General features: G+C 45.4%; 37 protein-coding genes (1 of these 37 running past the window's edge). 18 read left to right on the top strand and 19 right to left on the bottom strand.

All coding sequences use genetic code 11. The annotated features are described in order from the left end of the window. Nucleotides 1–1,027, bottom strand: the start of a protein-coding gene (locus ACYVAA_RS04555) for a TonB-dependent receptor (RefSeq protein ID WP_460538899.1). 1,274 nt of this gene lie to the left of the window's left edge; 1,027 of the gene's 2,301 nt are visible here — the first part of the coding sequence; the start codon lies at nucleotides 1,025–1,027; its stop codon lies off the left edge, out of view. 134 nt (nucleotides 1,028–1,161) lie between these two features. Beyond that, the gene (locus tag ACYVAA_RS04550) at nucleotides 1,162–1,539 is read right to left on the bottom strand and encodes a hypothetical protein (protein ID WP_460538897.1); all 378 of its coding nucleotides are present in this window, start codon (nucleotides 1,537–1,539) and stop codon (nucleotides 1,162–1,164) included. A 305-nt stretch (nucleotides 1,540–1,844) separates the two neighbouring features. Here ACYVAA_RS04550 and ACYVAA_RS04545 point away from each other — a divergent pair, with 305 nt between their 5' ends. Then, the gene (locus tag ACYVAA_RS04545; RefSeq protein WP_460538895.1) at nucleotides 1,845–2,675 is read left to right on the top strand and encodes an alpha/beta fold hydrolase; all 831 of its coding nucleotides are present in this window, start codon (nucleotides 1,845–1,847) and stop codon (nucleotides 2,673–2,675) included. An 858-nt stretch (nucleotides 2,676–3,533) separates the two neighbouring features. Here the strand turns inward: ACYVAA_RS04545 and ACYVAA_RS04540 are convergent. The 4 genes from ACYVAA_RS04540 to ACYVAA_RS04525 all read right to left on the bottom strand — a co-directional run bounded on the left by ACYVAA_RS04540 (nucleotide 3,534) and on the right by ACYVAA_RS04525 (nucleotide 8,027). Then, on the bottom strand, nucleotides 3,534–4,169 hold the full coding sequence (locus ACYVAA_RS04540) for a peptidase associated/transthyretin-like domain-containing protein (protein ID WP_460538893.1): 636 nt from the start codon (nucleotides 4,167–4,169) through the stop codon (nucleotides 3,534–3,536). Nucleotides 4,170–4,302: 133 nt separating this feature from the next. Further along, entirely contained in the window at nucleotides 4,303–5,118 is an 816-nt protein-coding gene (locus ACYVAA_RS04535) for a LytR/AlgR family response regulator transcription factor (protein ID WP_460538891.1), read from the bottom strand. A 182-nt stretch (nucleotides 5,119–5,300) separates the two neighbouring features. After that, nucleotides 5,301–7,556: a xanthine dehydrogenase family protein molybdopterin-binding subunit gene (locus ACYVAA_RS04530; RefSeq protein ID WP_460538889.1), complete on the bottom strand. Its 2,256-nt coding sequence runs from the start codon at nucleotides 7,554–7,556 to the stop codon at nucleotides 5,301–5,303. A 12-nt stretch (nucleotides 7,557–7,568) separates the two neighbouring features. Then, on the bottom strand, nucleotides 7,569–8,027 hold the full coding sequence (locus tag ACYVAA_RS04525) for a (2Fe-2S)-binding protein (RefSeq protein WP_460538887.1): 459 nt from the start codon (nucleotides 8,025–8,027) through the stop codon (nucleotides 7,569–7,571). A gap of 524 nt (nucleotides 8,028–8,551) precedes the next feature. Here ACYVAA_RS04525 and ACYVAA_RS04520 point away from each other — a divergent pair. Then, nucleotides 8,552–9,721: a cysteine desulfurase family protein gene (locus ACYVAA_RS04520; protein WP_460538885.1), complete on the top strand. Its 1,170-nt coding sequence runs from the start codon at nucleotides 8,552–8,554 to the stop codon at nucleotides 9,719–9,721. A 9-nt stretch (nucleotides 9,722–9,730) separates the two neighbouring features. After that, nucleotides 9,731–11,470 carry an XdhC family protein gene (locus tag ACYVAA_RS04515; protein WP_460538883.1) on the top strand — a complete coding sequence of 580 codons (1,740 nt, stop codon included), beginning with the start codon at nucleotides 9,731–9,733 and terminating at the stop codon, nucleotides 11,468–11,470. A 54-nt stretch (nucleotides 11,471–11,524) separates the two neighbouring features. Here the strand turns inward: ACYVAA_RS04515 and ACYVAA_RS04510 are convergent, their stop codons facing one another. The 9 genes from ACYVAA_RS04510 to ACYVAA_RS04470 form a co-directional block, all read right to left on the bottom strand. Beyond that, nucleotides 11,525–12,577 (bottom strand): NAD(P)-dependent alcohol dehydrogenase, encoded by a 1,053-nt coding sequence (locus ACYVAA_RS04510; RefSeq protein ID WP_460538881.1) that lies wholly within the window; start codon nucleotides 12,575–12,577, stop codon nucleotides 11,525–11,527. Between the two features lie 73 nt (nucleotides 12,578–12,650). Beyond that, nucleotides 12,651–13,433 (bottom strand): aldo-keto reductase family protein, encoded by a 783-nt coding sequence (locus tag ACYVAA_RS04505; protein ID WP_460538879.1) that lies wholly within the window; start codon nucleotides 13,431–13,433, stop codon nucleotides 12,651–12,653. An 8-nt stretch (nucleotides 13,434–13,441) separates the two neighbouring features. After that, nucleotides 13,442–13,777, bottom strand: a complete 336-nt coding sequence (locus tag ACYVAA_RS04500) for a twin-arginine translocation signal domain-containing protein (RefSeq protein ID WP_460538877.1) — start codon at nucleotides 13,775–13,777, stop codon at nucleotides 13,442–13,444. Between the two features lie 98 nt (nucleotides 13,778–13,875). Continuing rightward, the gene (locus ACYVAA_RS04495; protein WP_460538875.1) at nucleotides 13,876–14,775 is read right to left on the bottom strand and encodes a helix-turn-helix domain-containing protein; all 900 of its coding nucleotides are present in this window, start codon (nucleotides 14,773–14,775) and stop codon (nucleotides 13,876–13,878) included. Between the two features lie 583 nt (nucleotides 14,776–15,358). Continuing rightward, nucleotides 15,359–17,314 carry a glycoside hydrolase family 127 protein gene (locus tag ACYVAA_RS04490; RefSeq protein WP_460538874.1) on the bottom strand — a complete coding sequence of 652 codons (1,956 nt, stop codon included), beginning with the start codon at nucleotides 17,312–17,314 and terminating at the stop codon, nucleotides 15,359–15,361. A gap of 379 nt (nucleotides 17,315–17,693) precedes the next feature. Continuing rightward, entirely contained in the window at nucleotides 17,694–19,319 is a 1,626-nt protein-coding gene (locus tag ACYVAA_RS04485) for a RagB/SusD family nutrient uptake outer membrane protein (protein ID WP_460538873.1), read from the bottom strand. Nucleotides 19,320–19,336: 17 nt separating this feature from the next. Beyond that, complete coding sequence (locus tag ACYVAA_RS04480) at nucleotides 19,337–22,627, bottom strand: SusC/RagA family TonB-linked outer membrane protein (protein ID WP_460538872.1); 3,291 nt, start codon at nucleotides 22,625–22,627, stop codon at nucleotides 19,337–19,339. A 148-nt stretch (nucleotides 22,628–22,775) separates the two neighbouring features. Continuing rightward, entirely contained in the window at nucleotides 22,776–23,819 is a 1,044-nt protein-coding gene (locus ACYVAA_RS04475; RefSeq protein ID WP_460538871.1) for a FecR family protein, read from the bottom strand. A gap of 79 nt (nucleotides 23,820–23,898) precedes the next feature. Beyond that, nucleotides 23,899–24,513 (bottom strand): RNA polymerase sigma factor, encoded by a 615-nt coding sequence (locus ACYVAA_RS04470; protein WP_460538870.1) that lies wholly within the window; start codon nucleotides 24,511–24,513, stop codon nucleotides 23,899–23,901. Between the two features lie 372 nt (nucleotides 24,514–24,885). Here ACYVAA_RS04470 and ACYVAA_RS04465 point away from each other — a divergent pair, with 372 nt between their 5' ends. The 8 genes from ACYVAA_RS04465 (at nucleotide 24,886) to ACYVAA_RS04430 (ending at nucleotide 41,818) form a co-directional block, all read left to right on the top strand. Beyond that, a complete protein-coding gene (locus tag ACYVAA_RS04465; protein WP_460538869.1) occupies nucleotides 24,886–25,503 on the top strand; it encodes an RNA polymerase sigma factor in 618 nt (205 codons plus the stop codon). 173 nt (nucleotides 25,504–25,676) lie between these two features. Beyond that, nucleotides 25,677–26,711, top strand: coding sequence for a FecR family protein (locus ACYVAA_RS04460; protein ID WP_460538868.1), 1,035 nt, complete (start codon nucleotides 25,677–25,679; stop codon nucleotides 26,709–26,711). A 125-nt stretch (nucleotides 26,712–26,836) separates the two neighbouring features. Then, nucleotides 26,837–30,310 (top strand): SusC/RagA family TonB-linked outer membrane protein, encoded by a 3,474-nt coding sequence (locus ACYVAA_RS04455; protein WP_460538867.1) that lies wholly within the window; start codon nucleotides 26,837–26,839, stop codon nucleotides 30,308–30,310. An 18-nt stretch (nucleotides 30,311–30,328) separates the two neighbouring features. Then, nucleotides 30,329–32,095, top strand: a complete 1,767-nt coding sequence (locus tag ACYVAA_RS04450; protein ID WP_460538866.1) for a RagB/SusD family nutrient uptake outer membrane protein — start codon at nucleotides 30,329–30,331, stop codon at nucleotides 32,093–32,095. Between the two features lie 156 nt (nucleotides 32,096–32,251). Next, nucleotides 32,252–33,964 (top strand): glycoside hydrolase family 172 protein, encoded by a 1,713-nt coding sequence (locus ACYVAA_RS04445; RefSeq protein WP_460538865.1) that lies wholly within the window; start codon nucleotides 32,252–32,254, stop codon nucleotides 33,962–33,964. A gap of 113 nt (nucleotides 33,965–34,077) precedes the next feature. After that, a complete protein-coding gene (locus ACYVAA_RS04440; protein WP_460538864.1) occupies nucleotides 34,078–36,516 on the top strand; it encodes a hypothetical protein in 2,439 nt (812 codons plus the stop codon). Between the two features lie 330 nt (nucleotides 36,517–36,846). Beyond that, a complete protein-coding gene (locus tag ACYVAA_RS04435) occupies nucleotides 36,847–39,690 on the top strand; it encodes a hypothetical protein (RefSeq protein WP_460538863.1) in 2,844 nt (947 codons plus the stop codon). Between the two features lie 37 nt (nucleotides 39,691–39,727). Beyond that, nucleotides 39,728–41,818, top strand: a complete 2,091-nt coding sequence (locus tag ACYVAA_RS04430; RefSeq protein WP_460538862.1) for an alpha-galactosidase — start codon at nucleotides 39,728–39,730, stop codon at nucleotides 41,816–41,818. A 100-nt stretch (nucleotides 41,819–41,918) separates the two neighbouring features. Here ACYVAA_RS04430 and ACYVAA_RS04425 read toward each other — a convergent pair whose 3' ends face one another. Then, nucleotides 41,919–42,446, bottom strand: coding sequence for an RNA polymerase sigma factor (locus ACYVAA_RS04425; RefSeq protein WP_460538860.1), 528 nt, complete (start codon nucleotides 42,444–42,446; stop codon nucleotides 41,919–41,921). 255 nt (nucleotides 42,447–42,701) lie between these two features. On the opposite strand from ACYVAA_RS04425, the gene ACYVAA_RS04420 reads away from it, so the two are divergent. Both ACYVAA_RS04420 and ACYVAA_RS04415 read left to right on the top strand, forming a co-directional pair. Beyond that, nucleotides 42,702–43,799 (top strand): acyltransferase family protein, encoded by a 1,098-nt coding sequence (locus ACYVAA_RS04420; RefSeq protein WP_460538859.1) that lies wholly within the window; start codon nucleotides 42,702–42,704, stop codon nucleotides 43,797–43,799. Between the two features lie 60 nt (nucleotides 43,800–43,859). Continuing rightward, the gene (locus ACYVAA_RS04415) at nucleotides 43,860–44,051 is read left to right on the top strand and encodes a hypothetical protein (protein ID WP_460538858.1); all 192 of its coding nucleotides are present in this window, start codon (nucleotides 43,860–43,862) and stop codon (nucleotides 44,049–44,051) included. Nucleotides 44,052–44,053: 2 nt separating this feature from the next. Here ACYVAA_RS04415 and ACYVAA_RS04410 read toward each other — a convergent pair whose 3' ends face one another. The 3 genes from ACYVAA_RS04410 to ACYVAA_RS04400 are packed head-to-tail and all read right to left on the bottom strand — an operon-like array spanning nucleotide 44,054 to nucleotide 47,313. Continuing rightward, nucleotides 44,054–45,217, bottom strand: a complete 1,164-nt coding sequence (locus tag ACYVAA_RS04410; RefSeq protein WP_460538857.1) for a DNA-binding transcriptional regulator — start codon at nucleotides 45,215–45,217, stop codon at nucleotides 44,054–44,056. A gap of 3 nt (nucleotides 45,218–45,220) precedes the next feature. Further along, entirely contained in the window at nucleotides 45,221–46,480 is a 1,260-nt protein-coding gene (locus ACYVAA_RS04405; RefSeq protein WP_460538856.1) for an MFS transporter, read from the bottom strand. Nucleotides 46,481–46,485: 5 nt separating this feature from the next. Then, the gene (locus ACYVAA_RS04400; protein WP_460538855.1) at nucleotides 46,486–47,313 is read right to left on the bottom strand and encodes an ROK family protein; all 828 of its coding nucleotides are present in this window, start codon (nucleotides 47,311–47,313) and stop codon (nucleotides 46,486–46,488) included. A gap of 179 nt (nucleotides 47,314–47,492) precedes the next feature. On the opposite strand from ACYVAA_RS04400, the gene ACYVAA_RS04395 reads away from it, so the two are divergent. The 5 genes from ACYVAA_RS04395 to ACYVAA_RS04375 all read left to right on the top strand — a co-directional run bounded on the left by ACYVAA_RS04395 (nucleotide 47,493) and on the right by ACYVAA_RS04375 (nucleotide 57,525). Further along, nucleotides 47,493–48,725 (top strand): sialidase family protein, encoded by a 1,233-nt coding sequence (locus tag ACYVAA_RS04395; protein ID WP_460538854.1) that lies wholly within the window; start codon nucleotides 47,493–47,495, stop codon nucleotides 48,723–48,725. Between the two features lie 96 nt (nucleotides 48,726–48,821). After that, nucleotides 48,822–51,065 (top strand): hypothetical protein, encoded by a 2,244-nt coding sequence (locus ACYVAA_RS04390; RefSeq protein WP_460538853.1) that lies wholly within the window; start codon nucleotides 48,822–48,824, stop codon nucleotides 51,063–51,065. Nucleotides 51,066–51,198: 133 nt separating this feature from the next. Further along, nucleotides 51,199–52,134: a FecR family protein gene (locus tag ACYVAA_RS04385; protein WP_460538852.1), complete on the top strand. Its 936-nt coding sequence runs from the start codon at nucleotides 51,199–51,201 to the stop codon at nucleotides 52,132–52,134. Between the two features lie 100 nt (nucleotides 52,135–52,234). Further along, nucleotides 52,235–55,855, top strand: coding sequence for a SusC/RagA family TonB-linked outer membrane protein (locus tag ACYVAA_RS04380; protein ID WP_460538851.1), 3,621 nt, complete (start codon nucleotides 52,235–52,237; stop codon nucleotides 55,853–55,855). A 29-nt stretch (nucleotides 55,856–55,884) separates the two neighbouring features. After that, a complete protein-coding gene (locus tag ACYVAA_RS04375; protein ID WP_460538850.1) occupies nucleotides 55,885–57,525 on the top strand; it encodes a RagB/SusD family nutrient uptake outer membrane protein in 1,641 nt (546 codons plus the stop codon). The last annotated feature ends 146 nt before the right edge of the window (nucleotides 57,526–57,671 follow it).

The following is a 57,671-nucleotide window of genomic DNA, read 5'->3' as shown; positions in this document are numbered from 1 at the left end:
TGGTCCTATAGGCATTTACCTTCCGGTTGGTAAAGGTCTGGTTGGAACCATAAGACTCGCTGTAGAAATCCGCACTGTCCAGCGATCCGGACATGTCCGCATAATAATCGATCAGGGTGTTGCTCCACTTCAAGGAGGTGTTTTCGGAAAGGTAATAATTGGCGGACAGGCTAAGGGCCAGTTTGTCAAAGTCAGAGTAGGAGACCACCCCATCTTTTTGGTTGGCATAATAGCCCGCTACCCTGAGGCCCAATTTGTCCTTTACGGTGCCTGAGGCATAAAAGTCAGAGCGTCTATAGCCGATATCACTGCCCTGAAGGCTGATGCCCGCGGTTGGTTTCAGGGATGCCCTCTTACTGATAAAGTTGACCGCCCCACCGATGGCCTCACTACCGTACATGTAGGAAGCCGGGCCCCGGATGATTTCTACCCGGTCGGTATTGGCCATGTTGATCTCCAATAAGGCATTGTGGTTAAATACCCCGGATGTCCTGATGGGAATACCATCCTCAAGATAGAGATAAGAGGCACCATAGTCTATCGGTCTTCTGATGCTCATGGTGTGCTGCTCGCTGCCCAGATCCACCATGTTTACCCCGGGAGTCTGGTTGAGGATTTGGTCAATGGTGGTTGGCTTATTTTCCTCTATGGTCCTGTTGGATATAGAAGAAATGGCCACGGGGGCTTCGGTTCGCCTTTCCTGCTCACGGTTGATACTTACCACTACTTCATCCAATGCCAATGAAGAAGTGATAAGACGTACAGAAAGGGTGTTTTTAGCCATGAGATATACCTCTTCATAGCCCACATAGGATATGCGCAGGCTGTCCTTGTTTTCAGCTGCTTTTAGGCTAAAATGCCCCATATGATCAGTGGTGGCACCTTGACCGGTGTTCAAATTATAAATACTTACAAAAGAAAGGGGCACGCCGGATTCAGCATCCGTCACCGTTCCGGAAACGGTGGACTGTGCCCTAGTGCTGGCCATCAGGCATAACATGGCCAGAGATAAGAAAATGGTTTTCATCTCTTAAGTTTAATAAATAGGAAATGGAGAAAGTGGAAAGCAGCGCTAATAGGGCCATGCCTATTTTTTATACATAGCGTTATATTTCGCTATCCATCGGATGGCGCGTGAAAAAGGCTGCTGAAGAAATTAACTTAAGAGTACTTGGGAGGGTGGAAAATCCTGTCCAGATGGCTGGAAGGAATAAAAACTTTGGCGTAAGATGACCATGCCGTTGAAGTTTCCATTGCGCTAAAGTCCGGACTTTTAACGCTGAACTTCTCCTGGCAAAATACCTCTAATTTTTGTTTCAGGGAATTGGGAGCCTGTTGCTGTTCCTTTTCATCCTGGGCTTTCAGTTCATTGGTCAAAAAACACTTCCCGTTACAAACCGTCATCGGCTCCTCTTTTTTGATACAAAGGACTTCTGCAATGAAATCCTGGTTGATTTCAAAATCGATCACGATGCTGAGCCTGTTGAGCGTAGGCAGCAGCAATACCCAAATCAGCGCTATGGAGAATGCTTTTTGCAAATCGCTGCAAAGGTAGGCCAGGAAAAGATAAGGTGCAAGGGAAAAATTTTATTCTATGAAACCTAAAAGATGAATTGTAGTAGCAGGCATTGTAAATGTGGGATGGTATTTTCGCAGCACCTCAAAGAAATGCTGCCTATTTTCCCAAAAAGAGGAGTTAGGGACTTCTGAGAATTTCACGGACAAGGCATTATTGTCTGGACCGAAAAAGCCTTGGATTATATTGCTCAGAAGATACGCGAATTCCATTTCATCATTCGTAAATTGGTGATTCAAGTATTTTATCATTACTAAAACGAACAGCTATGCCATTTTTAACCAACAAACAAGGAGAGGAACCGGTTGATCTTTATTACAAGGACTATGGAACAGGGCAGCCGGTTATTTTGATTCATGGATGGCCCCTCAGCCACCAGGCTTGGGAAGGCCAAATCAGGACCCTCGTCGAAGCGGGGTACAGGGTAGTAGCCTACGACCGTAGAGGTTTTGGCTTGTCCTCCCAGCCTTGGGAAAACTATGACTACTCGAGTCTGGCCAGCGACCTTCACGAAATCATCCAGCAGCTGGACCTCAAAGAGGCCGTGATCGTAGGCTTTAGCATGGGAGGGGGAGAGGTAGTACGGTATTTGACAAAGTATGGGGCAGACCGCATTGCTAAGGCCGCATTGATCGGGTCCATTATTCCTTTGGTGGCGCATAAGGAGGACAATCCTGATGGAGTGCCCCAAGAGGTGCTCGGTCAGATTTTGGATGCCCTAAAGACCAACCGGATAGGTTTTTTGAAGGATTTCCATCGTAACTTCTATAATTATGAGGATAACAAAGACCGAATGACCGAGGGGCATCTAGAATACGATTTTTCGATCGCTTCACATGCTTCTCCGATAGCTACTATCAAGGCAGCGGAATCCTGGGCAGGAACTGATTTTCGTTCAGAGCTTAAAAATGTTACCGTGCCTACGCTCATTGTACATGGCGATGCCGACAATATTGTGCCGATCAAAACCTCGGCTGATCAGGCTGCCAAAGGGATTGCTGATAATGAGTATCACGTGGTAGCAGGGGCTCCCCATGGATTTACCCTGACCCATAGGGAAGAGCTTAACAAGATCTTATTGGATTTTCTGAAGAAGTAATCTGGCTTTCAGGAAGTATACCCATAGTACAAATTTCAGGAAGGCAGTCCACGAATCCGCCCCGGCGGACAAGTTTACACGGATTTTCTTTTTGGGAGAATCGTAGAGGTTTTAAGATTGCCTGTAAAATGTGGTTCCTAATGAAATAAATGATTTCCCGCTGATTTCGCAGTTAAGCGCAGAGTTAAAAGTAGAAAAAGCCTGAATAAACAGGATCAGCCCTGCTGGTCTGTTTATTTGGGTTTTTATTTTCCATTATTGGATTTTATCCTCCTAGCAGAAAATTAATGAATCCAGAAGAGAAGATAATTAATGGCTCTACATAAAATTGTTTAGTTAAATTATATAACCAAAATCACATGGGATAAAATCTTTCTAATATCACGCACTCCTATAGGAAGATCCGCCTTGCAGGTATTGGGCGTTAAGAAATTAAAGAAGTGGGTAAGCCAGAAGGCAGGCTTGTCTAACGAAATGCTGATCAAAAAGGTTATTGGCAGCTAAAAAGGAGGAGTTTGCCTGCATGAGGGAGGGCATTAATTTTAGCCAAATAGATGCATAGCGGCGGGGTTTTTTGGTCACTTTTTTGACCTGAAGCAAAAAAGTGACAAAGTATGGATAGAAATTAATGGAAAAATTATGCTAACACAAGCAAATTCAGCACTCTCTTTAATTCATATAGGAGAACAAAGTAAATAGGTATGATTTGTAATTAACCGACACGTGAGCTTAACCACGGAGGACTCAAAGCTGAGGTCTATTTTCGAATGTTCGTTAGGAATGAGATGTAGGTAATAATTTGATCTATATTCCTTCCGGGAGGATCAACCTATATATGATAAGGGAGTAAAAGCCGACTTACTGATCGTAACCGGGAATGTTTTTTCCTAATTCAATGTCCCTGGATATAACCGACAAGTTGCCCTGCTGCACGGGATCGACAACAAATCCTTCCCCTCCCCGGGGATGGGGTCGCTTAATTTCGCCTTCTTTTAGTAAGGGATCATCTTGGAAGAGATAATCCTCCAAATAGTAGTATCTTCCATTTGGTTCCAGCACAGTAAGGTGGATGTGTTGGGGAACTGACCTTGTCGGATAGGCTTGGGGCTCTTGGGTGTAAAATTTGTATTGACCCGACGCATCTGTTTTGACCCATCCCCGTAAATAGCCGTGCCTTTTTGCCCAGCCTTTTTCATCTCCACGGGTGGGATAAACTCCCTTTTGGTCAGTATGGTAGATGTAAAGAATAACATCCAGGGCAGGTTTTTTGCCTCCTTTCCCATAGACCGTTCCGCTGATCATCAGGCCCGGTTCAGCAGTTTCAAAGTCGGCCAAGGTGTCAACGCTGTTCAATTCCCTGTTGCCATATTCAAAGATGGCCTCACAGCCTTCACAAGGCCCACCTACCAGCCGATAATCTGTTTGATGGGAATCATGGTTTCCATTTCCACAAGCCAACAAAGAAATAGCGATAATTAAAGACAATGTTTTCATAAGGTCCGAACATAAGTGTGAATGTGCTTTTAAAAACGTTTGTCCAAGGCTGCTGGTTGGGGTGGAAGAGCCAAGCTGTGTATAACGTCCTATAAGTGGAGGTAAATCCGAATTCCAAGTCTTGGAATCCGGATTAAAACATAAGCTCCTTTATGGGCTTAACGTAGTTTCTGCTCAAACGGACTGAAGAGCCGTCGTTTAGGATAAGGTTATAATCCCCATTGTTTCTGGACTTGAACGATTTGATCATCAGTAGATTGACGATGGTGCTTTTGTGGATTCTTTTGAATTGGTTGGGGTCAAGATTTTCAAGAATGTTTTTCAGGCTATTCACAATAACATGCTTTTTATCCCATGTTTGCAGCTCCAAATAACCCTTATCGGCCTTGATCCATTTGATGTCTGCTGTTCTTACCAGAGTGGTGGTGCTTCCATTCTTGACCACTAGTTGTTGATGATAACTTTTTTTGCCTTTTTGAGCCCTATGGAGTAGCCGGAATTGACCGTAAGCAAGTAGGGGGTATACGGTCAATACGATGTATAATCGGGTAGTCAACTTCTCCTGGATCAATACTCCCAGACTCCAATACGCCTCGTGAAATAATAGAGAACCGACATGCAGAAGATAAGCGAACAGGAATAAGTGGGTTAATCCCAATACAACCGGCAAACCTACCCAAAGTAACCGCCTCAGAGTTTTTTGCTTCTTTAAGAAAGCTTGAGTTGTAAGGAGGATGGCTCCTTTTTGAATGAAAATAGAGAAGGGAATGAACAATAGCCAGAAAAGCTTGTAGGCCATGGACTCATAAAAGTCAAAGTAAAGGTTATTCCAGCTGGCCGCAAAGTAGTCCTGTAGTGAAGTAATGACTACAATCAACATCACTATCCCTGTGAGAAGTAGTAAGTCTTTCTTTTTGTTAAACATGCTGTCCGAAACGTGAACATCCATGTGCTTAATTTACGAATTGTTGAGGCAAAAGGGCAGGTTTTTTGGAGGTAAATAACAGCTTGAAAAAGGGCCAGGTTTCACTGAACCTGGCCCTGTTACTTGAAATTTCAGTTGGCCTACATTCTTGATAGCCATAATTTTTTAACTAGTTAATGAATTGCAGGCCCCAAATCAATGGATCACTACCCCTGAGCGGCAATATCCTGTTGCATAAACGGTTGGTTATAAAACCTCTTTCCACTCGCTTTGTACATGGCATTGGCGACAGCGGCAAAGGTAGGAGGGAATAAAGGTTCTCCAAGCCCGGTAGGATCAATATCATTTTTCACAAAATGGATATCAATGGCTTTGGGGGCTTCTCTTTGCCGGATGAGTCTGTACTTATCAAAATTACTTTTCTCGGGAACCCCATTTTGAAAAGACTGCTCCCCAAAAAGGGCATTGCCAATGCCATCCACGATACCGCCTTCTCCCATATTGGTAGCTGCATCGGGATTGACCACAATGCCACAGTCAACCGCTGCGGTAACTTTTTGGATCATTGGCTGGTTGCCTTTCATGTCCATTTCCAATATTTCCGCCACGTAAGTATTATGGCAGAAATAGGCGGCTACCCCTCTGTTGGGATTGGCTTCACCTATTTTCCAATTGGCCTTTTCCTGCACCAACTTGATGACCCCGGCATATCTTTCTGGATCGTAATCATTGTTTTCACCCACAGGATTGTTTTTTGCCCTTTCGAGAAGTTCCAGGCGAAAAGCGATAGGGTCTTTGCCCATTACCTCCGCCAGCTCATCCAAAAAGGACTGTTCGGCACTGGCCATAAAATTGGAGCGTGGAGCGCGGAAAGCCCCAATCGTAATGTTGGAGGGGATTTCCCAGCTCTCGGCGATGTAGTTTTCCAAGGCACCTGCGGGAAAACGGTTGGGGTGGATGGGGGATTCCGGGATTCCTCCAGCCTTGACATGAAAGGCGATCAGGTTTTTCTCCTCATCCAAAGCAGCCCGGTAGGTAGCCGAATAAGTAGGGCGATAGATGCCATAGGTCATGTCGTCTTCGCGGGTATAGACCATCTTGACAGGCCTTTGTAGTTTCTGGGAAATCACTGCAGCTTCTACCAAATGGTGACCATAAGCCCGCTGTCCAAAACCTCCGCCCATTCTGGCCAGGTTGACCTGAATATTTTCCTTGGGCATGCCCAGCCGGGCGGATAAGGTGTTTTGGATAAATTCGGGAGCCTGAATAGGCGCATACAGGATGGCCCGGTCGGAGCTTACATCCGCAAAACAATTGACAGGTTCCATGCAGTTATGGGCGAGGAAAGGGGCAGAGTAGCTTCTTTCGATGATCTGTGCCGCATTTTTGAAGGCAGTTTCCGGATCGCCGTCCTTTCGTAATACTCTTCCCGGCATTTTGCTGAGTTCTTCCATCTTGCCTCTATGGTCTGTAGAGCTTTCCAGCCCTCCCGGGATGGTGACCGTCTGTTTTCCGCCCCAACCTTCCACAGTGACTTCCTTGTCATCTGCATTTTCCCAGCTGACTTTTAGGGCCTTTTTTGCATTGAGGACTTCCCAAGTGGTTTTTCCAGCAATCACCACCAACTCGGTGAAGGTGGTGGTGTCAAAACCATTTCTGATATAGTCATCTTTCAAGGTGTTGATGACAAATATGTCTTCAATGCCGGGCATGCCTTTGACCTGATCATCTTCAATGGCCTTAACCTTCATTCCAAAAGCCGGAGGGTGAACGATCATGGCGATCAACATTCCCTCTTGGGTATGATCTATGGTAAAGAGCGCTTGGCCGGTCACGATTTTGTTGCCGTCCACATTTTTCTGTGAATGGCCAATAATATTGAAATCGGCCACCTTCTTTAAAGGAACTTCTTCTGGAACTTCCAATGTGGCCGCCAAGGAGGCCATTTCTCCATAATTGGCTTTTTTGCCACTGGAAGCATGGATTAGATAACCTTCTTCAGTGGTGATTTCAGCTTCGGGCACTTTCCAGGTTTGTGCGGCAGCACTGACCAACATGGCACGTGCCGTAGCTCCTGCCGTGCGAAGGGGGAGCCAGCCACGCCTGATGCCCTGGCTTCCTCCGGTAAATTGCCGGTCGTACCGTTCCGGATAAAAATCAGCCTGCTGAACCAGAACGTTTTTCCATGAAATGTCCAGCTCATCGGCGAGGATCATGGGCATGGAAGTTTTGACATTGGAACCGAATTCGGGATTGGCAGACACTAAGGTGACCAGTCCATTTTCTCCGATTTTAATGTAGTTATTGAGCTCAAACCATTCTTTGGGCATTTGAAGTTCTTCTTCTTTTGAGGAAGGTTTACACCCGGCCAGCCAGCTAAAGCTCAGCATCATTCCCCCTCCGGCCAATGCGGAGACTTTTAAGAAGGACCTTCTATTGAGGTTAGTCTTGGTAAATGTCATTTTTGATAAGGGTTATACGTTTTGGGATGCGGTTTTGATGGCGGCCTTGATGCGCAGATAAGTGCCGCATCGGCAAAGGTTTCCGTTCATGGCCGACTCGATATCCTCATCGGAAGGGGCTGGATTGTTTTTCAATAAGGCCACGGCACTCATGATCTGTCCGGCCTGGCAATAGCCACATTGGGGAACGTCATGGTCCAGCCATGCCTGTTGCACAGGGTGGTCTCCTTTTTCGGAAATGCCTTCTATGGTGGTGATTTCCGCATCACTGATAGCTGAAACGGGCATTTGACAGGACCTGATAGGGTTGCCATCCATGTGGACCGTACAGGCACCACACTGGGCAATACCGCATCCATACTTGGTGCCGACAAGATTCAGGTGGTCTCGGAGAACCCACAATAGGGGTGTTTCGGGATCACAATCCACTTCTCGTTGTTTTCCGTTGATTTTTAAGTTCAAGAGTGCCATAGGTAGGTGTTGATGAGTTGTTTATGGTTAAAATTGGGGAGTGGTCATCCCCAAATAATATACTAAAATCATTTTTAGGGTTTTAGTGATCCTTTGATTTTGTGATAATGGATATCATATGATGGATCAGTTGAATTTAGCGGTTTTAAATGGCAATATTACCATGGACCTTTTCTGATAAGAACAGGCAATACCAATTGGGGAAAGAAATTTTTTTGTGCCATCCGCTCAGCTGAGTAATTGATACCTTTAAAGGATTTCACTTGTTTCATTAGGTGCAATTTGTATCTTTTATCCTAAGAATACTTATGCTCATCAAATAAGAACTTATACTATTCAAACAATCGAGGTGTGATAAATGGACGGTCAGGTGGATTTTAAACTATTTTGACCGGTTGTTCCCTTTGGACCAATCAAACTGTTTGATTTTTATAGGTTTTTGTTTGACGCTTATTATGTAAGCTGTTGGCATTAGGGGATATTTGAACAAAAGTGTAAAAGACCTACTACCTCCAAAAGAAAAAATGATGGACCGGCTACCTATCTATCTGGATTATTGCTCCACGACCCCCTGTGCTCCTGAGGTGGTGGAGGCCATGCTGCCCTTTTTTGGGGAGAATTTTGGCAATCCTTCCAGTAAGGACCATTTTTTTGGATGGACTGCCCGTGATGCTGTTGATGAGGCCAGAGGAGAAATTGCCCAGCTGATCTGTGCAAAACCCCATCAGCTATTGTTTACCTCAGGGGCTACGGAATCCATGAATCTTGTACTCAAAAGCCTGACAGATGCCCAAAGGGGAAAAAGAAATCACATCATTACCTGTGCCACCGAGCACAGCGCAGTCCTGAACACCTGTCGCTTTTTGGAACAAGGCGGTATGGATCTAAGCTACCTGCCAGTGGATGCGAAAGGGGAAATTATTTTGAAACAGTTGGAGGAGCTCATTTCGGACAAAACACTGGCCATTATAATTATGGGGGCCAATAATGAGACCGGAACGATACATCCCATCAGGGAAATCGGAAAAATTGCCCAGGATCGAAGCATCTTGTTTATCTGTGACGGGACACAGGCGGTGGGAAAGATTTCCATAGACATCAACCGTTGGAATGTTGATTACATGGCTTTTTCGGCGCATAAAATGTACGGGCCAAAGGGGATAGGAGGCTTGTATGTCCGTGATACCAAGGGAAATTTTATAAAGCCCTTGATACATGGTGGAGGACAGGAAAAAGACTTACGCAGCGGTACATTGAATGTCCCAGCCATTGTGGGCTGGGCTAAGGCTGCTTCCCTATGTAAAAGGGATCTGGCACAGGAAGCATCCCGCTTAGAGCTTTTGAGAGAGGATTTTGAAGCCAAACTGAAGGAAGGAATCCCGGGAATTCGGATCAATGGGGGAGAGAAAAGATTGCCCAACATTAGCAATATTACTTTCCCGGAAGGCAATGCCGAAGAGTTGTTGCTTGCCCTGTCCCCCAAACTGGCCATGAGCAGGGGCAGTGCCTGCAACGGCATTAACCCGAAGCCTTCCCACGTGCTAAGGGCCATGGGGCTAAGCGAGGAAGAGGCATTGCGATCAGTAAGGATAAGTATGGGCAGGTATACCACTTCGGAAATGATGGACTATACCGTGCGGGAATTAATAAACTATGCCCAGCATAATTTTAAGAACTTGGAGAGGATAGGATAAGGGAGGTATATGAAAGAGATTAAGGAAATAATAAAAGCTTACCATCAGGCGTGCAGCGAGGGCTTGCCAACGGTATTGGCCACCGTGGTACACATAGAAGGTTCTTCGTACCGTGGACCAGGTGCCAGAATGCTGATTCGCCAAGACGGGTACTTGACAGGTGCCATTAGCGGCGGCTGTTTGGAGGGGGATGTCTTAAGGAAAGCCTTAATGGTGATGCTGAAAGGAAAGCCTTTGCTACTGACCTATGATACTTCGGAAGAGAACGATGTGTTTGGCGTGGGACTTGGCTGCAACGGAATCATCAGGGTGCTCTTGGAACCGCTTCCATTGGAGGTTGAAAATTCCCCCATTGCCCTCCTGGAAAAGGTACTTTCGTTAAGAAAACCAGGTGTAGTGGTCACTTACTACAGCCCGGAAGAAAGGGGAAATCCAGAGCAAGGAACTCAACTCGCCTTTGTAGAGGGACAAAATGAGCCTGTAGCAAGTGGGGGGAATCGTTCTTTTAAGGGACTCGAAAAAGAAGTGGAGCGAACTTTTGTGCATAGGGTATCCTCTTTTTGGAAGGAAAGCCAAGAGGGAAAGCAGGGATGTTTTTTCGTGGAGTATGTTCCACCGGCGATCAAATTGTTGGTAGCTGGAGCAGGTAATGATACGCTTCCCTTAATGGAAATGGCCAATTTGTTGGGCTGGGAAATGGTCTTGATCGATGGCCGTCCTGCTTATGCAAAGCATGAACGTTTTCCCGGCTGTCAGATTGTATTGGGTGATGCGAAGCTTATTGCTGATGAGGTTACGATTGACGAGTGGACGGCTGTTTTACTGATGTCTCATAACTACGAGTATGACAAAGCCGTGCTGAATGAGGTGATCCAAAGCCCAAGTCCCTATATCGGCATACTTGGCCCTAGGAAGAAAACTGACTGCCTGAAGGATGATTTGAAAAATGAGCGTGGAATCTCTTCCCAAGAGTTACTTTCCAAAATTTATGGGCCGATAGGATTAGACATTGGGGCGGAGACCAGTGAGGAGATCGCCTTATCGATTGTTTCGGGTGTAAAGGCCTTTTTTTCCCAGAGGAGGGGAGGGCAGCTGCGTGAAAGCCATGAACCCATTCATCAAAGGGAAACAACAATTCGTTCCGCCCATATTAATACAGGTATTTTGGTACTCGCGGCAGGCAGCTCTAAAAGAATGGGAGCGAAAAAGCAGGTTTTGGAAGTGAATGGGGTCAGCCTGTTGAAAAGGGCTGTTAAGGAAGCCTTGAAGGTAGGTGCAGATGTCACTGCTGTAGTCCTTGTCGAAGGAGCTGCTTCGTCCATTAAAGAGCAAGTAGAGGGATTGCCCCTTGAACTGGTCTATAATCCTGATTATAAGGAAGGAATGGCCTCTTCTGTAAGGGCAGGTATTCGTCATTTTATAAAAAATCATCCACTCATTAGCCATGTCCTGATCATGGTCTGCGATCAAGTCTATTTGGAGGCGGAACTACTGGGTAAGCTCTTCGATAAACAAGCAGAAACTCAGGCTACTATCGTGGCGAGTTATTATAACGGGGTAAAAGGTGTTCCGGCGCTTTTTCATCGGAGTTTATTTCCTTCATTGATGGAGTTAAATGGGGACATGGGGGCTAAGCACCTTATCAGAAGCCATAAGGATGTCAGTGTAGTTCCCTTTCCGGAGGGAGGTTTGGACATCGACACGCAGGATGATTATCAAGCTGTCTTGGATAGCAGGAAGAAAAGTTAACTCTCATCAAAAGGACTTCCTTTATCGGAAAGTCCCTTTGACGGAAGTTATATTTTAATTTAAAGAAGCCATATCAATAACGAACCTGTATTTCACGTCACCTTTTTCCAGTCGTTCAAACGCTTCATTCACTTCTTGGATACGGATGATTTCGGAATCGGCCACTATGCCATGCTCGAAGCAGAAATCCAGCATCTCCTGCGTTTCTGCAATACCTCCGATATTGGAGCCGGAGAAACTTTTTCTTCCCATGACCACATTGAAGGCACCTACTTCCAGCTTCTCCGGTGGCAATCCCACCAAAACCAATGATCCGTCTACCTTCAGGAGGTTGAGGTATTCATTGACATCGTGTTTTGCTGATACAGTATCGATGATGATGTCCTGTGATCCGATTTGAGCCTTCATCTGATCTGCTTCGGTGGACAGGACTGCACGGTCTGCCCCAAGGCGCTTCGCATCAGAGGCTTTAGATGCCGATCGTGTAAATACCGTTACTTCAGCTCCCAAGGCCTTGGCAATTTTGATGGCCATGTGCCCAAGCCCACCAATGCCCAGCACACCTACTTTTTTGCCAGGACCGGCTCCCCAGTGTTTTAGCGGGGAATAAACGGTAATTCCAGCGCAGAGCAATGGAGCCGCAGATGCCAGGTCTTCAAAGGCCGGCATGTTCAGCACATATTTTTCATCACATACATAGCTTTTGGAGAAGCCTCCGTAAGTATGGTCATTGAGGTATGGTTCTGGGGAATTGAATGAAAAAGTCACTCCTTTCTCGCAGAACATTTCCAGGTCGTTTTCGCAGTGGGGGCAATCGCCACAGCTATCCACAATACAGCCTACAGCTGCCAGGTCACCTACTTTGAATTTGTTTACCCCGGTGCCGATACGGCTTACCTTTCCCACGATTTCATGGCCGGGAACGATAGGGTATAAAGTGGCCCCAAAATCGTTTTTGATCTGGTGGAGATCAGAGTGGCAGATACCGCAATAAAGGATTTCGAATTCTACATCCTTTGGCTGCAGTGCCCTTCGTTTAATGTCCATAACGTGGAGAGCTTGGTCAGCCGACTTTGTTCCGTATGCTTTTATTATTGTTGATTCCATAAGGTGAGGTATCAGTTTTTATATTAAAATTCTAATTAATAGGCATAATGTTTTTTTTGCCCACCGCTTCCGGTCAGTTTTGCACCTGTTGTGCCGATTTGCCTACATAGCGGTCTCCCACTATCTCTATAGCGTCCATTTTTTCTGTCAATACGTTCAGTTCATCTCCGGCAAACTGAAAATCCGAGGCCCATAAATTTTCCTGTAAATGGGCCAGTTTTGTGGTTCCGGGGATGGGAACTATCCATGGCTTTTTTGCCATTAACCAGGCAAGGGCTACCTGGGCAACAGTAAGTCCCCGATCATTGCCAAAGTCAGCCAAAGCATGTATCATCGGCCAGTTGGCTTTTATCGCTGGTTCTTGGTAGCGGGGCAGGGAGGGTCTGTTATCGTTTTCCGGATTGTATTGTGTCCTCTCATTGATATAACCTGACAGAAAACCTCTGCATAGGGGACTGTACGGCACAAAGCCAATTCCAAGTTCTTCGCAGACCGGCAAAACATCTTTTTCCCTTTCTCTCCACATCAGGCTGTATTCGCTCTGGACGGCGGTGACCGGTTGGACCTGATGGGCCTTTCTGATGGTTGCAGCATCTGCTTCACTCATTCCAAAATGAAGGACCTTTCCCTCCTTGATCAGGTCTTTCACTGTTCCGGCAACCTCTTCGATCGGTACGTTTGGATCCACCCGATGTTGGTAGAGCAAATCGATCCTGTCGGTCCTCAGTCGCTCAAGCGATTGTTCTACCACCTTTCTGATGTTTTCTGGGCGGCTGTTCAGTCCTGCCATCTGCCCGTTTTCGATTTGGAAACCAAATTTGGTGCAAATGGATACCTCATCCCTTATGGGTTCCAAGGCTTTGCCTACCAGTTCTTCATAAAGGGGCCGTAAACCTCTGCTGTATCAAAAAGGGTAAGGCCCATGTCGGCTGCTTTACGGAGCAAGGTGACCATCAATTTGCTGTCAGGAACAAAGCTTCGGTGAAAATTCATGCCTATGCAGCCCAAGCCAAGGGCAGATACTTTTAGGCCATGTTTTCCTGATCCCAAGGTGCGTTGCGACAAAGTCCTTTCTGAAGTTGGGCGGTTGACCTGATGACTCCCTGAGGCCTTGGTATGACCATAAGCCGAACCGCTAAGGGCTGCGGCACCTAACAGGGCGCTTGATTTAAGGAAGTTTCTTCTTTGTTCTTGTTTCATGATATTCAAATCGGTTAGTTGAATGATCCCGGATGAATACAAAGGTAGGGTGATGGGAGACCAACAATTAACGGCGAACAAATAGAAAACTACGAAAATCAAATATTCCTGAATTTCCGGGGGCTGATGTTGACGTGCTTTTTGAAAAAGTTGTTGAAATGCGTAGGTTCTGTAAAGCCCAGTGCATAGGCTATTTCCGCTACAGACCAGGAGGTTTGCTTGAGCACCAGTTTGGACTCCTGAAGGATCCGGTCGGTAACCAGTTGGGTAGTAGTTTTTTGTGTGGTTTCCTTTAATGCCCTGTTAAGGTGGTTGGTGTGGATGTTGAGCCGTTCTGCAAAATCGGATGCGGAACGGAGCTGGATTTGGGGATGCATGTCGTCTATAGGGAATTGCCTTTCAAGCAGTTCCAGGAACATGGACGTGATGCGGTTCGAGGCATTGTTGAGGTTTTCTTTTTTGGCTTCCAAGGGCTGTAGCTTGAGTCCGAAATGGATCAGTTCTTGGGTCAGCGCCCGAAGCAGGTCGTATTTGAACTCATAATCGGTTTCGATTTCAGCGTGCATTTTCTCGAACTTATCTTTGACCCACTCAAATTGCTCATCCGTCAGTTCAAAAACATGGTTTCCGGAAGGTTGGAATACGGGATACTTGGAAAGACTGCCGTATTGGTAAAAGAACTCTTCATTAAAGATCGCATAGTGTCCCAAATGGATGCTATCGGAGTGTTCCCAGCGGTAGGGAATACTGGGATTGCTAAATACCAGTGCTTTGTGGGGAACATGGATACTCCGGTCTGCAAACTCAACGGTGCTCTTTCCTTCCAAAATGGTCACCTTGTAATAGTCTCTTTTTTGGTAAGGCAAGGGTTTATTGGGCTTTCCCCTAAAAGGTTCGATTCGGAATACGTTAAAATGGCCAATACCATGGTGCAGTTCTTCAGGAACGCTTCCGAATTTACGCAGGTACAGTGCTTTGATACTTTCAGATCGAGACATGGTACAAAATTACATTATTCAAACATAAATGCGATGGATGATTTGAAATTCGTAAGGTATTGTTTGATCATTGTAAGATTTCTGGATAGGGGGGAGATAAATCTATTTGACTATTCGGGATTTGGCAAGTAGTAATTGAGAAACGAAATATTTAACTGAAACCCAATTTTGGCCTTTGGAGCATTCGGTTTTGGGACAGTTGCTGGAGGCGTCAAGAAAATGAGCTAGCTCGCGTTGTGGAACAGCGAGATCCGCTCATTTTTAGCCTTTAGCAACTGGTACAAAATCAAATTGAGTACAAAGAACCGTAGTCGAAAACAAAGTTTGCTCAATTTGAAGAATGCTCCATGGCCTAGATTTTTTGCCTACTTTTTCATCGATGGAAAAAGTAGGAAAGATCAATAATGGAAAATTACAGTATTGAATTTGGATACTCCCAACATTGCTGATGTACAGTTCAATTAAAATGAAGTTGAGAAGCTAATCCAACTTGCCATTGCTGTCAAGTAGATGGTACAAAAAAGGTCCCCGAAGACTCGGGGACCCTTAGTTAAAATAAACCCTAAAACATTACTTCTTAGTGCTATTTATCCACCCAGACCTTCATCTTACCGATGCCCCTGTTGGACCAAGAGTAATAAGGAATGGCCATAGCTCCATTTGATGCTCCTTTCAGGACATTTATACCGCCTAGAAGATTATTGTTGAACTCAGGTGTGAATTCTTGACTTATATTCAGTTCTTCGATCTTATCGGAGTTGTCGATCTCCTCAAATGCATACACCATAGGGCCATACTCCAGTGCCATTTTATCCCTATTGGCTGCCACCTGCTCGTTGGAAGTGACCTTCCTTACTTCCATCGGGAAGTTAAGCTCGATTTTGTCACCTTTTGACCACACCTTTTCCAAGCTGATGTATCCATTGTCGATTTCGTAACTTTGCTTTTCTCCGTTGACTTTTAGCTCAGGAAGCAGTTCTTTACGATCGGTATAGCGGTAGAGATTACTTGGAAGGATTTCATTTCGGGACCATTCCGGCACACGTAATTTCAGTGTGATCGGCTTTTGACTATCCGAATGGAGAATAAGCTGAACCTGGCCTTCCCAGGGATAGTTGGTTTCCTGGCTTATGCTGATCTTTTCCTCATCAAGTTCGATTTCTGCCTCATTGGAGGCGTAGAGGTTGACAAAAATGGTATGGTCCTTTTTGCCGTAAATCAGGCCGGGTAGGGAGGGGAGAAAGCGGATCAAATTGGTAGGACAACAGGAACAGTCAAACCACTCCTTACGGGTATGCACTCCCTGGTTAAATCCATATTTTCCATCAGATTCCAAGGGGTTGGGATAAAAAAAATGTGTTCCATCCAGGGAAATTCCAGCAATCAGCCCATTATAAAGGCTTCTTTCAATAATATCAACATACTTCACCTCCCCGGAAAGATTGAAAAGCCGGTGGTTCCAATAAACATCGCCGATAGCTGCACAGGTTTCATTATAGGCGCTGAGGTTGGGGAGCTCGTAATTGTCACCAAAGGCTTCTCCATCATGTTTTGCGCCGATTCCCCCCGTGAGGTACATTTTTTTGCCCACGGTATTCTCCCAGATTTTATGGATGGCACTGAGGTATTTCTCATCGTTCTCCAGGGCAGCAATATCGGTCATGGCTGCATACATATACACGGCTCTCACCGCATGGCCTACCGCTTCGTCTTGCTCGGTGATTGGCAGGTGGTCTTGAGCGTAAGCCCCGTAGAGCTCGTGGTTTTCAGGGTTGCCCCGGTTGTCCAGAAAATACCTGGCCGTTTGGAGATATTTCTCTTTTCCTGTCAGCTCGTACAATTTGATCAAGCCTGTTTCAATTATTTGGTGTCCAGGAACGGAACTGATCTGTCCCTCACCGTCTCCAAAGGTGTCTACTACCAAATCAGCATTTTTAAGGGCAATATCCAGAAAATTCTTTTTGCCGGTGGCCTTAAAATGTACCACTGCCGCCTCATACATGTGTCCGGCATTATAGAGCTCATGGCTCATATCCAATGATTCCCATCTTTTTCCCTCGACGACTTTTACCCATTTGGCAGTGGGTTTTTTGGGATTTATAGTTCTCCAGGTGGTCAGGTAACCGTCTGCTTCCTGGCCTTTTGCGATGATGGATATCAAGGAATCCAATAGATGCTCCAGTTGTGGGTCCGGTGAACTGATGAGGGAATTGGAGGCTCCTTCTATGATTTTGTATACATCGGAGTCATCAAAGGGCATTACTCCTCGGGCTTCTCCTTCCATTTCTCCTCCTGCAATAAGAAAATTGGCAAAACGGCCTTCTTCTTCGCATTTTTCCAAGGCATAGGCAATGGTTTTCTTTTGGACCCTTTCAATGATCGGCAGCCAAAATTTATCCTTGAGCTTTACATTCCTGATGTCCACCTGCTGAATAGGGTAGTGGGCGGAATCAGCTGTATGGGGATGTTCTTCGCCTTGTTTTTGTTGGCATGAAAGGGTGCCGCTGAGCAGCACCGATGCCAACAGGAGAGTGTTCATAAGTTTCATAATATAGGTTTGATAAAGATTTTGTTACCACTTTAATCCATAGATCAAAAGCAATGTATTTTGCTGAACTGACCTGAGATAGCTTAAGCAAGGTCCCCAAATGGTCGGGGACCTTGAGTAGATATAAACCCCAAATTAAACCCGGAATATGCAATAGAAAATCTACGCCACGGCGCACAAGTATTACGGCCTGAAACTACTTTAAAATCAGTCGCTATGCTGCTGTTTTCGACTCTATCTGGAGGCTAGACAGGTTCAACATAGCGGTGCTATGCCTCAGTCTCCAAACAGCCTGATTTCCTTGTATTTTCAGGCCTCATCACGAATCCTATCGCATAATCCGGGTTAAAGTTGGTTAGGCTTAATAGGTTCAATAACCCGGGTTTTGGCTGAGGTTCGGGTTGGTGTTCAGTACCAATCTTGGAATGGGATAAAGTGTACGGTGGTCCCCATTGGGTTGATGGTTTAGCCAGGATTTATCCGTAAATACACCAAAACGAATAAGGTCCTGCCGTCTTCTTCCTTCTTGTGCAAATTCCCAAGCCAGTTCATCCAGGAACCTTCCATAGGCAATGTCCATCCCTCCTTCAAAGGTTTCTTCTTGTTGGTTGTCCAAACCATAAGAATAAACACTTCCCAGCATCAATTCTTGGCCGGTTACCGTTGCTTTTGATGGATTGCTTGGGAAGTTTCTGCTTCTTACCTTGGAAACAATAGCAGCGGCAGCATCGGCTCTTCCTGTTCTCAGCAAACTTTCGGCTTTCATCATCAACACATCGGCATACCTGAATAAAGGCCAGTCATTGCTCAGCTGTACCTTGGCATCCTGGGCAATTTCAAATTTACCCAAGCGGAAGCCATGAATTTCTTCGGAATAATCCACCCCCGGCAATTCATTGATATAGGCCAAAGGTTGACCGACCAAGGAGCCTAAGGTGCAATTCAGCGGTTCCCCATTGGACCGGTATTGCTGTCCCTGAATCCAGTTTTTCTTCAGCCTGGTATCCTCATCGTCAAAAGTGGCTATAAACTGAGGAATAGCACATATGCCACCCCAGGGAGTAAACTGTAGGTTGTAGGTGGCTTGGTTTGCCGGTTGCAAAGTCTGCATATGAAGGTCAAATGCATTCCATTCGGTGGTGTAATTTTCATCGATAGGCAATCCAAAAATAATTTCTTTGGAGCTTTCATTGTCCGTCTTGAAGACATCACTTTGGTTGGCTTCCAGGATGAAACCAGCACCGGAGTCAATGATGGCATCACATGCCTCAATGCAAAGATCCCAAGCAGCTGTGCCTGTATAGACTTCCGCGTTCAAATACATTTTTGCCAAGAGGGTATAGGCTGCCCATTTATTGAACTTTCCGTAGGTTTTTTGGCTATTTTCCTCGGACAATAGCGAGATATTTTCCTTGATTTCGCTTACAATGAACGCATAAACCTCCGACCGGCTGCTTTGCTCAGGCAGAAAACCCGGAGGGACGTCAAATTGCGTCACGATAGGAACGTTCCCGTACAAGTCAACCAATATATAGTAATAAGAGGCTCTGAGGACTTTCAATTCCGCTAATGTAGCGGCTTTCAGCTCTTCAGAAACAGGGATTGAACCGGATTCAATTTGGTAAATGATCCGATTACAATTGGTTATTCCTGCAAAGGTCCTGTTCCAATTCTGGATGACTATGCCTTCATCAGAAGTCCATTTATGTTCGTGGATCCTGCGATAAACCCCTCCGTCCACCCAGCCATTGGGCCTGGCAGGGATAACCAACTGGTCAGCGGAAACCTCTTGGGCCCTATGAAGTCCGTCCCACTGTAGCATGACATCACGCCAGTTGATATAGGCGGCTCCCGCAAGGGAGGCAAGATCTTCTTCGGAGGCATCAAATTGTTCGGCGATGATGCGGTCGTAGCTTTCTTCTTTCAATTCAACACAGGCCAGTGTCGAAGTCAGCATACCCAACAAAATACCGGTTTTTAAATATGAAATTTTCATGATAGTGTTCGTTTAGGTTAAAAGCTTAGGTTTACGCCCAGTGTAAAGGTTCTGGTGGTAGGGTATTTATCACGGTTATCATTGCCCGGATCGAGCCCTAACCGGTTCACCTCGGGATCAATACCGGAATATCCGGTAATCGTGAAGGTATTGATGGTGGAGCCATATACCCTTGCAGCTTTTAAGAACTTATTATTGTTGATGGGGAAGTTGTACCCCAGCGTGATATTGTCAATTTTCCAGAAATCACCATCCTCTATATAGTAACTGTTGAATTCCAGCGGGGCGTCAAGAACAGCCTTACCAAAGACATTTTCGGTGGCTGATTTTAACTGATTGTACTGTTGGATGGTAGGGTTCTCATAATACATCCGTTGGAAATTCAGGATCTGATAGTCAAATGCTCCGCGCATGGTAACCGCCAGATCAAAATTCTTATAATTGAAGTTATTGTTCCATCCAGCATAGTATTTTGGAAGGCCATTGCCCAGCACTTGTTTTTCTTCAAAAGAATGACTGAAATCTTCATAAGCAACACGTTCACCCGATGGGTTTTCGTAAATCCACTTTCCGGATTCGTCTATGTCCACCACTTTGAAGCCATAGAAATCCCCTATATTATCACCGATCCGTACGATGTGGGTAAAGGTTTGGATAGGCTCACCTGTACCGCCTGTATTGAAATAATCTTGGGTAGCCTGATACTGTTCGTTGGATAGACTGACCAGCTTGTTGGAATTGGTCGAGAAATTAAAGCTTGTGGTCCACTGGAAATCCGAGGTTTGTACAGCGACGATGTTTAATAATGTTTCAAGGCCGCTGTTTTCCATTACCCCGACATTTGCCCTTGTTCTATTGAATAAATTGGGAGGAGTGGGGACATCGTAATCGTATAACAGACCATCGATTCTCCGCTTGTAATAGTCTACATTACCGCTGATCCGCCCACTGAACATGGTGAAGTCCAAGCCGATATTGGTTTCCTGCTTTTCTTCCCATCTCAGGTTTGGATTGGGGTTTTGAATCGGGTTCAAGGACCTGATCCATTCTCCATCGGCGTATACATATCGGTCATAGCCCAACATCGCTACGCCCAGAAACAAATTGGAGGGTTGGGTTCCGGTAACCCCATAGCCTGCCCGCAATTTTAAATCATCAATAAAGGAAAGGTTTTCCATAAAGGTTTCATTGGAAATTCTCCAGCCAAGGGAAACGGCAGGGAAGGTGCCCCAAGGTTTTTCCGTTCCATAGAGCTGACTGGCCGCCTCGTGTCTCACGCTGGCAAGCAAGAGGTATTTGTCCTGATAATTGTAGGAAAATCTGCCGAAGAAGCTTATCAAATTGGTCGCTGCTTTGTAACTGCTGATGGGGGCTAAACCCTCACGGAGGGCATTACCGATTCCCAGGTTATTGTATCCAAACCTATCGGTTGGGAAATCCCAGTTTTGCATCCAGAATTCTCTGAATTCATTTTCTTGGTACCCGTATCCGCCAAGAAATGATAAATTATGGTCTCCTAAGAAGGTACTATACTCTCCGGTGATTTCCAGTAATCGGTCTTGACTGTAAGTGGTGCCGTTAGAACCGTATCCATTTCTCCCGTCCCTGACATTGGAAATATGCTGCTTGGTTTCGGCATAGCCCCTTATTTGGTTATAAGTGTTGATCGAACCGATACCTGTAAATTTCAGGTTGTCAATAGGTTCATAAACCAGTTTGGCATTGATCCGGGTATTTTGAGAGGTGTTCTCTCCATCACTTTCGTAAAGACGGGCCAGTGGATTTTCATAATTGAAGTTGCCAGCTTGTTCATGCCAGGTGCCGTCTTCGTTTCTTATTGGAGCCGTGGGATTGCGTATCAACGCCTGCCGATAGGTATACCCATTGAAACTTCCACCGTCAGCAGTAGTAGTGAAGGTGTTGATGGAATGGAGCAGGCCTACATTGAGCTTTAGTTTTTCATCAAACATATTATGATTGATGTCTGTGCGCAGGTTGAGGGTCTCGTTATTGGACTTTTTGAATATTCCTTGGAAGCCCCTGTAATTGGCATTGGCCAGATAATTGGTTGTGCTGTTTCCCCCTCTAAAGGTAAGGTTATGGACATGACTTATGGGCGTCTGCGTTACCTCTTCCATCCAGTTGGTGTCACTTCCCAGATCGTAAGAAGCGTCTCTGCTGCCTTCAGCGATCTGTTGTCTATAATCTGCTGCCGTAAGCATATCCAGTTGCCTGGCGATGGTCTGGGTACTGGCATAGCCATTATAATCAAAGGAACTTGAAAACTCCCCAGAAGCCCTTTTGGTCGTAATGAGGATGACCCCATTGGTGCCTCTTGTCCCATAGATAGCGGCAGCAGAACCGTCTTTTAGCACATCAATGGATTCGATGTCTTCAGGAGCCACGGTGTTTAGATTTCCTGGGATGCCATCAATCAACACCAATGGATTGGCATTGGCCCCGAAAAGGGTGGTGTTTCCTCTAAGCAAAATCTGGGAGCCGCTGGTAGGATCACCACTGGGAGAAGAGACGGTCAAACCGGCTACCTTACCTTGCAGTAATTGGCCGGCATCTTTTACCCCGCCCTGAACAAAATCCTCAGAATCGACCTTGGCTACGGCACTGGTAATGTCTGCCCTTTTTTGGGTACCGTAACCAATCACCACTACTTCCTCCAGCGCAGATATATTTTCGTTCAAGATGACATCTATCACGCTTTGGTTGGCCACTTCGACCGAGGTGGTTTCATAGCCGATAAAGGAAAAAATCAGTGTGGCCCCATCGGGAACTTCCAGTGAGTACTTTCCATCCAGGTCGGTTACCGTTCCAGAAGGCATTCCTTTTATGGTTACCGTAACGCCAGGTATGGGCTCACCATCGCTGTCAGTTACCCTGCCGGTGATAGGCATTTCTTCTGATACGCTTACCGCATGAACGGTCGCGCTGCTGGACTGGCTGATGTCAATATTATTATTGACTTGCCTGAACCTTAAATTTGACTGCCCGGCTATTTCCTTCAAATAAGCCTCAACGGTGTTTTGGGAGGCATTAAAATGAAAAACTGAATGCTGGTCAATATGTCTCTTGTCATAGGAAAAATGAAAATCGGTCATTTTTTCCACCTTGGAAATAAACGCTTTCAGGCTCATTTCCTTTGCGTCCAGGTCAACAGAAACTTCATCTATGGTCTTGTATTGCGCATTTACGTTAGCGGCAGTGACCAGGGAGATGAACATCAATTGAAAGAAGAATCCATAAAGGAAGTACTTCGACAACATGTAGAGTGTCTTTTGTAATTTTAAATTCATAATTTTGAGTTTATTAAAGTTCAAAGATCAGGGTAGGGGATGTGTCCATTCCCCAATGTTCAGCCATCCATCTACCCGTTTTTGAATTGGCCATCCGCTTCGGCGGATGGTTGTTTTTAGGAGCTGTTGTTTTGCATGGTCATTCGGGTTAGAATTTTATTTGTACTTTATTTTGGTTTATTGAATAGTCAAAATGCTCTACATAGGACATCCGGTTAAGGACCATTTCCAGGCTTTCATGCTCATATTTTCCTGTAAGTGTCCAGGATAGTTTGGGCTTTCCAGTGGTGCTGATGGTTACTCCGTACCAATTTTCCAACCTGTTGATGACTTGATCGTACTTGGCATTTTTAAGGTAAAGTATGCCGTCTTTCCATCCGGTAACCTGTAAGCCATCAAAGTCCCCGACGACTGTTTTATGGTCGGATTCAAAATAGCTCAGCTTCTGACCGGGGGCCAAAATGATTTTTTCCTTCGTTTGGTGATTTTCGACTTTAACCTTGCCATGGACCAAGGAAACATCAAGTTGGTCCTTATCAAATGTGTTGATGTTAAAGGCAGTGCCCAAAGCAGTAGTGGAGAGGTTCTTGGAACTGACCGTAAAAGGACGCTTTGGATCTTTGGCCACATCGAAATAGCCCTCTCCGGTCAGCTGGACTACTCTGGTGGAATCGGAGAACTGCTTGGGAAATACAAGTTTGCTGTCTGCATTTAGCCATACTATGGTGCCATCAGGTAACCTGAACTTACTTTTTTGACCCTTTGAGGTAGTTTTAACTATTGTAATTTTTGTTGCTGTCTCGGTTTGTGGTGTAGTCTCAGGAATAAACTTTTTCAATAGAAAAATGGAAAGTACTGCAAAAAGGAAGAGGGCTGCAGCTTTTCCCTCCAAGGGGTAATTCTTCCAGCTCCTTGACCATCCTTTCTTGTTCCTATAGGCATTTATGTCCCCTGTCCTTCGATTTGAGGAGGAAATGATCTTGGATAGTATTTCTTCTTTTTCCTGATCTGACAGGGCCTTTCTTTTGACTTTTAAGCCCAGAACGATTTCACGGGCCCGGAAGAGCTCATCCCTACGCTCTGGATGGGTTTCCAGCCATGCCTTCCAATAACGATCGCGCTGATCATTGGGCTGGTTTACCCAACGGATAAATTCTTTGTTCTTTAAAAGTTCTTCTTCCTGGCTTTTCATTCCACTTAAATGTTCTTACTACACTTATAACAGGCGGGTGGATTGAAAAAGCCATCAAAAAAAATGATTTTTTTTAAAATTAATTTTCGGCCAGGGCGGATTTTAGGTGATCAATGGTCCTGTACAGCAGGTTTCGGGTAGCTTTTATATTAGAAAAATGCATGAGTTCTTTTATCTGCTCGTATTCCATGTCCTCAAAAAAATAATAATAGATCATCTCCTTTTGACGGGCAGTGAGCTGCTCAAGCGCTTTGTTTAGCTGTTGGGTTTGTTCCTCTTTGATCTGCTTGTTGATGAGCAGATGTTCGTGGGAAAACTCCAATTCGAAATCCGAGTGATGGTCCAAAGGCAGGATTTTGTGGAGCCACTTTTTATTTTCCCGGATGATTTTCCTTCTGAGGGCTTTATAAAGATAGAATTTTATGGACCCGGTATTCCCTAAATTTTTCCGATTGGTCCGTATTTCTATAAATAAGTCCTGAACGGCATCTTTCACCAATTCCGAATCTTTGCAGAACTTGGCTCCGTAATCGTACAATTCAGCCACATAGGTTTCATAAATACGGATAAAGCTGGATTCACAGCCATTCCTGAATAAGTTCCATACTTCCTTGTCGCCGGGAAAGTCAGGGGCTTTGTGACTGGCGAAACTATCCGGTTCTTTAAGTTTTAGAATAGGGGTCAATTCGGTCATTTTGGGCAGGGCTTAGGGTTTGGTTTGCTGATTGGAAAAGTAAGTTAATAAAAAATGTAAAAAGCACACTAATTATTTTTGTGATAGATGTAATATTTTAAAAAAGAGGGATTTATGGGACGAGTTGTTTTAGTCGTGGGACTTCAAATCCTTTAATCTTTAAGAGAATCAGAGATAAGCTTAAAAAGAGTATCACTTTCGTTAAGTGAGATATGGTATTCTCTTGTCCCTGTATTTAAGCTAACAAAGTATTAATATTTGTCAATTATGATGTTTTTCCTTCCTAATCTTTCGAATGTGTATTGATTATTTTTGAAAAATTTCTTTTTTATATATATTAGCTAAGTAGTATTCTTTAATCATGTTTATTGAATGAAAAGTCAGAAGGATTGCGAGCACCTTATTCAAGCCATTGCGGTACGTAATTGCGAGCGGTCTTTTCGTGAGTTTTTCAATCGATTTTACCCGGAATTGTTCGAGACCAGCCTTTATTATGTCAAGAACAATCTGATTGCGGAGGAAGTAGTCAGTGAGCTTTTTGTCAAGCTCTGGGTGAAAAGGGCTTCTTTGACCGAAATTAAAAACATCAGCGCCTATCTTTTTATCAGCACCAAGCGATTATCACTCAATTATCTCAGAACCAGCAGACGGAACCAACTTTACCTAAATGATATAGATACGGAAGTTTGTGTGAGTTTGCAGACTCCTGAAGACCACCTATTAGGAGAGGAGGAGCTTTTGAAAATCAGAAATGCCATAGAGAACCTTCCTGAAAAATGCCGCTTGGTGTTTTTGCTGGTAAAGGAAAAAGGGCTCAAGTATAAAGAAGTGGCCAAAACACTGGATATTTCTGAAAAAATGGTAGAAAAACATGTTTCTACAGCCCTAAAAAAACTGCGTCAAGATTTATCAAGTTCAACTTTTGTCAAGAAAACCATTCCAAATATTATAAAAGCCGTTTCAGGTTTTACTTTTGTTTTTTTCGTATAAATAAACTACAATTCTTTTAAAATGGCTTTATTACTGAGATCCTCCTTTTGAATCCCTTTGTGTAGATTTTATTTCCTGATTTTTTTATAAAAAATTTCGAGTAGAGGTAGGGTAATGGAATGTTCTTGTGTCTTTATGGTCAAAACAACGGTTAGTTACTGCTTTTTGATCAAATGGAAGACAAAGATATTTTCGATATAGTCGGTAAAGTACTTTCTGGTGAGGCCAGTAAAGATGAATTGTTGGTACTGCACCGATGGATGGAGGAGAGTAAGGACAATGCCAGTGCATTTGAAAGAATGAAGTTGGTGTGGGACGCTACCCATGTAGCGCAAAAAATCTCCAACGAAGACCGGGTGTTCAACAAAATCCAAGAAAAGAAGGCTTTTTTGGAGCGGTTTAATTCAGAAGAAGCTCCTGCCAAACCGGATAATGCCTATAGGGAAGAGAGAAGCTACACAAAATTCATTGTGGCTGCAGCGGCCTGCCTGTTATTAGTGATCAGCATTCCTGTTTTTTTCAACATCAATAAAGAAACAGAAACTGTTACTGTTTCCCGATCCCTTACCCATAAGGAAAATGCCAGAGGACAGAAGTCCAAAGTGGTCCTATCAGACGGAACGACCGTATGGCTCAACTCGAGCAGCAAGCTTTCCTATATCAATGGATTCACGGACAGTTTAAGAGAAGTTTACCTGGAGGGAGAGGCTTACTTTGAGGTAGCCAAAAACAAAAACAAACCCTTTGTGGTCCATTCCGGAAAACTCCGAACCACTGTGGTAGGAACCGCCTTTAATGTACGCCATTACCCATCGGACAGCTTTCCAAGTTTGTTTTTGGCAGAAGGAAAGGTGAATTATAGCCATGATTATGGCCTACAAGGTGCAGGGACTTTATTGCCGGGAAATGGGGTGAAATGGGATGAGGATAGGAAGAGAATGATTGAATTTTCTGACAAGGCAGCCAATTGGAACGCTTGGAAAGACGGAGTCCTATTGTTCAATGATCTGGATTTTTTGGCGGCCTTAGCTGAATGCGAAAGATGGTACGATGTGGATTTTATCATAAATGGTACCCCTCCAGCCCAATGGAAATTTACAGGAAAATTTCAGAATGCTTATCTGAAGAGTGTGCTGAACAGTATGCAGTACGGAAAAGCATTTGACTATAAAATCGAAGGAAAAAATATACTGATCACCATAAAATAAGTTGCCTATGACAAAAAAAGCGGCAATACGCTATGTATTGCCCGCCCCCAAATTATCCATTTGATAGTGTCCGCGTGGAAATGGCAGCTATCAATAATTATTTGTTCAATTTAACTGCAAAATTAATGAAAAAAATAATTTTACTTAAACATTGGGGATGGTTAAAGCTGGCAATGTGTGCTATAATCATCCAAACACTTTACCTTCCGGGCAATCAAGCAAGGGCCAATGGCCAAGATGAAAAGACCATAGAGGAGGTTTTTTTGACACTTGATCAAAACTCCTATACGCTCAGCCAGTTGATTTTGCTGATTGAAGAGAAGACAGGTTTTACCTTCAGCTACTACAAAAATGAAATTGACTTAGGTGGAGAAATAAGCCCTACGAAAAAAAGGACTTCCGTTTATGATTTGTTGGTGGAAGTATCCAAGCAACAAAACCTCTCCTTTAGGCAGGTGGATAAATTCATCAATATCAAGCCGAGACAAGTAGCAGACAAAAGCGGAAAGGATGCCATGGCCATTGCCGTGAGGGGGACGGTTTCATCAGCTGATTCCGGCGAGAGTATTCCAGGGGTAAATGTCCGGGTACTGGGGACCAACAAAGGAACTGTTACCGATTTAGACGGAAACTATACCATAGAGGTGACCAATGGAAGTGCTGTTTTGGAGTTCAGCTATATTGGCTTTGAAAATGTGCAGGTGACCGTAGGTACCCGCACGCAAATTGACGTACAGCTGACGGAGTCATCGGAAGGACTGGAAGAGGTGGTAGTTGTAGGATATGGCACCCAGAAAAAAGTGAATTTGACCGGATCCATAGCAGCGGTGAAGACCGACGATATTATCGATGTCCCTTTGGCCAATTTATCCAATGGTCTGGCTGGTAGGGCACCGGGGGTACAAGTGGTGGGTACTTCAGGATTGGCCGGAGCCAGTTCCTCCATTAGAATAAGGGGAAGTGACGGTGAACCACTTTATGTGATCAATGGGGTGATCCGGAGTAAAGCCGATTTTGATGCATTGAATCCCAACGAAGTAGAAAACATCAGCTTTTTGAAAGATGCGGCAAGTGCGGCCATTTATGGTTCCAGTGCCGGGGACGGGGTGGTTTTGGTGACCACAAAAGGAGGAAACAATCAGAAACCGGTTTTTGAGTACCGAGGCAATTATTCGGCATCAGAATCAACCAGGCCGATACAAGGTTTCAGTGCCCAAGAGGAAATCACATTTCTTAATAATGCCGCAATAACCAGGGGATTGCCAGAGCCCTATGGGCAGGAGATCCTTGATTATTTCTCTGATAAATCCTATGGGATCAACGATTTAATATGGCAGACGCCTACCGTTCAAGAGCATAACTTGAGTGTAAGAGGAGGTACTGAGGATGTGAATTATTACGTGCAGATGGGGTACCATACCGAAGAGGGATCCTATAAGAACCTGGGGTATGACCGCTACAATTTCCGGTCGGATATCAGCGCAAAAATCACGGAAAGCCTGAAAATGAGCTTAAACCTAAGCGGCAACCAACGAAACTATAACCGTTGGTACTGGCCTTATGACGGGGCTGAGGATTTCAATGTGGGGGATTTTTACCGGGCTACCTTTAACTGGACCAGACTGTATCCTTTCTATGTGGATGAAGCAGGTAACCCGACCAACAATCCCAGCGATTTTCCAGTAAAACCGGCAGGGGGATGGCATCCGCCCCATTTGATGCTCAACGAAGGGGGATACCGGGATACAAGGTACCGTACATTTGACGGCATCCTGAAGTTGGATTTGGATCTGGGTCAATACGTGAAGGGCTTGAGCACCAGTGTGCAAGGGAATATCAATGCTTACGACCGGAATATGAAATCTTTCGTCATCCACAACAAGTATTATATTTTCCAATCGGGCAGCACGACCAATAAATTTGTTCCGGGACCGGTGGACCTTAGTCAGACCGGTTCTCATAACCTGAGCTCAGGATATGAAAACATCCAGGAGAACATTACCCTTTCAAACGCTTACCAGCTCAATTGGTACCTGAACTATAACCGGACTTTTGGCCAGCATGAAATAAGTGCCCTGGCAGTTTATGAGCAGGCTGGGTCCAATAGCAAGAATATCAATGGTAGAGCAGAGAGCCTTCTTTCCACTTCTATCGATCAGATTTACAATACCTCCAGCGATACGGAGAGAAGATGGTTTAGCGGAAGTGAAGGGGAGTTTGCCAGAGCTTCTTGGATAGGAAGGGCCAATTATTCCTTTGCTCAGAAATACATTGCGGAGTTTTCCTTCCGGTACGATGGTAATTATAAGTTTGCTCCGGGTAAACAGTGGGGATTCTTTCCTTCCGGATCCATGGCCTGGAGAATCAGCGAGGAGCCATTTATCAAGGATCTTTCCTTGTTTGACGATTTAAAATTAAGGGCTTCATATGGTACTACCGGTAGTGATAGCGGTATAAATGCCTGGCGCTGGGGGCAGGTTTACCAGAAAACTACAGGATATGTTTTTGGTAGCTCCTTGAGTGACGGTTTGGAGCCTGGAGCCGTTCCGAATCCTGACATTACCTGGTCCACCATTTCCATGTGGGATATTGGGTTGGAATTTGGTTTCCTCAATAACCGGTTGGTTGGTGAAATGGATATCTGGGGCAAAACCGAAAGTGATATTCTGGGAACACGTTTGGGAACTACCCCGACGACTTATGGCGCCTCTTTACCTGCAGTTAATTATGGGCAAAGATCATGGAAAGGCTTTGAAATCAACATGGACTGGCGCGACAGGATAGGTGAACTCAAATACAGTGTATATGGTAACCTGGGTTTTGCCAAGGACCAGTGGGATCTTTGGGATGAGCCGGAGTCCTATACAGACGGTACTTATGAGGGCAATTGGAGAAGCAGGATAGGTAGGCCCGACAATAGGGTGTCCGGTTATATTTCCAAAGGCATTATACGTACCCAAGAGCAATTGGATGCTTTGCCGGAAGGCTTTACCCAGTTTGGACGTGAGCCGATGTTGGGAACCATTCTTTTTGAAGATATCCGTGGGGCAAACTATTCTGAAGGTCCTGACGGTAAAATCGACGGCAACGATGTGACCTACCTAAGTGATAATGGAACTCCTAGAATAAATTACGGTGTAGGCTTTAGGGGAGAATGGAAAGGTTTCAGCTTAAACGCCCACTTCCAGGGAGTAGGCGCTTATGACCGGATGGTAAGCACCCGAAACGGTGGCGGAGTATTCCAGGTGGGAGACCGCCCTTATTTCGATATTTGGGCCCGAGATTACTGGACTCCTGAGAACCCTAACGCGCCCTATCCCAGGGTAAACGGACAGTGGATGCAACCGGAATTCGGTGGCGGGGCCTCAAGTTTTTGGATGAGGAACGGTGCCTACCTGAGGTTGAAAAACCTAAACCTTGGCTACTCACTTCCTCAGCGATGGTTCGATGGACTGGGCATCAACAAGGTACAAGTTTATGGAAATGCCACCAACCTATTTGTCATCACCGACTTAAAGGAGCATGATCCGGAACAGGCCACACTGGATTCCTATCCATTGATGAAAACCTTTACAGGAGGCCTTACTGTACAGTTTTAATCACATAATCAGAAAATCATGAAAGATAGAAGATATAATCCTTTGATGAAAAGAGGCTTGGCACTCATACTGAGCTTGGGGCTGATGCTGTCCGCTTGCGACAATGTGTTGGACGAGGTGAAGGACCTCAGCAATTATCCCGGCCAAGGAACATTTGATGACGAGCAAACGGTAAATGCTTATCTCTCGGCTTTGTATGGGAGTACTTTTTCTGGTTGGCCGCTTAACTTCGGCAATAATGCCGATGAGAGTGGGGGGATAATCGGTCCTGACTGGATCACAGAAAATAACGGTACCATGAAGTTTTGGCCCTATGATGTGGTCAGAAGGGTGAACATCATGTTGAAAGAGCTGCCTTTAGGAAAATTAGCAGCAGAAGATCAGGTGGAACTGGAAGCCCAGGCCAAGTTCATCAGGGCTTACCTGTATTTTAAGATGGTCTACTACCATGGCGGTGTGCCGATCATTACGGAGCCCCAAAATTTGGAGGATGAGCTGAATGTTTCCCGAAATTCCTCGGCAGAGTGCTTTGAGTTTATCCTCAAGGACTTGGATGATGCCATTGCTGCCTTACCGACAAAATATGAGGGAAATGATTTTGGTAGAGTAGATCAGGCCGCTGCAAAGGCTTTTAAGGGAAAGGTTTTGCTTTACAAAGCTTCACCACAGTTCAACCCCTCCAATCCTTATGATAATAGTCACTGGGAGGATGCCTATCAGGCAAATGCAGAAGCCAAGCAGTTTTTGGATGCCAATGGTTATGGCCTGTTGGAAAACTATTCGGATGTGTTCGAAACATCCCAGCATAAGGAGAATGTATTTTCAGTGGTGTATGTGGATCCCATCAAGACCAATGGGAGAAGGGAAGATGCCGTAAGGCCGCTTTCCGAATCCAAGAATGCCACCGGTGGAGATCAGCCTATTTGGGCCTTGGCTGAGGCTTTCCCCATGAAAGATGGAAAAATGCCCGGTGACCCAACTTCTGCCTATGCCTATAACCTGCAGACTTATTGGGAAAACCGTGACCCGAGATTCGAAGCTACCCTGGTATGGAACGGTGCCAATTACCCCTTGAGTGGAAAATCAGATAGAAGACAGTATACCATGTCCAATATTGCCCTGCCAGTGGATGCCTTTGGCTATATCGTCCAGGGGGAAAGCCATTACAGGACAGGACTTTACTGCAGAAAGGGGATCATGGAAGAACTTTCCCAGGAGCTGGTCAATATTAATGATGTGGACTGGCCTGAGATCCGCTATGTTGAGGTTTTGTTTAATTATGCTGAGGCAGCCAATGAAACCGGCCGTTCGGCTGAAGCCTTCCAGGTATTGAAGGATATCAGGCAAAGAGCCGGGATAGAAGCGGGTGATGATGGTAACTTTGGTTTGTCCGCAGGGATGTCCAGAGCAGAGATGCGGGAGGCGATCCTCCATGAAAAATACATTGAAATGGCCTTTGAGGGACAACGTTTTTGGGACTTAAGAAGACACAGAATGCTGGATAAGCTGGATGGCTTGAGGAAATACGGGGTAATGGCCATGGAAGTCAATGGCAGGACCTTTGATCAAGTGACACCCGAGGATATTTCCGCGGCAAACAACAATGCTCTTTTACCAACGGACTTTGATTATGAAGTGGTAGAATTGATCACCAATGGACCCAAGCAAATGTCCATGCCCGAGAAATATTATTTCTTCCCCATACAGTTGAACCATATCGATAGAAACTCCAACCTGGAGCAGAATATCGGTTGGGAAGGGGGGACCTTTGATCCGACACTTTAAAAGATACCATTAATCTAAATTTCACGGAGGCTGTCTTATAATAAGGGAATAGGTCATCGGTGGCAAAGCGAAGTGATCTTGGTGTGCATTCATTGCACCTATAAGGGGATTGCCATGACTAGAACTTATGAGACAGCCTCTGTTGTACCTCATTTTATGAAAAATAGTAAACCCCTTTATTTTCTATTCATCTATTTAGGCCTATTGCTACTGCCTTTGGGTAGTAAAGCACAGGTTACGTTTGCCTCTTTACTTAAGGAAATGACCGATAGGAAAAGCCTTTCCGAATGGCCTGAACCTTTTTATTTGACCAAACAGGCATCAAGTTATTCGAGGGAATCGGTCAACAAGCAAAACCTGGAAGCCGATGCAGGGTATTTTACAGGGAATTACGGAGACCAGGGAGCCCCGAGAGATTGGGGGCAGGGTTGGTTTGAAAATCACGATTTCAGTCAGTACATAAGAACGGAAGTTAACCAAGAAAGGAAAGAGGATGTCATGTTTGAAGACAATGGACCTGGGGCAATTGTCAGGTTTTGGGCGGTCTATGGTGGCATTCCCGATGAGCTGGGAGGGATATACAGGGTGTATATAGATGGGAATCCTTTTCCGGTAATCGAAATGTACCATAAAAATATGGTGGGTGGCAAAGGGCTAATAGGGAAACCCTTTAGTTTTTTTGCCCCTGAAAAAGCAGAAAACGATACATGGAGAGGCAGGAACCTTATTTTACCGATCCCTTATGGAAAAAGCTGTAAGATAACCTACGATGGCGAGCACAAATACGATCATATCGAAGGCTGGAAAGGACATTATTATCAAATTAACTACCGGTCCTATTCAGCGGGTACGAAGGTGGAGAGTTTTGGAGAAAACACCCTGAAAGCTTACCAAACTGAAATAGCAAAGGCCGCTGAAAAGCTGGCGGAAAAACCCGAAATAAGGCATCCAAAAATTAAGGAAGGAAATATCAGCCTAGGTCCAGGCCAATCTTTTGTCAAGAAAATCAAAGGGAGCCAAGCAATTGATTTTTTCCAAACCCGTATTGCTGCAGCCGATCAGGAGCAGGCGCTGAGATCTACGGTGGTTTCCATCAGTTTTGATGGGAAAGAAACGGTTTGGTGTCCAATAGGCCAGTTTTATGGCATTGGCTATTTGCTCCGGCCTCACCAGACCTATTACAGTAAAGTGGATGCCTCTGGGCTGATGTCCTCTTCTTGGGTGATGCCTTTTGAAAAGGAAGCTACCGTGAAAATCACCAACTATGGTGATCAGGAAGTGGTTCTTGAAGAATTTGCCATGGATCATAAGACCTACGCATGGTCTGATCAAAGCATGTACTTTCATGGCACTTGGAAAGAAACGAGGGGCTTAAATACACAACTCAGAAGTGACTATAATTACGTTACTGTAAAAGGCAGGGGAGTCTTTGTGGGAGATAACCTGACCTTATTCAATTCATTTCCCGATACCTCCGGTATCAATTGGTGGGGGGAAGGCGACGAGAAGATCTATGTAGACCATGAACCTTTTCCCTCCCATTTCGGAACTGGAACAGAGGATTATTATTGCTATGCCTATTGCAGACCGCAGCCATTTTCTTCCCCTATAGCTTCACAGCCCGTCGGAGAGGGGAATAAGACGCCCGGTGTTACCTCCAATAATCGGCATCGCTTGTTGGATGCCATTCCTTTTAAGGAAGCATTTACCTTTGATATGGAAATCTGGCATCCACATAGGGCAGCTATGAACTATAGTCCGGCTACCTTTTATTATGCTTTCAGGAATGCGGAAGACAATATCGATCAAGATGTCCATGGTGTTTCGCAAAAGGTGGCCCTGGATCTTGAAGAAGTTGCTGAAAAATAACCGCTGCATTTTCCGGTAGGATCTAGATGAAGATAACCCTTGAAGAATTTCCTCAACGAGCCAGTGAATGGAGAAACAACTAATGAGTAACATCATAAAAGGATAGAGAAACAATGAAAAATCAACCAGCTTGGTTCCGTAATGCGCTTGCGAGCATTCTTTTAGGCCTGTTATTATGGTCTTGCAACGAGGCCAATTTAGCATTAGAGACGGACTCCATAAAAATCAGCCTAGATGAAAGGAGTAAAATAACGGCTATTATTGACAAGGCAAGCAGTCAGGAAGTACACTATGAATCGGACAGCAACTACCTTTTTTCCATAGCCATAGACAAGGAAGTCTATTTTCCAAAAAGAATGGAAGTGGAGAGTAAAAAACAACAGATCAGGCTTCAATTTGATCAGGATGATGTACTTGCCACGATCGGGTATACCGTTTCAGACAGGTACCTGACTTTTGAACTCCTTGACATTACACATCCACAAGTGGTTGAAAACATCATTTGGGGGCCCTTTAGGCTGAATATGTCCAAGACCATAGGGGAAACCGTGGGAGTGGTGCAGGGTGAAAACTTTGCCCTTGGCATCCAGGCCTTGAATATAAAAACCTTGGGAGGCTATCCCACCAATGCCGACGACACAGAACCTGCCTATGATATTTTTGCCACCAACAGCCTAACCGATGTTTCTGATAGTGTAAAAGTGCTTTACAGGGGGCAAACGGCTAGAAAAACGGCCTATGGCAGCAAGCTTCAGGCCTACACGAGAAACCGTCAAAAGGATAAGGTGATTCCCGTTTGGGGACATGAAAATTATGCAGTGGAGGCATTTGATGATGGGGGCGTCATCGGATCGAAAATAGCCATTTTTGGTGCAAAGCCATCGGAAGCTTTGAACACTATAGGGGAGATTGAACTGGCCGAAGGCTTGCCCCATCCAATGATCGAGGGAGAATGGGCCAAAACCTCAGCTGAATCAACGGCCTCTTACCTGATTATGCCATTTGGAGTGGATAATATGGAAGAAGCGCTCGCTTTGACCAAGCGTGCGGGATTGAAATATTTGTACCATGGTGGGCCTTTTACCACATGGGGACATTTTAAGTTGAACGAAAAGGAGTTCCCTGAAAACTGGTCCAGCATGAAAGCGCTTGTTTCCCAGGCAGAAAGCCAGGGGGTGCATTTGGGAGTCCATACCCTTTCGAATTTTATCACTACCAATGATCCTTACGTAAGCCCTGTCCCCGATGAAAGACTGGCGAAGGTGGGAGCATCCAAGCTCAGCAAAGACATTGATGCCTCTGCAGGGGAAATTTTTATTGAGGAGCCTAACTTCTTCAATCAAATGAAAAACAATAACCTACATACCGTAGTGGTGGGGGAGGAATTGATCCGGTACGAAAAGGTTTCCTCCTCAGCACCCTGGAGGTTGATCAACTGCGAAAGGGGAGCCTTTGGCACCAAGGCCTCTGCTCATGAAAAAGGAAGTGAAATCAGCAAACTGATGGACCATGGCTATAAGACCTTTTTGAGCAATACCGAGCTGTCCAGAGAAATTGCCGAAAGGATTGCGGAATTTTGCAACCAAACCAATATCCGACAGATTTCTTTTGATGGCCTGGAAGGCAACTGGTCCAATGGCATGGGGCAATATTCCCGGCAATTGTTTGTGAAAACTTGGTATGAACACCTGAAGCCTGAGTTGAAAGGACAGGTGATCAATGATGCCTCTAATCCAGGGCATTATTTCTGGCACATATTTACACGGATGAACTGGGGGGAGCCTTGGTACGCAGGTTTTAGGGAAAGCCAGACCCAGTACCGGTTGATGAACCAGGATTATTTTGACAGGAATTTGATGCCCAATATGTTGGGCTGGTTTTCACTTTCACCCCAGACCAGTATTATGGATGCGGAGTGGCTATTGGCCAGGGCCGCCGGTTTTGATGCTGGCTTTGGTTTGGCCACCTCCTTTGAAGCAGTAAGAAGTAATGGCCGGATAGATGAACTGCTGGAGAAAATCAAGATTTGGGAAGAGGCAAGATTAGCTGGGGCTTTTAGCGAGGAGCAAAAAGCACGTTTAAAGGATATCAATAATGAGTTTACACTGACCCGGCAGAATGAAGACCAGTGGGAGCTAAGAGAGGTCCATTCGGACATCCATCAACTCCTCAAAAAGGAGAAGCAGCCAGGAGAGCCGGTTTCCTACAAGTTGGACTTCAATAACCCCTATGAGGAGCAGGCTTTAGGCCTTCTGCTGAGTTCAAAGGGCAATCAGAAAATTTCCAAGGTTATGCTTGAAATCGATAATTATTCGAAAATTGAGATCCCCGTAGAGCTGGCAGAGGGCAATTTATTGGCTTATGATGGGGGGCAGCACGCCGTACTTTATGATAGCCAATGGAAAAAACTGAAAGAAGTACCGATGGATGGCTCCAAGATGAGTGTTTCCCCGGGAAGCCATTCGCTCATTTGGGATATGGAAGCCAGTAATGGCACTGAGATGAAGGTTGAATTGACCGTAAAAGGCAATGCCGTCCTACTTCAAAAGTAATTCAAAAAGCAGGGACATTGTGACAATTAATAAGCAAAACTGAAATCATTGCCAGTTAGTTAAGCCAAATCAAGCCAGTAACCATGAAGAAATGGAGGGCATTAAGTGCAGCTGCTACCTTCTCTTCACACCTTAATGGCTAAATTAAGGGAATCTGTGAAAAAGTTAACCATGAAATTTAGGCTGTATACCGCTTTTGTCCTAGAAGGGGGCAGTTGATTTATTTCCTTAAATCGTCATATCTAGACGGAATTGAATCCGGGTCAAAGAGAGAGGATAAGCTGCTTAGATAATAAAAGAAACTAAGTACTATTAAAAGTTAATAGCATTATGAAATTAATTTGTAGTCTGATTGTATCAGCACTCTGGGCCGGCTTTTTTTTCAAAGCCGAGGCACAAGGTTTGGATAAGTATCCAACTTATAATAAGGAAGCGGTTAAGGAAAAGGGAGATTGGTTGATCCAAGCTTCTTCCCAAAAAACCGGGGTTTATACCACTTCCGACGGGAATTTGGTCTTAAGCAACGGATTGATCAGCCGGGTTTTTGAGGTGGAAAAGGCCGGGGCAACGGTTGGGCTGGAAAACCTGATGACCGGTGAAAACATGCTCCGCTCCATTCGGTCTGAGGCAGAGGTGATTGTGAATGGCATCAAACTTCCCGTGGGGGGGCTGACAGGACAGCCGGTGCATAATTATTTATTGGATGAATGGATAGCGGACATGGAAAGTGATCCGGCAGCTTTGAGCCTTGAGGACTTTTCGGTGGGGGATACAGAGCCCCGTTTTGAATGGCAAAAAAGGCTGGAGTGGATGCCCAGAGATGTGGATTGGCCGGCTCCGGGAAAGCAGCTGGTCTTCACTTATGGGGTAAATGAAGCGCTTATCGGTTTTTTAAAAGATCAATCGAGCACGGATGAAGGGAGAAAACCCTTGATCATCGATGCCTTTGAGAAACTGGAAGAAAACTGGAAGGTATATGACTCTGATGCCGATGAACGGAATTCATTTATCAATGAGGGAAAAGCCGGTGAAATCATGGCCATGGCCAACCACCATGTATTTGCAGAACAAAAGAGCCCCCAAAACGCGAAAGTATGGATAGCGGAGATCGACCCGGGAACCGATAAGTCTTCGACATGGGGACCTGGAATGGCACTGAAAAGCGAGGCGGGTTACATCTATAAAATCAATCTCCGTCCCGGGGACCGTAGTTTTGGGATTTTTGATGGCAGCAGGGAAATGAAGCTGGGGAAGCTGGAAGAAGGTAAAAAAGTATTTTTAAGGGCTGAACAAAAACCCGCGGGCATAGCCTTCTCTTATTCTTATGATGGGAAGTTGTTTGAGCAGCTGGCACTTGTCAAAACTGCTGGGCCTAAGATTGAAGCCTTTCGGGTAGGTAAAATGGATGCCAAGGGCGGGGCCGGTGACCATGCCCAAAGTGGGGAAAGAGGAAGAAGCCATGTGAACCAGGTTTGGGTCCTGGGGGATCTCAACGAAAAGGCTTCCGCTGCCCAGTTAGCTGAACTGGCCTATTTAAAGCAACTGAAAGTGAAGGTCTATTACGAAATGTACGATGGAATTCCTTTGATGTCAAAATGGATAGAAATAATCAATGGAGCTGAAGAAAATATAGTCGTTGACCGGTTCAAGAGTGAGATACTGGCCTTGGTCGAGGCTGAAAGTGCCGTTGATAATAAGGTGGAATGGATCAAGCCCAATGTGACAATAGAGACGGACTACCGGTTTGGCGGCATGTCACCGGATAACCTTTATTCAAGCAGTATCGCTTGGAATACCGATCCCGCGTACAAAACCCAGGTGAATTATGGGCTGAAGACGCCTGTATTATTGGAAGCTTATCCCAAACTGGGGCCTATGAAAACCCTGGAGCCCGGGGAAAGCATGAAGAGTTTCAGGACCTGGGAACTGTTCCATGACAGTTGGGACAGGGAAAGAATAGGGCTTGCCCAAAAAAGAATGTACCGTTCCCAGTCCCCTTGGATAAGCGAAAACCCCATTATGATGCATGTCAGAAATGCTGATAATGAATCTGTGAAAAAAGCCATTGACCAATGTGCGGAAGTGGGTTTTGAAATGGTGATCATGACTTTTGGAAGTGGTTTTCAAATAGAAAATGATAGTCCGGAAAACCTGGGCAGAATGAAGGAGCTGGCAGATTATGCCCATTCCAAAGGGGTTGCTTTGGGAGGCTATTCTTTGTTGGCCAGTAGAAGTATCAACAAAGAAAACGATGTGGTGATGCCTGAAGGGCAAAAGCCACGGTTTGGCCATTCCCCCTGTTTGGAAAGTGAGTGGGGAATAAATTATTTCCAGAAGTTATATGCTTTTTATGAAAAGACCGGTCAGGATATTTTGGAGCATGACGGCAGTTATCCGGGAGATGTATGTGCAAGCCACGATCACCCTGGCCATAAAGGGCTTGAAGATTCCCAATGGAACCAGTATGAGACCATTCAGCGGTTTTATGAATGGTGCAGGGGCAAAGGCATCTTCCTGAACGTGCCGGATCATTACTTTATGGCCGGAAGTAACAAAACAGGCATGGGCTATCGGGAAACCAATTGGTCCTTACCCAGAGCCCAACAGGAAATCATCGAGCGGCAGAACATCTATGACGGCACCTGGCAAAAGACCCCGAGCATGGGATGGATGTTTGTGCCACTGGTGGAGTATCATGGAGGAGGGAAAGCAGCGACCATCGAACCGCTAAAAGATCATTTGCCGCATTATGAGCAGAGACTGGCCAATCTTTTTGGGGCAGGGGTACAGGCATGTTATCGTGGACCACAGTTGTACGACAGTCCAAAGACCAAGGAAATTGTCAAAAAATGGGTGGATTTCTATAAGAAACACCGTGAAGTTTTGGACGGGGATCTTGTGCACATTCGCCGCCCCGATGGAAGGGATTATGACGGTCTGCTGCATGTCAATCCACATGGAGAGGAAAAAGGTCTGGTGATGCTGTACAATCCTTTGGAAGTGCCTATTGTCAAAACCATCACTGTCAATCTTTACTATACGGGTCTTACTGACCAAGCCCGTCTTACCAACAGTGAGGGTAAAGCAATGGATATAAAACTGAAAAGGGACTATACCATTGATCTACCGGTGAGCATCCCTGCCAAAAGCCAGCAATGGTTTATTGTTAAATAATGGATTCCTTCCACTGAGTATTAATCTGAAAGAATAAATGATCAATAAAATCAAATATACAGCAGTTTTCTGCCTGATAGCCCTGATGAGCATTGGGCAGATTGCTGCCAAGGAAAAAAGCTACGAGCTATCCAATGGCCATATCAGCAGGATAGTTAAGGTAAAGGATGGCGTCATAAGAACCACCCATTTGGTCAATACATCGACCAAGGAAGTTATTCCCCTTAAATCAATCGCGGAGTTTCAACTGAGGGTTTCTGACGGAACCGGAAAAACAAATACGGACAGGACCCTTGATTCCGATGATTTCAAGATCGAAAAGGTACTGGTGAATTCAAGAAATGAGTTGTCGTTTCTGTTGAGCAACAAGCAGGAGAATATACAGGCCGAGTTAACTTATGAACTGAAGAAGGATGAATTTTTTACCCGGAAGTATTTGAAGATTAAGGCACAAAAGCGCTTGGTGTTGGAAAGGGTAGATTTGGAAGTAATGGATGGTGGGCTTATACAGCCTTATCAAAAGAAATTGATTACTGCCCAAGGCCCTGCCCAATGGAAACCTGGTTTGGGCCAGCCTCTTTTTGGGGATGAAAAGCCCTTTTTTATGGGCGTGGAGTTTCCTGCCAGTGATAATTTTGTTGGGCCGGATCAGCGGGCCTTTTGCGGCTATCTATGGGGCAGGGAGCTCAAGGCAGGAGAATCTTATGTAAGCTATCCCTCCGTTATAGGGATTGGCGATGAGAGGAAAACCCTTGATAGGACTTTTCAATCCTACATAGATAAAATAAGGATCAGGCCTCATCGCTTACAGGTGCAATACAATAGCTGGTTTGATTTTGGACAGGGCGTGAGCAAAGAAAAGTTTGAGAGCAGTGTTCGAAAAGTCCATGAGGAATTGGTGGTAAAACGTGGAGTACCTCCATTGAACGCCTATGTTATTGACGACGGCTGGCAGGATGTAAAGGCGGACTGGTCTGACCAAGTGTGGAAGGTGAATGATAAGTTTGACCCGGATTTTTCCAGCAGTTTTGACCTGATGGGAGCCGCGGACTCCAAGCTGGGGCTGTGGTTGAGTCCAGGATGTCTTTTTGGCGCCCAAGCGGCTGCCAAGAATATGGGCAAGCAAGGCTTTGAGTTATTGGGCAACTGGATGAGTATGGCTGGCCCGAAATATATGGGGCTTTTGGAAAACCGTATGCTTGAACTGACTGAAAATGGCGTGTCCTATTTTAAACTGGACGGGATTTTCGGACACCTGAATATCAGGGAATATGAGCTTAAGGGAAGCGGATATGGTGTTGCAGAAATGCCCCAACTGGGCACCGAGAAGTTAAGCCCATCCGATAGCCTTTTGAACGATTCAAAATTTGATGAGTTGAAAACCTATTACCTGGCAGCAGGCACAGAAAGGCTAATGGAGATCTTTAAAAAGCAACATGAGATTAATCCAGAGGTATATATCGTGATTTCCAATGGGGCCTATTTAAGTCCTTGGTGGTTGATGCATATTGATGCGGTGTGGATGATCAATGCAGGGGATGCCGCCAGGGGCAGTTCAAGGACAGAGGAGCTGGTGTACAGGGATGGTGTTTATTATGATATTTGGAAGGAAGAAAACACCCAATATCCCATGAACTCGATTTTTAACCATGAACCAAAAAAGACCAAAACCGGAGAAAGCAAGGAAGAGTTTCTGAGCTATTTGATGATGAACCTTTCCAGGGGGACGGGCTTTGTGGAGCTGTACCTGAAGACCCAGCAGCTGTCCGATGCGGACTGGGAGGTACTGGCAGAGGGCTTAAAATGGGCGCACCGGGCAATCCCTTATTTCAACTATGTCACCATGCACGGCGGGGACCCCGAAAAACAACAGGTGTATGGCTATAGTGGATGGAGCGAAAAAGGCGGCTACCTATCCCTCCATAATCCGGATACCTCCGCTTCGGTGAATTATAAGGTGTCGCTGGATGAGCATATTGGATTAGAAAAAAGTGATCAGCGTTTTGATATGAGGGCTGTGGTGGGGCAGCTCCCCGAAGAAAAGCAAAAATTCCATTATGGTGATCAACTTGAACTGGAGGTAGGGCCAGGAGAAATCCTATTGATCGAATTTGACAGCGTAAAGTAACCATCAATAAAGTGAACGCCCCTCCGGTCAAAGGAGGGGATGTTCGCTGCAAACAAACGTTTACCCATCAACCTATCTTTTCTCTTCCATGATAAGTGGTTCAGGGCATTTCTTCTCGAATCAATGCCTTGGCTTTTATCAGTTGGTTTTTCACCGTATTGATAGAAATAGCCAATTCATTGGCGATTTCCTGATAGGACTTTTTGTGAAAGATATTCAATTCCAAGACCAGTTTTCTTTTGGGAGAAAGCTGCCCGATCAATTCCTCCAATTTTTCCAGCTGCATTTCCTTTTGCTCTTTATCCTCTTGGTTTGAGGATGCGATGTTTGCCCAAAATTGCTCCTTCAGCTTAGCATCTTTTTTGACCTTTTTAAAGTAATCAAATATTTCATTTTTTACCGCTGCAAAAAGGTAGGAACTGAAATTCATTTCGGGGTTGATTTTGTGGCTCCGTGAAAGAATCTTGGTAAATACCTCATGAAATACGTTTTCGGCTTCCTCAGGGTCTTTTAAAATGGAAGTAGCAAAGCGGATTACCGGCACCCTGTAATACCGATAGATATGATCGGTAGCTGCTTGATCGCCGGCTATAAAGTTGATTAAAATCTGTTTGTTAGGTTGATTCATGGTAAACTTATTTGATTTCCATAGAATAAAGATCCATTATATCTGCTATAATGATTTCGCAAATCACGTATTTAAAACCTCAATTTGCGACTTAGTTGGTTTTGTTATTGGTTGATTTATAGAAGTTTAAGGTTGTGTTAAATTATTGCATACCCATTCGAAAAATCAAGCGGGGAATGAAGTCTTACCGGCAATAGCCTTATCCGCCTCTTTGGAGTATTATTTAATGTTAACACCAAGGGACAAATCAAAAGGATGAAAAACACAAATAAACGACTGCTATCACTCGATGCGATTAGGGGAGCAACCATAGCAGCAATGATTCTGGTAAATTTTCCGGGTAGTTGGAACCATGTTTTCAGCCCCCTTTTACATGCAGAATGGAACGGGATTACAGTTACGGATTTTATATTTCCCTTTTTCTTATTTATCGTGGGGGTATCCATTGTTTTGGCCTATTCCAAGCGGTTGCAGGATGGCAGAAAGGACAAGTCTTTATACCAAAAGTTACTGTTCCGTGGCATCAAAATTTTTGCTTTGGGGGTTTTGCTGGGATTGATTCCGGCATTTGAATTTTCCGAGGTCCGTATTGCAGGAGTATTGCAGCGCATTGCCATCGTTTTTGTGGTTTGCACCCTGATATTTCTTCATATGGATTGGAAGAAGCAGGTTTATACCTTATTAGGCCTGTTGGTTGGGTATTGGCTGATCATGGTTTTGGTCCCGTATCCCGGAAGCGGGGAGGTATTATTGGAGCCAGGCAGGAATGTAGCCGCTTGGATAGACCAGTTATTGCTTCCCGGAAAGATGTGGAATGGCTCTTGGGACCCAGAGGGTATTTTCAGCACTTTGCCGGCAATAGGTACAGGTATCCTGGGCATGCTGGCAGGACAGTTACTGCTCAGTTCCCTGAGTGAAGGTGAAAAAGCATTGAGGTTAATGGTTGCGGGCATGATGCTGACCCTTGTAGGCTTATTTTGGTCCCTGTTTTTCCCAATCAACAAAAACCTATGGACCAGTTCTTATGTGCTGGTGACCGGTGGGGTAGCCTGTGGGTTCTTGGGGACATTTTACTATTGGATAGATATTAAGGGCAAAGACAAGGGAATAAGTCCCTGGATAGTTTTCGGATCCAATGCCATTGCGGTGTATGTCCTGGCAGATGTGCTTTCACTATTTTTTTATGTGTGGCCACTGGGAGAAAGCAGCTTGAGCGAGCGCTTTATGTTTTCGGCCATTGAGGCCGGAGCGCTGCCAGAAATGGCCAGCATGGTGTTTGGACTGCTTTTTGTACTTATCAATTTTGTTCCTGCCTATGTGCTTTATCAAAAGCGGATTTTCATCAAACTTTGATTGACCAAGGTTCAAGGTGATGGGCGGGAGTGATGCTGTATTTGAATAGGATGATAAAAGATGATGAAAAAGGAATTCCCAGCGCTTTTGATGCAAAAATTGATGGCTGGACAAATCAGTAGGGAGGAGTTTGACCACCTAGTACAGGCCATCGAGGAAGGTGAAGGTGATGCCGAGGTGGAAGAACTGATGAAAAACCATTTTGACAGGCTATTGGAGGAAATTCATGGCAAGGACAGCGGGGAGGAATAGGGCTATTTACCAGCCAGGTATTTGTTTCGGTAGGCTATGGGATTGCAGCCCTTTACCTGCTTGAACTGTCGGGCGATGTTTTTGCTGTCATTCAGTCCCAAGTCCATGGCTATTTCAAACACACTCATATCGGTTTCCAATAATTTTTGGGTAAACTTTTCCATCCGGAGGTTGAAAATGTATTTGTAAATAGGGTAACCGGTGATGTTTAAAAAGCGTTTTTCCAATGATCTTCGGGACAGGGGAATTTCCTTCACCACATCCTTTACCTGTAGGTTTTTTTCTATGTTCTGATGGATGTATCGCAGGGTAGAGGCAATGTACTCATCTTGGGTGGCGTAAATATCTGTCGATTGCCGAGTAACGATATGGGTGGCCTCCACGATGATATCATAATGGGATTGGTGGCCATGTTGGATCATGTGTTCCATTAATTTGGCCGTTTCATAGCCTCCCTTTTCTATATCCATGGCCACACTGGAAAGCGGCGGGTCGGATAATTCACACAGCATCACATCATTGTCAACTCCGAGTACGGCAATCTCTTCAGGAATCCGGATTTTATTTTGTCGGCAGGCTTCGGTGATATGCAGGGCTTGGTTATCATCGCAGGTCATCAATGCGATCGGTTTGGGGAGTTTTTGGAGCCAGTTGCTCAATGAAGTGCTTTTGTAATGCCAAATGTCGGTGGAACGGGCCTTTCGGTGTTCAAAATAATGGACCTCAAATCCATTTTCCGTTATGCGCTGCTCAAAGCCTTCTGCTCTTTCCCGTGACCAGACAATATTGTTGAAACCATAAAAAGCAAAGTGTTTGAACCCTTTTTTTAGGAAGTAGTCTGCCCCGATCATGCCCATTTTTCGGTAATCTCCCGTGATATTGGGTAGGACCTCAAAGCGTTCCTTAAAGTCCTGTGCTATAATGGGCATGCCGGAATCCAAGACCATTTGAAGGTCCATATTATTGTAAAGCTGACCGATAATCCCGTGGGCTCCCCAGTCTTTGGCCCAATCCAAAATGCCTTCCATGCCTATGGTTTCCCGATAGTAAAGGGGCATTCGGCAAAAGGTCCAAGGGCCATTTTCCGTGCTGAACTTGGAGATGCCTTTCAGTAAGCTTTTACTGTATTCCTCAGCAAAATCCAGAAGTAAAATTACTTTATACATGGATCAACCCGTGGTTTGAAAAATCTCTTTTAGTTTGGTGATGGTGGCATTTTGAACCAATGGCTTGGCCCAAATCCCTATGCTTGTAATATAACCCAGGGAAATCAATAAAAAAAGCATTGCCCAGCGAAGCCCAACTAACTCGGCAAGCCCCCCGATGATCAAAGGCAGGATGGCTCCCCCGATAATCCCCGAACAAAGAATCCCTGAAAAAGTCCCATGATGTCTGGGAACTGAATTAAGTGCAAGGGAAACGATAACCGACCACATTACAGAAGCAAAAAAGCCCGTCAGGGGAAAAGCCCATAAAGACATGGAAGCGGTACCAAATAGAGCAATGAGCAGGGAAATGATGGCACCGGTGCTGAATAGCACCAATACTTTTTTACTGTCCATGATTTTTAGCAGGACAAGTCCCAACAAACAGCCCAGGGTCAGTAGGCCCCAAAAATAAGAGATGGTTTGGGCTCCTTCTACCGCAGGATCCAGCTGATGGTAGGTTTGAAGGAATTTAGAGATCCAATTGGCAATTCCCTGTTCGGTGCCCACATAGCAGAAGATGCCCACAAAATAGAGCCACACTGTTTTATTTCCCGTTAGCTCTGAGAAAGCTCCCTTTATGTCCATTTTTTCATCCTCTTTTAGCTTCACCTTGGGAAAATGCACCAATAAGATCACCAGAATCATGAAGAGGGCAATGAGCGCAAATACCCAGTACAGCGACACCCACTTGAGGTTCTGTGGTACCAGTGGATTGAGGTTATCGATCAGGATGGAGCTGCTATCGCTGTGCATATGGGTGACCAGATAACTATAGAGCATGGGGCTGAGAAAGGAAGCTCCTCCAAAAAACAACTGCCCCAAGACGGAATTGAAAGCGAAATGCTTTTCTCCGCCGGCTGTTCTTAGCAGTGGGTTGATGACCACCTGTAGCATGGCCATGCCTAAACCGATGACAAAAAGGGAGAGCAAGGCCACATCAAAGCGGGGGAAAAGGGCAAAGCACATGGCTCCCAAAAAGGCCAGGGAAAAGGCCAGTACCAAGATTTTTTTCTCACGGAATTTTTCCACCAAAAGTCCGGAGGGTATGGACATGACCCCATAGGCCACAAAAAAGGAGAAGGGCAGAAATCCCGCCAATCCCAGACTCAGGTCAAAGCTGTCAATGATGTCCGGGATAATCGGCCCAAGAATATTGGTCAAGAAAGAAATGACAAAGAAGATAAGCAGAATCAAAAGGACGATAAGCGGTTTTTTCTTCATAGCAATTAGTTGATTAAAGCTGCTGCCCCCAGAATGGGGATGTGTTCGTTGTCGGAAATTAAGATTTTTAGGCGTTTTATCGACTCAGGATAGATAAATTCTTCCAGACTTTTCAACATGCTATCTTGGAAAAAGGCATAGGCTTTGGAGATCGAGCCTCCCAGCACGATGGCTTCGGGATCATAGGCATACAATACTGCCATTACTGCCTGTCCCAGGTGCTGGCCAAAAATTTGCCATTGTTTTAAAGCCTGTTGGTCTCCCCGACAGGCCGCTTCAAAAGCTTGCAAAGCGGAAATCCCATAGCAGGCACTGAAGAAATTGCTACTGGCGTAATATTCGATGTTTTTATCCTTATAGGGGAGTAGCCCGATTTCCCCAGCTCCACAGTTATGCCCTAAGAAGAGCTGGTTGTCCAGGATAAGCCCGGAACCTATCCCCGTACCGATGGACATTCCGACCACATTTTTAAAGGCATGTGCCAGACCGTAACGATGTTCTCCAAGGACAAAGCAGTTGACGTCATTATTGACCTTTACCTCCACCTGAAAAGTTTCTTCCAGAATTTGTTTCAGTTCCACTTTTTCCCAGGAGGGAATATTGGCGACATTATAGACGATTCCATTTTCTATGTCCACTACTGAGGGCACCCCAATACCGATCCCTTTGACCGAGGAACTGACCAGCGGGAAAATCAAGTCCTTTACCTGATTCAGCGTGGCTGAGAGGGAATCCTTATTCGATAAGAAAGTTTTTTGATGTTGTATGATTTTTCCGTTTTGCTCGAGACCAACCTGTATTTTGGTACCTCCTAGATCCACACCTATTTTCATAATTCAAGTCATAAAGGGATTTGAATAAAGACCCGGGAAAGGAAAAATAGGCTACTGAAGCAGCATATATTTTTTGGATCAGGGACATCACATTGCTGGAATAGGCTATATGAAGGCCTTTGTTTTCACGCAATAGCCTTTTTTGGACCAGCAGCAGTCTTCTTATAAAAACAAAAGGCATGGATAGAATGAAAAGGAAAGGCAATATGGATTTTATGGGCAAATGGATGATTTGCTGGGGGCTGTTCTTGTTTTTGGGAAATGGGGCATTGATGGCCCGACAACTGGCGCAGGAAAACCAAAAAATCACAGAAAGCCTGATTTTTCCCCTTCAGAGGGAGCATGTACATTCCAGCAGTCTGGTGGAACTGCCCAATGGGGATTGGTTGACCGTATGGTTCCAAGGAACTGGAGAGCGGCATGCCGATGATGTGCGTTTGATGGGAGCAAGGCGGCCAAAAGGCAGTGGGGACTGGAGTTTACCCTTTCCAATGGCAGACACCCCCGGTATTCCTGACTGTAATCCTGTATTGTTTTTGAATGCCAAAGGGAAGTTGTTTTTGGTATGGATAGCCGTGCAGGCCAATCAATGGGAGCAGTCTGTCCTGAGGGTAAGGACCTCAGGGGATTATTTGGGCGAGGGTGCTCCCGTATGGCAGTGGCAGGATAATATTTTAATGAAACCCGGAAAGGAATTTCCGGAAGAAGTCAGCAAACGTTTTGCTGAACTTCCCAAAAACACCGCTGGCTGGGCTGCCTATGCCCATAAATACGATGCACAGATTATAGAAGCCTCGTCAGATCCTTCCAAAAGGAGCTGGGGCTGGATGACCCGGATTCAACCCTTGGTATACGATGATGGGCGGATTATTCTGCCCTTGTATTCGGATGGATTTAATATGTCCTTGATGGCCCTGTCCAGTGATCATGGCCAGTCCTGGAAGCCAAGTCTGCCATTGGTGGGCCGAGGGCCTATCCAGCCAGCCCTGGCCCAGCGCAAAAACGGGGATTTGGTGGCCCTTTTGCGGGACAGCGGAGATGCTCCGGAAAGGGTACAGATGAGCATTTCCAAAGATGGAGGACAGAGCTGGTCAGCTGCGATGAAGACTTCTCTGCCCAATACTGCCAGTGTGGAAATGTTGCGCTGGGACGAGGAACATTGGTTTTTTCTTGGAAATGACATTAATGATGGCCGCTACCAGTTGAGCCTTTATTTATCCAAAGACGAAGGGGAGAGCTGGGAAAGGCTGACCAAGTTGGAAAATGATGTCTCTCAAGAAGGAAGATTTTCTTATCCCTGCCTGGTAAAGGGAAAGGACGGCCTTATGCACATCACCTATTCTTATCATTTATCCTCAGGGGAGAAATCCATCAAATACCTGGTCCTTGATCCACAAGCCTTTTTGAGGTGATGCCTAGTTTTATTATAGAGTTCAATAGTCCAAATACCCCATGTTCGGGTATTTCTTCAAATGAAACCAATTAATTTAAATTCAAACCTTTAGATTATGTCCTATAGAATACCCTTTATACTCCTCTTTGCATTTGTGCTCCTATGCTCAGCTTTTTCCTGCAGCAGCAAGGGGGAGGATCTCTCCAAGGCCCCTGTTGCCTATTTGGACGAACCTTTTGAGCAGGAATACGCGATCAAATACCATTTTGAGCAGGAATTGGAGGCCAAGAAAGTCAACATTGATAGAAATGGAGTGGTAGAGGTATTGACCTCAGAGGGCATTTACCGCTGCTCAGGAGGCGCCTTCCTTTATCCTGGAAAGCTGCAAAAATCCCAGGTTTACTGGACCTTGAACGATAAGTTGCTGAAAGATGCAGGGCTGTATAAAAATCAGTTTATCTATCTGGATGAGAAAGCAGTGCTTTCCAACGCCTGGGCGGGGGAGCTTTATGAGCAACATGCCATGGAAGGGCCAAGCCTGGTGGCAGGCGGTAAGGATTTCGGTTTTTTGGTGACCGCAGGAAAGCAGCTAAAGTTGCTGAAAGGAGAGGAGGTATTATTCCAGGCCGAACTCCCGGAAGCCTGCATAGCCCTACATTATGGCGAAAAGAAGGAAAAATTTTACCTGTTGACCTCGCGCACCTTTTATGAAATGGATGAAAATTCCGGAAAGCTGGAAAAGCTATTTGAGGGGGAAGGTTTGAGTAGCTTTGATTTGACCGAGGGAGAGGATAAGGCTGTCATTGGCAGCTATGAGGGGTACTTAAGTGTGGAACTTGCTTCCAAAAAAGCCTCAAAACTGAACGCCAATGTTCCCTGGCCAAAAATAACCCACGTAAAAAATATCGCGGGAAACCTCTGGTTTGGCTCAGAAAAGGGTGCATTTATGCTCAAGAAGGATGGCAGCTTCAATTACTATTTTGGGGAACGGTGGCTGCTCGGTGAGGAGATCGTCGATATCAGTTCCGGTGAAAACGGCGAGGTATTTTTATTGACCGATCAGGGATTGTCCAAGCTGGTGTTTCAACGTCATACTTTATACGACAAGGCGATGTATTTCGAAGAGCAGGTAAGGAACCGTCATATCCGTTTTGGTTTCAATTCTTCCCTTGGCAATATGGAAAAAGGCAATGTGGACTCGGGGAGGCTCAAGGATTCCGACAACGATGGGCTATGGACGTCCATGTACTTGGCGGGCCAGGCGTTCCGCTATGCGGTGAACCCTTCAGAGGAGGCGCTTGAGAATATCAAAGAATCCCTGAATGCTATGGAAAGGCTTTACACCATCAACCCTGTGGAGGGTTTTCCCTCCAGGTCATTTAACCGCTCGGGCTATCAAAAACACCTATCTGATCCAGAAAGATGGCAACGTTCTGAGCACCCGGAGTGGGACTGGAAGGCTACCACCAGCAGTGATGAAGCCATAGGGCATGTCTTTGTTTTTGGGGTAATCGCAGAACTGGTTGATGACAAAGAGGTAAAAGAGCAGGCAGTCCAGCTATTGGATGGGCTGATGAAGCATATTTTGAAGCATGATTATTATTTGGTGGATTTTGATGGAAAACCTACTCTTTGGGGAAAGTGGAACCCCGACTATGTCAACGGTTTTCCTTCCATGGTGGGGGACCGCAAGCTGAACTCTTCCAATATCATTGCCATGCTGCAAACCGCTTACCATTTCACGGAAGACGAGCTGTACAAGGAAAAGGCCTTCGAGCTGATGGAACAGCACGGCTATTTTGACAACCTGATGGTTCCTATGGAGCGCATTGGCAAAGCAGAAGGTGAGGCCGGGCAATGGGCCGAAATGCTCTCGGAGGCCTGGAACCATTCGGATGATGAAATGTATTTCTTGGGCTACTGGGGCCTATACCGTTATGCTTTTAACGATACACTCAAAAACCATTATGCTGAGGCGATACGAGATCACTGGCAGGCAGAGCGGCCCGAAAAGGACGGGCTTTGGAATATCATGACTGCTATAGTTTCTCCCGAGGATTTTGATCAGGAAGAAGCCATTTGGTACCTCAAGGAGTATCCCATGGACCTGATCAATTGGACCATGGTCAACAGCCACCGGAAGGATCTCACCTTATTGGAGCAGAATTTTAGAAATCAATATACCAAGACCGTTTTACCTCCCGATGAATTAATGATCAGAAGGCATAATGCCAATCGGTTTGCCCTGGATGGAGGGTCTGATGGTAGTTCTGAAAGCAGCGCAGGAGATATTTGGTTATTGCCCTATTGGATGGGAAGGTATTTGGGAGTAATCAGCGGCCCTCAGGCTATCCAGTGAAAAGCCCATGTTAAGGGACTTCATAAAAAGTTAATCTTGCTTGGATAGTCTGTTTTAGAGCATTCTCAGTCTTTAAATAAAGTAAATGCTGATACCGAATCAGTAGTCAAAAAGGTTGAAGAAAATAGAAGCTATGCAGCGATCCGACAAAGACATGAAAGCCTTAACTGAAAAGTTCCTAAGTGGTAAGATCAGTAGGGAGGAGTTTGAAAACTTTTTAGAGCAGGCAGCCAATAAGCCTCCAGAAATGGATGAGGTGCTGGAGGACCATTTCGGAAAGATGCTGTCCGAGCAGGAAGAAGCCCTAGGAAAATCACGATCAATCAAGCCGAGGCCGCTTTGGTTGGGCATAGCGGCCTCCTTGGTTCTGCTTATAGGCTTTTCTCTCTGGTTGACGATCGGTCAAGATGAGGATGTCCAGTATTTAAGTCACCGCACTTCCTACGGTGAGCAGTCGTCCTTCACCTTGGAAGATAGCAGCCGTATCCGTTTAAATGCCGGAAGTGAGTTAAGCTATAGGGCTTTTCATCAACAAGAGGCAAGAAAGGTTGCTTTTAGCGGGGAAGCATTTTTTGAAATTGCGAAGAACAGGGAAAAGCCCTTTTTGATAAAAAGCGGCGAACTGAGCATCAGGGTGGTAGGTACGGCATTTAATGTGGAGGCCTATCCCGAAGAGGATTTTTTCAGGGTTTCCGTTACAGAAGGAATCGTCCAAGTGGGTTTTGAAGGCGAAAACGGAAAACATCCTTCTGAATTGACTGCTGGTCAATCTATTTTATACAGAAAACATACGGGTACCTACCAGATTGAGGACAGCCCGCTGATTGGCTGGAAGGACAAGGTTTTGGTTTTCGAAAAGACACCTTTTGATCAGGTGGTGAGAAAACTCGAACGATGGTATGGTTTGGATTTGGAAGTGGTGGATCCTGCATTGCATCAACTGACGCTAAACGGTCGGTTTGTGGACAAGGACATCCACGAGATGATTCGTGCCATCGCCTTTTTGGCAAACAAAGATTCAATAGCTGAAGAAAGTCTCATCAAGATTAGCCCACTGCCTATGGAATAAACCTTTTGAAAAAATAAAAAAAACGCACGGGGTAAGTTTTGGCGAACGCATGCCGTGCGCAAAAATTAAGTAGATGTTAACCACAAAATTTTAGCAAAGTATGAAAATTAAAATTACAAATGGAAATCTTTTTGGATTTTGGCTCCGCTGGATGCTATTGCTCACTATTGGAGTTATAGTGAGCAACACGGCTTTGGCCAAGGAGGGGGAAAAGATCAATCTTTCCCAGGAAACCGTTAGTATCGGTCAATTTATTCGCTCAGTAGAAGAGCAGACGGATTTTGAATTTCTTTACGATGAACAAATAAGCCTGTCCCTGGACCAAAAGGTGGTCTTGGTGCGAAGTGGTAATCTGGATGAATTTTTGGAAATCCTAAATGTCAACAGTGGATTTGAATTCCGGAAAATGGGAGGAAATATCCTGGTAAGAAAACAAATGGCCTTGGCTGCGATAGATTTAACAGGTAGGGTGTTTGATGAAGATGGTATTCCCTTGGCTGGGGCGACGGTTAAGGTGAAAGGAACTTCCACCGGGACCATTACGGATCTGGATGGAAACTTCCGTTTGGAAGCTCCGGATGAAAACACTGTATTGGTGATCAGCTACGTGGGTTTTCACACCCAAGAGGTAATGGTAGGAAATCAGACCCAACTAAAAATAACCCTAAAAGGCGCCTATCAAAACCTCGAAGGGGCAGTGGTGACTGCGCTGGGCATCAAAAGAGAGGAAAGGTCTTTGGGATATGCTGTAGCGGAAGTCTCCGGAAAGTCCTTTGAGCGGGGCGGGCAGGACAATATGCTTAAATCCCTATCCGGTATAGTTCCGGGGGTAAGCATCAACTCCACCGGCGGCGCGGGTTCTTCGGTAAGTATGGTCATTAGGGGGATCACTTCCCTGAGCGGAGATAATCAGCCTTTGTTCGTCGTCGACGGAGTTCCCGTAATCAACACCTTGAATAATGTCAGTCAAATAGGCAGTGATAATAAAGTGGATTATGGCAATGCCCTTTCTGATATCAATCCAGCAGATATAGAAAGCGTTTCGGTGCTGAAGGGCCCAAGTGCGGCTGCTCTTTATGGTTCCCGCGCGGGGAATGGGGTCGTGTTGATCACCACCAAGTCCGGCAAAAACGTAGACAAGGTAACGGTCAATGTTTCTTCCAATACTTTGGTGGAGGTGCCCTACAAGTACCTACCCATGCACAGTCGCTTTGCTACAGGGGTAAGGCCCTATACCCCGGGCAATAATCCCTATGCTGGTGGAGTATTGACGATAGAAGAAGGCTCCTCTGTAGGGGCAGGGCCGGAACTGGACAAAGGCTATGAGGCAATACAGTGGAACAGCCCTACCGATGAAAACGGTAATTTGGTGCCCCTTCCGCTGGTTTCACATCCGAATAACGTAGCAGATTTTGTACGGAATGGAATTACCACCACCAATAGCGTATCGGTGTCCAATAGTAACGACCGCATCAATTACCGGGTAGGTTATACCAACATGAACAATTGGGGAATCATCCCTAATTCGGATTTCAACAGAAATAACCTTTCCATCAATTCCAATTTGATGATCACCGACAAACTGACCCTAAGTACCGGGATTAACATCAACAGGACAGGAGCGGATAATCGTCCTGCCGGTAACCGGGGCACTAACCCACTGGAAGCAGCTTATAAGGTTTCTCCCCATGTCGATATCAATGATCTGAAAGATTACTGGATGCCGGGACAGGAAGGGATTCAACAGCGTTCTCAGGCTATCGGGGAATATGAAAACCCTTATTTCCTGGCCTATGAGGTAAATAACAGTTTTAACCGAAACAGGGTATTTGGAAATGTGGGACTGAATTATCAGTTGACCGAGAATTTCTCCCTACAGGGAAAATACATGTTGGACATGTACTCTGAGCGTAGGGAATCTAAAATCCCTTTAAGCTATACCGGTGATCCCAACGGGGGATATGGAATAGTGAATCTGGATAGGTTCGAGCGTAATATCGAGTTTTTGGCTACCTATCAAAAGGATCATGAGGATTTTAGCATGACCTATTCCGCTGGCGGTAACTTACGCTACAACCAGGGCAATAACGTACAGAATGCCACAAAAAACGAAGGCTCTGGATTGATTGTTCCCGGCGTCTATACCTTGAGCAACACCCTTTCTGATAACCTTTTGTACAGCAGTTATACCTCAGAGAAAGCAGTATACAGTGTATATGGTTTGGCTAACCTGGGATATAAAGATTTACTGTATTTGGATATCACGGCGAGAAATGATTGGTCCAGTACATTGCCCGCTTCCAACCGGTCTTATTTTTATCCTTCCGCTTCCCTGAGTGCCATCATCAGCGATATGTTTTCCATGGGCAACCGGGTGGACATGATCAAGTTGCGGGCAGGCTGGGCACAGGTAGGTAATGACACCAGTCCTTATAATCTCTTGCAGACCTTGGCTAATACGGAAGAATGGGATGGAAACACCCGTCTTACGGTGCCCAATGATATGAAGACACCGGATTTAAAACCGGAGATTGCCACTTCTTATGAGTTCGGCTTAGAGGCTGCGGCTTTCCAAAACCGCTTGCGCTTTGACCTGACCTATTTCAATACGGATAATAAAAACCAGATTCTTCCAGTGACTTTACCCTCATCTTCCGGCTTTACCAGCAAATACGTCAATGCAGGCTTGGTAAACAGCAAAGGATGGGAGATGGTATTGGGATTGACTCCCGTTCAAGGAGACTTTACCTGGGATATCAACTTCAACATGTCCCGTTACCGCAGTAAAATCAAGGAGTTGACCGACGAAGTAGAGGTTTTCTACCTATGGAGTGATTCCCGCGGAGGAGCTTGGGCCTATGTAGGGGATGAAATCGGCAGCATTTATGACCGTAAACTGGTTGTGGTGGAAGATCAGGAGTCTCCTTATTACGGTTATCCTCTTTTGGACGAGGACGGGAGCTGGCAGGCCATCAACCAGGCCAATGCCAAAAATAAGATCGGCAACTTCAATCCGGATTTTATTGCCGGCCTGCAGACCAGTCTGTCCTATAAAAACTGGAGCCTCAGCATGACTTTTGACTGGAGAAACGGGGGCGATTTTGTTTCGCAGACCTTCCGTTATTCCGAATCAGATTTGAAAACCCAGCGCTTTTTGGATGAGATCATCAATCCCAATGGATTGAGTGGAAAGGCCCTGAGGGACTGGCTGGTAGCCAATGAGGATGTTCATATCAAGGACGGTATCAATATCGTTGGTGGTCCCACGGCGGAAAGTGGAGGTTTTCCTTTTGAGTATGCGGTGACCTTAAATGACGGGGTATTTAATCCCGGTGTGATTCCTATCTATAACAGTGAAGGGGAAATCACAGGCTATCAGGAAAACCTCGGGGAAGAGGGGACCAAAATAATTCCCTATGCGGATAATTATCCCTGGAGTTTCTTCAAGCCGGCCATGTTTGATGCCTCATATATCAAGCTTCGGGATGCTTCAATCAATTATGATTTCCCAAGTGCGGCAGCCCAAAAATTAAAAATGCAGAGCATCAATGTGGGCTTGTACACCAGCAACCTGATTTTATGGACCAAGGCCAAAGTGGGCATCGATCCGGAAAATGCCTTCCAGCCCGAAAGCAATGGTACCTTCAAACAGGGCATAGAGCGGTACAATATCAATCCTTGGGTCATTCCCATTGGCTTTAGGCTCAATGCCAAATTCTAATCCTTGTGTTATCAGAAAAGAGATAAATCATGAAAAGCAACAATAACAGACTGTCCCGTCTAATTTCATTTATGATCTTGGTAGTGGCTATTTCGGTCAGCTCTTGCAAGGATCTAACGGAACTGAATATCAACCCCAACGGTATCGACCCGGAGGCGGTACATCCAAACTTGTTGATTACCACGGTAATCAGTGAGACTGCAACGGCCGAATTGAATTTGGGTTTTGGTGATATTGCAGGGGTGATGCAACATACCCAGAAGGATGCTTGGTTTGAAGACCACAATAATTACCAATGGTCCAACCAAAGCTGGTCAAGGTATTATAATATCCTGGAAGATGCCCGCTTGATGGAAAAACGCGCCAATGAATTGGACCTGCCGTTTTATACAGCAGTGGCCAAGGTGATGAGCGCCTATAATTTTGGAAGAATAGCGGATCTTTGGGGGGATGCCCCCTTCAGTGATGCCTTGAAGGGAGACCTGGGAGGAGAGCAGTATTTATTGCCAAAATTCGATACCCAGCAAGAAATATATGAGGGGATCATCGCACTGTTGGATGAAGCAAACCAGCTTTTACAGGGGCAGGAAGCAGCTACTATTCCCCAAGATGTGCTTTACGGTGGCAATATCTTGAAATGGAGGAAGTTTGCCAATTCCCTGCGTTTGCGGTATTACATCCGGATATCCGAAAAGCTGCCTACGGTGGCTTCTTCCGGCATTCAGGAAATGCTTGCCAACCCAAGCGAATATCCCCTGATTTTAGCGGAGGCAGACGATGCCGCACTGGCTTTTCCCGGCACGAGCTCAGGGACCTCCTGGCCCTCCAATACGGAGTTTGACGGTTCCAATGGCAGCAACTACAGAAGGATCAAGATGTGCGCTACTTTGGTGGACAAGCTTCAGGAACTGGGGGATCGCCGGCTACAGGTTTGGGCCAAGAAGATTGAGGTGCCCATCGTCATCGATAATAGTTTGCCCGCGGGTACAGATGAAGTCCGGGAAGGGGTAAGGTACATCTCTTCCGATGTGGCAGAAGGAAAGCCGGTGGACACCGATCCGGAATATGTGGGTTTGCCTGCTTCGGTTTCCAATTTACCCAGTGAGTATAACCTGAATCCTACTCCAGGGCAGCAATCCTTTAACCCGCACGTATCTTTCCTCAGTGAAATGTACATGGAGGCCAGTGGCGATTTGCTTAAGGCAAGATTGCTAAGTGCTGCTGAAGTGCAGTTCGGCTTGGCGGAGGCCGCCCAGCAGGGCTGGATTTCCGGAGATGCCGGAGCTTACTACCGGGAAGGGGTGAGGCAATCACTGACAAGCTGGCGTCAGGAAGCTTCCTACGATGAATACATTGACGGAGAAGCCGCTTTTGATGGCAGTTTGGAGCAGATTTTGGAACAAAAGTGGATCGCATCCTGGACAGCCGCAACGGAAGCATGGTTTGATTTCCGAAGAACAGGCCTTCCTTCACTGCAGGCAGGACCTGCTGCTGTCAGGTCGGTTTTGCCTCTCAGGTATTACTACATGCAAGAGGAATTGAGCATCAATGGCAGCAATGCGAATCAAGCCCTGGAAAGATTGGAGACTACCGCCCATTCACAGGCCGATGAGGAAAACAGTGCCTGGTCCAAGTTTTGGCTGGTACAAGGTACCGGCAAGCCTTGGTAAATAGACCTTATCCAGAATAAAAAAAGAGGCTGTCCCGCGGGACAGCCTCTTTTTTTATTACTCTATATGTATATCCGCAAAGACACCAGTAGCTCTAACTTAGCAAACCATCTCTCACAGAATGCACAGAATCCCACAGAAAAGAT

Source organism: Echinicola sediminis (assembly GCF_054777495.1).
The sequence above is the reverse complement of the archived record's forward strand: the minus strand, read 5'-3'. Positions and strand labels throughout refer to the sequence as shown.

Coding starts and splice junctions, on each gene's coding strand:
- ACYVAA_RS04490 (WP_460538874.1), bottom strand. CDS start 17,314: ATGAACACTCTCCTGTTGGCATCGGTGCTGCTCAGCGGCACCCTTTCA.
- ACYVAA_RS04420 (WP_460538859.1), top strand. CDS start 42,702: ATGAAAAACACAAATAAACGACTGCTATCACTCGATGCGATTAGGGGA.
- ACYVAA_RS04510 (WP_460538881.1), bottom strand. CDS start 12,577: ATGGAATCAACAATAATAAAAGCATACGGAACAAAGTCGGCTGACCAA.
- ACYVAA_RS04455 (WP_460538867.1), top strand. CDS start 26,837: ATGAAAAAAATAATTTTACTTAAACATTGGGGATGGTTAAAGCTGGCA.
- ACYVAA_RS04400 (WP_460538855.1), bottom strand. CDS start 47,313: ATGAAAATAGGTGTGGATCTAGGAGGTACCAAAATACAGGTTGGTCTC.
- ACYVAA_RS04540 (WP_460538893.1), bottom strand. CDS start 4,169: ATGAAAACATTGTCTTTAATTATCGCTATTTCTTTGTTGGCTTGTGGA.
- ACYVAA_RS04480 (WP_460538872.1), bottom strand. CDS start 22,627: ATGAATTTAAAATTACAAAAGACACTCTACATGTTGTCGAAGTACTTC.
- ACYVAA_RS04530 (WP_460538889.1), bottom strand. CDS start 7,556: ATGACATTTACCAAGACTAACCTCAATAGAAGGTCCTTCTTAAAAGTC.
- ACYVAA_RS04440 (WP_460538864.1), top strand. CDS start 34,078: ATGAAAAATCAACCAGCTTGGTTCCGTAATGCGCTTGCGAGCATTCTT.
- ACYVAA_RS04545 (WP_460538895.1), top strand. CDS start 1,845: ATGCCATTTTTAACCAACAAACAAGGAGAGGAACCGGTTGATCTTTAT.
- ACYVAA_RS04520 (WP_460538885.1), top strand. CDS start 8,552: ATGATGGACCGGCTACCTATCTATCTGGATTATTGCTCCACGACCCCC.
- ACYVAA_RS04460 (WP_460538868.1), top strand. CDS start 25,677: ATGGAAGACAAAGATATTTTCGATATAGTCGGTAAAGTACTTTCTGGT.
- ACYVAA_RS04445 (WP_460538865.1), top strand. CDS start 32,252: ATGAAAAATAGTAAACCCCTTTATTTTCTATTCATCTATTTAGGCCTA.
- ACYVAA_RS04515 (WP_460538883.1), top strand. CDS start 9,731: ATGAAAGAGATTAAGGAAATAATAAAAGCTTACCATCAGGCGTGCAGC.
- ACYVAA_RS04385 (WP_460538852.1), top strand. CDS start 51,199: ATGCAGCGATCCGACAAAGACATGAAAGCCTTAACTGAAAAGTTCCTA.
- ACYVAA_RS04465 (WP_460538869.1), top strand. CDS start 24,886: ATGAAAAGTCAGAAGGATTGCGAGCACCTTATTCAAGCCATTGCGGTA.
- ACYVAA_RS04395 (WP_460538854.1), top strand. CDS start 47,493: ATGGATAGAATGAAAAGGAAAGGCAATATGGATTTTATGGGCAAATGG.
- ACYVAA_RS04405 (WP_460538856.1), bottom strand. CDS start 46,480: ATGAAGAAAAAACCGCTTATCGTCCTTTTGATTCTGCTTATCTTCTTT.
- ACYVAA_RS04390 (WP_460538853.1), top strand. CDS start 48,822: ATGTCCTATAGAATACCCTTTATACTCCTCTTTGCATTTGTGCTCCTA.
- ACYVAA_RS04500 (WP_460538877.1), bottom strand. CDS start 13,777: ATGAAACAAGAACAAAGAAGAAACTTCCTTAAATCAAGCGCCCTGTTA.
- ACYVAA_RS04380 (WP_460538851.1), top strand. CDS start 52,235: ATGAAAATTAAAATTACAAATGGAAATCTTTTTGGATTTTGGCTCCGC.
- ACYVAA_RS04410 (WP_460538857.1), bottom strand. CDS start 45,217: ATGTATAAAGTAATTTTACTTCTGGATTTTGCTGAGGAATACAGTAAA.
- ACYVAA_RS04435 (WP_460538863.1), top strand. CDS start 36,847: ATGAAATTAATTTGTAGTCTGATTGTATCAGCACTCTGGGCCGGCTTT.
- ACYVAA_RS04415 (WP_460538858.1), top strand. CDS start 43,860: ATGATGAAAAAGGAATTCCCAGCGCTTTTGATGCAAAAATTGATGGCT.
- ACYVAA_RS04470 (WP_460538870.1), bottom strand. CDS start 24,513: ATGACCGAATTGACCCCTATTCTAAAACTTAAAGAACCGGATAGTTTC.
- ACYVAA_RS04495 (WP_460538875.1), bottom strand. CDS start 14,775: ATGTCTCGATCTGAAAGTATCAAAGCACTGTACCTGCGTAAATTCGGA.
- ACYVAA_RS04485 (WP_460538873.1), bottom strand. CDS start 19,319: ATGAAAATTTCATATTTAAAAACCGGTATTTTGTTGGGTATGCTGACT.
- ACYVAA_RS04525 (WP_460538887.1), bottom strand. CDS start 8,027: ATGGCACTCTTGAACTTAAAAATCAACGGAAAACAACGAGAAGTGGAT.
- ACYVAA_RS04535 (WP_460538891.1), bottom strand. CDS start 5,118: ATGGATGTTCACGTTTCGGACAGCATGTTTAACAAAAAGAAAGACTTA.
- ACYVAA_RS04375 (WP_460538850.1), top strand. CDS start 55,885: ATGAAAAGCAACAATAACAGACTGTCCCGTCTAATTTCATTTATGATC.
- ACYVAA_RS04425 (WP_460538860.1), bottom strand. CDS start 42,446: ATGAATCAACCTAACAAACAGATTTTAATCAACTTTATAGCCGGCGAT.
- ACYVAA_RS04450 (WP_460538866.1), top strand. CDS start 30,329: ATGAAAGATAGAAGATATAATCCTTTGATGAAAAGAGGCTTGGCACTC.
- ACYVAA_RS04475 (WP_460538871.1), bottom strand. CDS start 23,819: ATGAAAAGCCAGGAAGAAGAACTTTTAAAGAACAAAGAATTTATCCGT.
- ACYVAA_RS04430 (WP_460538862.1), top strand. CDS start 39,728: ATGATCAATAAAATCAAATATACAGCAGTTTTCTGCCTGATAGCCCTG.